Annotated in this window: 54 protein-coding genes and 1 pseudogene (2 of these 55 running past the window's edge); 44 read left to right on the forward strand and 11 right to left on the reverse strand. The window is 73.4% G+C overall.

The genetic code is table 11. From position 1 onward, the window contains the following. From murF to ABZ861_RS03410, 12 genes are all read left to right on the forward strand, one after another. Positions 1–693, forward strand: the final stretch of a protein-coding gene (gene murF, locus ABZ861_RS03355; protein ID WP_361622864.1) for a UDP-N-acetylmuramoyl-tripeptide--D-alanyl-D-alanine ligase. 723 nt of this gene lie to the left of the window's left edge; the window shows 693 of its 1416 coding nt (coding positions 724–1416); the start codon falls outside the window, past its left edge; it ends in the stop codon at positions 691–693. Beyond that, on the forward strand, positions 690–1763 hold the full coding sequence (gene mraY / locus ABZ861_RS03360) for a phospho-N-acetylmuramoyl-pentapeptide-transferase (RefSeq protein ID WP_361622867.1): 1074 nt from the start codon (positions 690–692) through the stop codon (positions 1761–1763). The genes murF and mraY overlap by 4 nt, the downstream gene beginning before the upstream one ends. Beyond that, positions 1745–3175, forward strand: a complete 1431-nt coding sequence (gene murD / locus ABZ861_RS03365; protein ID WP_361622870.1) for a UDP-N-acetylmuramoyl-L-alanine--D-glutamate ligase — start codon at positions 1745–1747, stop codon at positions 3173–3175. The genes mraY and murD overlap by 19 nt, the downstream gene beginning before the upstream one ends. Positions 3176–3271: 96 nt before the next feature. After that, positions 3272–4762, forward strand: coding sequence for a putative lipid II flippase FtsW (gene ftsW / locus ABZ861_RS03370; RefSeq protein ID WP_361622873.1), 1491 nt, complete (start codon positions 3272–3274; stop codon positions 4760–4762). A 6-nt stretch (positions 4763–4768) separates the two neighbouring features. After that, positions 4769–5857, forward strand: a complete 1089-nt coding sequence (gene murG / locus ABZ861_RS03375; protein WP_361622876.1) for an undecaprenyldiphospho-muramoylpentapeptide beta-N-acetylglucosaminyltransferase — start codon at positions 4769–4771, stop codon at positions 5855–5857. A gap of 27 nt (positions 5858–5884) precedes the next feature. Beyond that, the gene (locus ABZ861_RS03380; protein ID WP_361622879.1) at positions 5885–6679 is read left to right on the forward strand and encodes an FtsQ-type POTRA domain-containing protein; all 795 of its coding nucleotides are present in this window, start codon (positions 5885–5887) and stop codon (positions 6677–6679) included. Between the two features lie 278 nt (positions 6680–6957). Beyond that, a complete protein-coding gene (gene ftsZ, locus ABZ861_RS03385) occupies positions 6958–8154 on the forward strand; it encodes a cell division protein FtsZ (RefSeq protein WP_361622882.1) in 1197 nt (398 codons plus the stop codon). Continuing rightward, on the forward strand, positions 8151–8882 hold the full coding sequence (pgeF, locus tag ABZ861_RS03390) for a peptidoglycan editing factor PgeF (protein ID WP_361622885.1): 732 nt from the start codon (positions 8151–8153) through the stop codon (positions 8880–8882). Before ftsZ ends, pgeF begins: the two co-directional genes overlap by 4 nt. A 6-nt stretch (positions 8883–8888) precedes the next feature. After that, entirely contained in the window at positions 8889–9608 is a 720-nt protein-coding gene (locus ABZ861_RS03395) for a YggS family pyridoxal phosphate-dependent enzyme (protein ID WP_361622888.1), read from the forward strand. Positions 9609–9735: 127 nt separating this feature from the next. Then, positions 9736–10377 carry a cell division protein SepF gene (gene sepF / locus ABZ861_RS03400; protein ID WP_361622891.1) on the forward strand — a complete coding sequence of 214 codons (642 nt, stop codon included), beginning with the start codon at positions 9736–9738 and terminating at the stop codon, positions 10375–10377. Between the two features lie 51 nt (positions 10378–10428). Beyond that, positions 10429–10719, forward strand: a complete 291-nt coding sequence (locus tag ABZ861_RS03405; protein WP_030167740.1) for a YggT family protein — start codon at positions 10429–10431, stop codon at positions 10717–10719. 50 nt (positions 10720–10769) lie between these two features. Next, on the forward strand, positions 10770–11984 hold the full coding sequence (locus ABZ861_RS03410) for a DivIVA domain-containing protein (RefSeq protein ID WP_361622894.1): 1215 nt from the start codon (positions 10770–10772) through the stop codon (positions 11982–11984). A 240-nt stretch (positions 11985–12224) separates the two neighbouring features. Here the strand turns inward: ABZ861_RS03410 and ileS are convergent, their stop codons facing one another. Further along, positions 12225–15365, reverse strand: a complete 3141-nt coding sequence (ileS, locus tag ABZ861_RS03415) for an isoleucine--tRNA ligase (protein WP_361622897.1) — start codon at positions 15363–15365, stop codon at positions 12225–12227. A gap of 572 nt (positions 15366–15937) precedes the next feature. Between ileS and ABZ861_RS03420 the strand changes: the two genes are divergently transcribed. The 6 genes from ABZ861_RS03420 (at position 15938) to ABZ861_RS03445 (ending at position 21711) form a co-directional block, all read left to right on the forward strand. After that, on the forward strand, positions 15938–16909 hold the full coding sequence (locus ABZ861_RS03420) for a TraR/DksA C4-type zinc finger protein (RefSeq protein ID WP_361622900.1): 972 nt from the start codon (positions 15938–15940) through the stop codon (positions 16907–16909). A 60-nt stretch (positions 16910–16969) separates the two neighbouring features. Next, positions 16970–17614 carry a signal peptidase II gene (gene lspA, locus ABZ861_RS03425; protein WP_361622903.1) on the forward strand — a complete coding sequence of 215 codons (645 nt, stop codon included), beginning with the start codon at positions 16970–16972 and terminating at the stop codon, positions 17612–17614. A gap of 64 nt (positions 17615–17678) precedes the next feature. Then, positions 17679–18623: an RluA family pseudouridine synthase gene (locus ABZ861_RS03430; RefSeq protein WP_361622906.1), complete on the forward strand. Its 945-nt coding sequence runs from the start codon at positions 17679–17681 to the stop codon at positions 18621–18623. Continuing rightward, positions 18620–19096 carry a GNAT family N-acetyltransferase gene (locus ABZ861_RS03435; RefSeq protein ID WP_361622909.1) on the forward strand — a complete coding sequence of 159 codons (477 nt, stop codon included), beginning with the start codon at positions 18620–18622 and terminating at the stop codon, positions 19094–19096. Before ABZ861_RS03430 ends, ABZ861_RS03435 begins: the two co-directional genes overlap by 4 nt. Positions 19097–19223: 127 nt before the next feature. Next, the gene (locus tag ABZ861_RS03440) at positions 19224–20810 is read left to right on the forward strand and encodes a Na+/H+ antiporter (protein WP_361622912.1); all 1587 of its coding nucleotides are present in this window, start codon (positions 19224–19226) and stop codon (positions 20808–20810) included. A gap of 160 nt (positions 20811–20970) precedes the next feature. Next, complete coding sequence (locus ABZ861_RS03445) at positions 20971–21711, forward strand: SDR family oxidoreductase (protein ID WP_361622915.1); 741 nt, start codon at positions 20971–20973, stop codon at positions 21709–21711. Positions 21712–21718: 7 nt separating this feature from the next. On the opposite strand, the gene ABZ861_RS03450 is transcribed toward ABZ861_RS03445, so the two are convergent. Further along, entirely contained in the window at positions 21719–22843 is a 1125-nt protein-coding gene (locus ABZ861_RS03450) for a mechanosensitive ion channel domain-containing protein (RefSeq protein WP_361622918.1), read from the reverse strand. Positions 22844–22994: 151 nt separating this feature from the next. Between ABZ861_RS03450 and ABZ861_RS03455 the strand changes: the two genes are divergently transcribed. Next, on the forward strand, positions 22995–23564 hold the full coding sequence (locus ABZ861_RS03455; RefSeq protein ID WP_361622921.1) for a dienelactone hydrolase family protein: 570 nt from the start codon (positions 22995–22997) through the stop codon (positions 23562–23564). 205 nt (positions 23565–23769) lie between these two features. Here the strand turns inward: ABZ861_RS03455 and ABZ861_RS03460 are convergent, their stop codons facing one another. From ABZ861_RS03460 to ABZ861_RS03470, 3 genes are all read right to left on the reverse strand, one after another. After that, complete coding sequence (locus ABZ861_RS03460) at positions 23770–24612, reverse strand: thioredoxin domain-containing protein (protein WP_361622924.1); 843 nt, start codon at positions 24610–24612, stop codon at positions 23770–23772. An 88-nt stretch (positions 24613–24700) separates the two neighbouring features. Continuing rightward, on the reverse strand, positions 24701–25438 hold the full coding sequence (locus ABZ861_RS03465; protein ID WP_361622927.1) for a hypothetical protein: 738 nt from the start codon (positions 25436–25438) through the stop codon (positions 24701–24703). Positions 25439–25507: 69 nt separating this feature from the next. Next, entirely contained in the window at positions 25508–26854 is a 1347-nt protein-coding gene (locus ABZ861_RS03470; protein WP_361622930.1) for a DUF2252 domain-containing protein, read from the reverse strand. Positions 26855–27118: 264 nt separating this feature from the next. On the opposite strand from ABZ861_RS03470, the gene dnaE reads away from it, so the two are divergent. Beyond that, positions 27119–30658, forward strand: coding sequence for a DNA polymerase III subunit alpha (gene dnaE / locus ABZ861_RS03475; protein ID WP_361622933.1), 3540 nt, complete (start codon positions 27119–27121; stop codon positions 30656–30658). A 119-nt stretch (positions 30659–30777) separates the two neighbouring features. Here the strand turns inward: dnaE and ABZ861_RS03480 are convergent, their stop codons facing one another. Next, on the reverse strand, positions 30778–30945 hold the full coding sequence (locus ABZ861_RS03480; RefSeq protein WP_361622936.1) for a hypothetical protein: 168 nt from the start codon (positions 30943–30945) through the stop codon (positions 30778–30780). A gap of 384 nt (positions 30946–31329) precedes the next feature. Between ABZ861_RS03480 and ABZ861_RS03485 the strand changes: the two genes are divergently transcribed. From ABZ861_RS03485 to ABZ861_RS03500, 4 genes are all read left to right on the forward strand, one after another. Then, positions 31330–32544, forward strand: coding sequence for an NYN domain-containing protein (locus ABZ861_RS03485; protein WP_361622939.1), 1215 nt, complete (start codon positions 31330–31332; stop codon positions 32542–32544). Positions 32545–32692: 148 nt separating this feature from the next. Next, complete coding sequence (locus ABZ861_RS03490) at positions 32693–33667, forward strand: ABC transporter ATP-binding protein (protein WP_361623616.1); 975 nt, start codon at positions 32693–32695, stop codon at positions 33665–33667. Between the two features lie 179 nt (positions 33668–33846). After that, the gene (locus ABZ861_RS03495) at positions 33847–34641 is read left to right on the forward strand and encodes an ABC transporter permease (protein ID WP_361623619.1); all 795 of its coding nucleotides are present in this window, start codon (positions 33847–33849) and stop codon (positions 34639–34641) included. A 34-nt stretch (positions 34642–34675) separates the two neighbouring features. Further along, positions 34676–35611 (forward strand): AAA family ATPase, encoded by a 936-nt coding sequence (locus ABZ861_RS03500; RefSeq protein ID WP_361622942.1) that lies wholly within the window; start codon positions 34676–34678, stop codon positions 35609–35611. 437 nt (positions 35612–36048) lie between these two features. Here the strand turns inward: ABZ861_RS03500 and ybaK are convergent, their stop codons facing one another. The 4 genes from ybaK to ABZ861_RS03520 form a co-directional block, all read right to left on the reverse strand. Further along, on the reverse strand, positions 36049–36549 hold the full coding sequence (gene ybaK, locus ABZ861_RS03505) for a Cys-tRNA(Pro) deacylase (protein WP_361622945.1): 501 nt from the start codon (positions 36547–36549) through the stop codon (positions 36049–36051). Positions 36550–36765: 216 nt separating this feature from the next. Continuing rightward, positions 36766–37506: an LON peptidase substrate-binding domain-containing protein gene (locus ABZ861_RS03510; RefSeq protein ID WP_361622948.1), complete on the reverse strand. Its 741-nt coding sequence runs from the start codon at positions 37504–37506 to the stop codon at positions 36766–36768. 11 nt (positions 37507–37517) lie between these two features. Further along, positions 37518–38537, reverse strand: coding sequence for a hypothetical protein (locus tag ABZ861_RS03515; RefSeq protein WP_361622951.1), 1020 nt, complete (start codon positions 38535–38537; stop codon positions 37518–37520). A gap of 127 nt (positions 38538–38664) precedes the next feature. Then, positions 38665–40242 (reverse strand): oxidoreductase, encoded by a 1578-nt coding sequence (locus ABZ861_RS03520; RefSeq protein ID WP_361622954.1) that lies wholly within the window; start codon positions 40240–40242, stop codon positions 38665–38667. A 296-nt stretch (positions 40243–40538) separates the two neighbouring features. Here ABZ861_RS03520 and hisD point away from each other — a divergent pair, with 296 nt between their 5' ends. From hisD to ABZ861_RS03570, 10 genes are all read left to right on the forward strand, one after another. Beyond that, positions 40539–41864, forward strand: a complete 1326-nt coding sequence (gene hisD / locus ABZ861_RS03525; protein WP_361622957.1) for a histidinol dehydrogenase — start codon at positions 40539–40541, stop codon at positions 41862–41864. Further along, positions 41861–42976 (forward strand): histidinol-phosphate transaminase, encoded by a 1116-nt coding sequence (locus ABZ861_RS03530; protein WP_361622960.1) that lies wholly within the window; start codon positions 41861–41863, stop codon positions 42974–42976. Before hisD ends, ABZ861_RS03530 begins: the two co-directional genes overlap by 4 nt. Continuing rightward, positions 42973–43569 (forward strand): imidazoleglycerol-phosphate dehydratase HisB, encoded by a 597-nt coding sequence (hisB, locus tag ABZ861_RS03535; RefSeq protein WP_361622963.1) that lies wholly within the window; start codon positions 42973–42975, stop codon positions 43567–43569. The genes ABZ861_RS03530 and hisB overlap by 4 nt, the downstream gene beginning before the upstream one ends. Further along, positions 43566–43730: a hypothetical protein gene (locus tag ABZ861_RS03540; RefSeq protein ID WP_361622966.1), complete on the forward strand. Its 165-nt coding sequence runs from the start codon at positions 43566–43568 to the stop codon at positions 43728–43730. Before hisB ends, ABZ861_RS03540 begins: the two co-directional genes overlap by 4 nt. Then, the gene (hisH, locus tag ABZ861_RS03545; RefSeq protein ID WP_361622969.1) at positions 43721–44371 is read left to right on the forward strand and encodes an imidazole glycerol phosphate synthase subunit HisH; all 651 of its coding nucleotides are present in this window, start codon (positions 43721–43723) and stop codon (positions 44369–44371) included. Before ABZ861_RS03540 ends, hisH begins: the two co-directional genes overlap by 10 nt. Beyond that, positions 44371–45099, forward strand: a complete 729-nt coding sequence (gene priA / locus ABZ861_RS03550) for a bifunctional 1-(5-phosphoribosyl)-5-((5-phosphoribosylamino)methylideneamino)imidazole-4-carboxamide isomerase/phosphoribosylanthranilate isomerase PriA (protein ID WP_361622972.1) — start codon at positions 44371–44373, stop codon at positions 45097–45099. Before hisH ends, priA begins: the two co-directional genes overlap by 1 nt. Then, positions 45096–45500 carry a RidA family protein gene (locus tag ABZ861_RS03555; RefSeq protein ID WP_361622975.1) on the forward strand — a complete coding sequence of 135 codons (405 nt, stop codon included), beginning with the start codon at positions 45096–45098 and terminating at the stop codon, positions 45498–45500. The genes priA and ABZ861_RS03555 overlap by 4 nt, the downstream gene beginning before the upstream one ends. After that, positions 45497–46252 (forward strand): imidazole glycerol phosphate synthase subunit HisF, encoded by a 756-nt coding sequence (gene hisF / locus ABZ861_RS03560; protein ID WP_361622978.1) that lies wholly within the window; start codon positions 45497–45499, stop codon positions 46250–46252. The genes ABZ861_RS03555 and hisF overlap by 4 nt, the downstream gene beginning before the upstream one ends. Positions 46253–46404: 152 nt before the next feature. Then, positions 46405–46992 carry a helix-turn-helix domain-containing protein gene (locus tag ABZ861_RS03565; protein ID WP_361622981.1) on the forward strand — a complete coding sequence of 196 codons (588 nt, stop codon included), beginning with the start codon at positions 46405–46407 and terminating at the stop codon, positions 46990–46992. 14 nt (positions 46993–47006) lie between these two features. After that, a complete protein-coding gene (locus ABZ861_RS03570) occupies positions 47007–48305 on the forward strand; it encodes an MFS transporter (RefSeq protein WP_361622984.1) in 1299 nt (432 codons plus the stop codon). 31 nt (positions 48306–48336) lie between these two features. Here the strand turns inward: ABZ861_RS03570 and ABZ861_RS03575 are convergent, their stop codons facing one another. Further along, positions 48337–48972, reverse strand: a complete 636-nt coding sequence (locus ABZ861_RS03575) for a TIGR03085 family metal-binding protein (RefSeq protein ID WP_361622987.1) — start codon at positions 48970–48972, stop codon at positions 48337–48339. 83 nt (positions 48973–49055) lie between these two features. Between ABZ861_RS03575 and hisI the strand changes: the two are divergent. The 10 genes and pseudogenes from hisI to lgt all read left to right on the forward strand — a co-directional run. After that, positions 49056–49409 (forward strand): annotated as a pseudogene (gene hisI, locus ABZ861_RS03580) (phosphoribosyl-AMP cyclohydrolase); the annotation flags it as partial. A 212-nt stretch (positions 49410–49621) separates the two neighbouring features. Continuing rightward, positions 49622–51139, forward strand: a complete 1518-nt coding sequence (locus tag ABZ861_RS03585) for an anthranilate synthase component I (protein ID WP_361622990.1) — start codon at positions 49622–49624, stop codon at positions 51137–51139. Positions 51140–51164: 25 nt separating this feature from the next. Then, a complete protein-coding gene (locus tag ABZ861_RS03590) occupies positions 51165–51812 on the forward strand; it encodes a TIGR02234 family membrane protein (RefSeq protein ID WP_361622993.1) in 648 nt (215 codons plus the stop codon). Between the two features lie 208 nt (positions 51813–52020). Further along, positions 52021–52260 (forward strand): HGxxPAAW family protein, encoded by a 240-nt coding sequence (locus tag ABZ861_RS03595; RefSeq protein ID WP_361622996.1) that lies wholly within the window; start codon positions 52021–52023, stop codon positions 52258–52260. A 154-nt stretch (positions 52261–52414) separates the two neighbouring features. Beyond that, positions 52415–52918 (forward strand): DUF2752 domain-containing protein, encoded by a 504-nt coding sequence (locus tag ABZ861_RS03600; RefSeq protein WP_361622999.1) that lies wholly within the window; start codon positions 52415–52417, stop codon positions 52916–52918. Positions 52919–53094: 176 nt separating this feature from the next. Further along, positions 53095–53904 (forward strand): indole-3-glycerol phosphate synthase TrpC, encoded by an 810-nt coding sequence (gene trpC, locus ABZ861_RS03605; protein WP_361623002.1) that lies wholly within the window; start codon positions 53095–53097, stop codon positions 53902–53904. A 325-nt stretch (positions 53905–54229) separates the two neighbouring features. Continuing rightward, positions 54230–55513, forward strand: coding sequence for a tryptophan synthase subunit beta (gene trpB, locus ABZ861_RS03610; protein ID WP_361623005.1), 1284 nt, complete (start codon positions 54230–54232; stop codon positions 55511–55513). Then, entirely contained in the window at positions 55510–56328 is an 819-nt protein-coding gene (trpA, locus tag ABZ861_RS03615; protein WP_361623008.1) for a tryptophan synthase subunit alpha, read from the forward strand. Before trpB ends, trpA begins: the two co-directional genes overlap by 4 nt. 87 nt (positions 56329–56415) lie before the next feature. Beyond that, the gene (locus ABZ861_RS03620; RefSeq protein ID WP_361623011.1) at positions 56416–57189 is read left to right on the forward strand and encodes a thioredoxin domain-containing protein; all 774 of its coding nucleotides are present in this window, start codon (positions 56416–56418) and stop codon (positions 57187–57189) included. Between the two features lie 108 nt (positions 57190–57297). Then, positions 57298–57671, forward strand: partial view of a prolipoprotein diacylglyceryl transferase gene (gene lgt / locus ABZ861_RS03625; RefSeq protein WP_361623014.1) — the beginning only. The gene runs 916 nt beyond the window's last position; 374 of the gene's 1290 nt are visible here — the first part of the coding sequence; the start codon lies at positions 57298–57300; the stop codon falls past the right edge of the window.

The following is a 57671-nucleotide window of genomic DNA, read 5'->3' on the forward strand; positions in this document are numbered from 1 at the left end:
CTTTTCGGAGAGTCCGGCGAAGCGGACGTACGCGCCGAGAACGTGAGACTCACGGACACCGGGCAGCCCGCCTTCCTGCTTCGCACACCCTCCGGTGCAGCCGAAGTGACCATGCGCCTGTACGGTGAGCACCACGTGTCGAACGCGCTCGCCGCGGCCGCCGTCGCCCATGAGCTGGGCATGCCCGTAGCTGAGATCGCTGTCGCGCTCTCCGAGGCGGGCTCCCTCTCCCGCTGGCGGATGGAGGTCACCGAGCGCCCGGACGGCGTCACCGTCGTCAACGACGCCTACAACGCCAACCCCGAGTCCATGCGGGCCGCTTTGCGCGCGCTCGCGGCGATGGGCAGGGGGCGGCGGACCTGGGCGGTGCTCGGCAAGATGGCCGAGCTGGGGGACGAGGCGCTCGCCGAGCACGACGCGGTCGGGCGGCTCGCCGTCCGGCTCAACGTCAGCAAGCTCGTCGCGGTCGGGGGCAGGGAAGCGTCCTGGCTGCAACTGGGCGCTTACAACGAGGGTTCGTGGGGTGAGGAGTCGGTGCACGTGTCCGACGCACAGGCGGCGATCGACCTGTTGCGCAGCGAGTTGCGCCCAGGAGACGTCGTCCTCGTGAAGGCGTCCCGTTCGGTCGGTCTGGAGGGCGTCGCCCAGGCGCTCCTGGAGACCGGGACCGAGGGCGAGGTCGCCGCCCGATGATGAACCAGATCCTGTTCTCGGGAGTCATCGGCCTCTTCCTGACCTTGATCGGCACCCCGCTGCTGATCAAGCTGCTGGCCCGCAAGGGATACGGCCAGTACATCCGGGACGACGGCCCCCGAGAGCACGCCAGCAAGCGCGGCACGCCCACCATGGGCGGCATCGCCTTCATCCTGGCCACGGTCGTCGCCTACTTCCTGAGCAAGGTGATCACGGGCAAGCCCCCCACCTACTCCGGGCTGCTGGTCCTCGGCCTGATGTGCGGGATGGGCCTGGTCGGCTTCCTCGACGACTACATCAAGATCGTCAAGCGGCGCTCGCTGGGTCTGCGGGCGAAGGCGAAGATGGCCGGCCAGCTCATCGTCGGCATCAGCTTCGCGGTGCTGTCGCTGATGTTCTCCGACAGCCGCGGCAACACCCCGGCGTCCACCAAGCTGTCGTTCATCACCGACTTCGGCTGGTCGATCGGCCCGGTGCTGTTCGTCGTCTGGGCGCTGTTCATGATCTTGGCGATGTCCAACGGCGTGAACCTGACCGACGGCCTGGACGGCCTGGCCACCGGCGCCTCCGTCCTCGTCTTCGGCGCCTACACGTTCATCGGCGTCTGGCAGTGGCAGGAGTCCTGCGCCAACGCGGCGACCCTGACCCAGCCGTCCGCCTGCTACGAGGTGCGCGACCCGCTCGACCTCGCCGTCATCGCCTCCGCGCTGATGGGCGCCTGCCTGGGCTTCCTGTGGTGGAACACCTCGCCGGCGAAGATCTTCATGGGCGACACCGGCTCGCTCGCCCTCGGCGGCGTCCTGACCGGTCTGGCCATCCTCTCCCGCACGGAGCTGCTGGTGGCCATCATGGGCGGCCTGTTCGTCCTCATCACCATGTCGGTCGTCATCCAGGTCGGCTCCTTCCGGCTCACCGGCAGGCGGGTCTTCCGGATGGCGCCGCTCCAGCACCACTTCGAACTCAAGGGCTGGTCCGAGGTCCTGGTCGTGGTCCGCTTCTGGATCATCCAGGGCATCTGCGTGATCGTCGGACTGGGCCTCTTCTACGCGGGATGGGCAGCCAACAAGTGACCGACTGGCAGGGGAAGCACGTCACCGTCGCCGGACTCGGGGTCTCCGGGATCCCGGCGGCCAGGGTGCTGCACGGCCTGGGCGCACAGGTCACCGTCGTCAACGACGGCGACGACGAGCGCTCCCGGGCGCAGGCGGCCGAGCTGGCGGCCCTGGGCGTCACCGTGCGCCTCGGCGACGGAGACACCCTGCCCGAGGGCGCCGAGCTGATCGTCACCGCGCCCGGCTGGAAGCCGGACAAGCCGCTCTTCCAGGCCGCCGCCGAGGCCGGCGTCCCGGTCTGGGGCGACGTGGAACTCGCCTGGCGGCTGCGCGGTCTGGACGGCAGGAAGCCGGCCCCCTGGCTCGCCGTCACCGGCACCAACGGCAAGACCACCACCGTGCGGATGCTCGCCTCCATCCTGAAGGCGGCGGGCCTGCGCACGGCGGCGGTCGGCAACATCGGCGTCTCCCTGCTGGACGCCGTCCTCGGCGAGAGCGAGTACGACGTCCTGGCCGTCGAACTCTCCAGCTACCAGCTCCACTGGTCGCCCTCCCTGCGCGCGGACTCCGCCGCGGTGCTCAACCTCGCCCCGGACCACCTGGACTGGCACGGCTCCATGGCGGCCTACGCCGCCGACAAGGGCCGCGTCTACGAGGGCAACCGCGTCGCCTGCGTCTACAACGCCGCCGACCCGGCCACCGAGGACCTGGTGCGCCAGGCCGACGTCGAGGAGGGGTGCCGGGCGGTCGGCTTCACCCTCGGCGCCCCCGGCCCCTCCCAACTCGGCGTCGTCGAGGGCCTCCTGGTCGACCGGGCCTTCGTCGAGAACCGGCAGACGAACGCCCAGGAACTGGCCGAGGTCGCCGACGTCCGCCCGCCCGCCCCGCACAACATCGCCAACGCGCTCGCCGCGGCGGCCCTCGCCCGCTCCTTCGGCGTGCCCGCCGCCGCCGTCCGGGAGGGCCTGCGGGCCTTCACCCCGGACGCCCACCGCATCGCGCACGTCGCCGACGTGGACGGCGTGGCCTACGTGGACGACTCCAAGGCCACCAACACGCACGCCACGGAAGCCTCGTTGGCGTCGTATGACCCGATCGTATGGATCGCGGGCGGACTCGCGAAGGGCGCGACCTTCGACGACCTCGTCGCGGGCTCGGCGAAGCGGCTGCGCGGCGCCGTCCTCCTCGGCGCCGACCGCGCCCTGATCCGCGACGCCCTCGCGCGACACGCCCCGGAAGTCCCCGTCGTCGACCTCGACCGGACCGACACTGGGGCGATGCTCCAGGCCGTCCAGGAGGCGCGGCGGCTCGCCCGGCCCGGCGACACGGTACTGCTGGCCCCGGCCTGCGCATCGATGGACATGTTCGCTGACTACAACCAGCGCGGCGACGCGTTCGCGGAGGCCGTCCGCGAACTCGGCGACCGCTGACCCCGGCCGCCCCCGCCGCCGGGCGACCTCGGGAGGGACGCGTGGGACCCGCGAGCCGGATCAGAGGGATGCGGCCGACGTACAGCGGAGGCCGAGATGCCCGGTAGCTCTCCCAGCCGCACCGGCCGCCCGCCCGTTCAGCGGGCCGCCGGACGGCCCGCCCCCGGCGGCGTCCCGCGCCAGAACCCCGCACGGCAGCTCCTCGACCGCGCCCGCAAGGCGTGGGACCGCCCGCTCACCGCCTACTACCTGATCCTCGGCGGCGGCTCGCTGATCACCGTGCTGGGCCTGGTGATGGTCTACTCGGCCTCCCAGGTCACCGCGCTCCAGATGGCGCTGCCCGGTTCGTACTTCTTCCGCAAACAGCTCCTGGCGGCCGCGATCGGCGCTGTCCTGCTGCTCGCCGCCGCGCGCATGCCGGTCAGACTGCACCGGGCGCTGGCCTATCCGATCCTGGCGGGCGCGGTCTTCCTGATGGCGCTGGTGCAGGTGCCGGGGATAGGGATGTCGGTCAACGGCAACCAGAACTGGATCTCGCTGGGCGGCTCCTTCCAGATCCAGCCCAGCGAGATCGGCAAGCTGGCGCTGGTGCTGTGGGGCGCCGACCTGATCGCGCGCAAGCAGGAGCGGCGGCTGCTGACCCAGTGGAAGCACATGCTGGTGCCGCTGGTGCCGGTCGCCTTCATGCTGCTCGGACTGATCATGCTAGGCGGCGACATGGGCACCGCGATCATCCTCACCGCCATCCTCTTCGGCCTGCTGTGGCTGGCGGGCGCCCCCACCCGGCTCTTCGTCGGCGTGCTGTCGGTCGCCGCGCTGATCGGCCTGATCCTGATCAAGACCAGCCCCAACCGCCTGGGCCGGTTCGCCTGCGTCGGCTCCTCCGACGCCTCCAAGTGCTGGCAGGCGGTGCACGGCATCTACGCGCTGGCCTCCGGCGGCCTCTTCGGCTCCGGCCTCGGCGCGAGTGTGGAGAAATGGGGACAACTGCCCGAAGCCCACACGGACTTCATCTTCGCCGTCACCGGTGAGGAACTGGGCCTGGCGGGGACGCTGTCGGTGCTCGCCCTGTTCGCGGCTCTAGGCTATGCGGGCATCCGCGTGGCCGGACGCACGGAGGACCCCTTCGTGAGGTACGCCGCGGGAGGCGTGACCACCTGGATCATCGCGCAGGCGGTGATCAACATCGGTGCGGTGCTCGGCCTGCTGCCGATCGCCGGCGTCCCGCTCCCGCTGTTCTCCTACGGCGGGTCCGCCCTGCTGCCGACGATGTTCGCCATCGGGCTGCTGATCGCCTTCGCGCGAGACGAGCCCGGTGCGCGGGCGGCGCTTGCCATGCGGCAGCCTCGCTTTGGCAGAAAGCGGGCAGGAGGCTCCACGGCCGGCCGGGCTTCCGGCCGGAAACCCGTGCGGGGCGCCGACCGGAAGCCCGGCGGCGGCGCCGGACGGGAGCCCGGCGCACGCTCCGGCCGCGGATCCGTCCGGGGATCCGGGGCAGGATCGGGTCGGGGATCCGGTCAGGAGCCTCGGAGATGGAACACGATGCGACGGCGCGCCTCGGCGGCGCGTCCGTCCGGAGAGCGGTGAATTTCGGTGCATGTCGTACTCGCCGGCGGAGGTACCGCGGGCCACATCGAGCCCGCGCTCGCCCTCGCGGACGCCCTGCGCAGGCAGGACCCGACCGTGGGGATCACGGCCCTGGGCACGGAGCGCGGTCTGGAGACCCGGCTGGTGCCCGAGCGGGGCTACGAGCTGGCGCTGATCCCGGCGGTGCCGCTGCCGCGCAAGCCCACTCCCGAACTGATCACCGTGCCGGGCCGGCTGCGCGGCACCATCAAGGCGGCCGAGCAGATCCTGGAGCGCACCAAGGCGGACGCCGTGGCCGGCTTCGGCGGCTACGTCGCCCTGCCCGCCTACCTGGCCGCCAAGCGGCTCGGCGTGCCCATCGTGATCCACGAGGCCAACGCCCGCCCCGGCCTGGCCAACAAGATCGGCTCGCGCTACGCGGCCCAGGTGGCCGTCTCCACCCCCGACAGCAAGCTCCGCGGCGCCCGCTACATCGGCATCCCGCTGCGCCGGGCCATCGCCACCCTGGACCGCGCGGCCGTACGCCCCGCGGCGCGCGCGGCGTTCGGGCTCGACCCCCACCTGCCCACCCTGCTGGTCTCCGGCGGCTCCCAGGGCGCCCGGCGGCTCAACGAGGTGGTCCAGCAGGTCGCCCCGTGGCTCCAGCAGGCAGGCATCCAGATCCTGCACGCGGTCGGCCCGAAGAACGAACTGCCGCAAGTGCAGCAGATGCCGGGCATGCCCCCCTACATCCCGGTAAGTTATCTGGACCGGATGGACCTCGCGTACGCCGCGGCAGACATGATGCTCTGCCGCGCGGGCGCGATGACCGTCGCCGAACTCACCGCCGTCGGACTCCCGGCCGCCTACGTCCCGCTGCCCATCGGCAACGGCGAACAGCGGCTGAACGCCCAGCCGGTGGTGAAGGCCGGCGGCGGCCTCCTGGTCGACGACGCGGAACTCACCCCCGAGTGGCTCCAGCACAACCTCCTTCCCGTGCTGGCCGATCCGCACCGGCTGTACCAGATGTCCCGCGCCGCGGCCGAGTTCGGCCGCCGGGACGCCGACGACCTGCTCGTCGGCATGGTGCGCGAGGCCATCGCCTCGCACCGCTAGGACCATGTGAGCGAAGGGGCTTGAAGCGTGGCCGGACCGACGACCGCCGAACGCGGCGACCGCTGGCGGGAGTCGTCCGGCCCGCCCCCGATCCGCAGGCTCCGGCGGCCCCGCCCGCGCACCGTCGCGGTCGGGGCGCTGGCCGCCGCCCTCCTCGGCGGCGGCGCCCTGTGGCTCCTGTACGGCTCCGCGTGGACCCGCGTGGAGCGCGTGACCGTGTCCGGCACACGGGTGTTGACGCCCGCCCAGGTGCGCGCCGCCGCTGCGGTCCCGACGGGCGATCCGCTCGCCTCGGTGGACACCGGCGCCGTCGCCGCCCGGCTGCGCCGCCGCCTGTCCCGCGTCGACTCGGTCGACGTGGAGCGCTCCTGGCCGCACGGCATCGCGCTGAAGGTGGTCGAGCGCACCGCGGTCATGGTGGAGGACAGGGGCGGGAAGTTCGTCGAAGTGGACGCCGAGGGCGTCCGGTTCGCCACCGTCGCCCAGGCGCCGACGGGCGCTCCCGTCCTGCGGCTGTCCCTCTCCCGCACCGGCTCGGCGGCGGCCAGCGCGCGGCGCTTCGACGAGGCCGCGCTGGTGCGCGAGGCGGTGGCCGTCGCCGGGCGCCTCCCGAGGGCCGTCGCGGGCCAGACCCGCACCGTGAACGTCCGTACCTACGACGACATCTCGCTGGAGCTGACCGGCGGCCGCACGGTGAACTGGGGCAGCGGCGAGGACGGCGCCGGGAAGGCCCGCGCGCTCACGGCCCTGCTGAAAGCGGCCCCGCGCGCACGGCACTTCGACGTGAGCGCCCCCACCGCCCCCGCGTCATCCACGAGTTGACGCACATCTGACCAGGCCAGCACCCTGGCTGGGCACCGCTATGCCTGATCACATAGGGTGAAAAGAAAAACGGGAGGTTCGGCGTGTTCGTTGAACGGGCGCCACGTGTCGACTTAGTGTCCTGTTCAGAAGACTTCACGGAACAGGCACACTGGTAACCCTAAACTTCAACGTTAGGGTTCGGGTCGGCATTACGGACCGTCCCATTCGGCATCAGTCGGCGGATCGCGGGCAAACGCGAGACGGCGACACGTAACTCGAGGCGAGAGGCCTTCGACGTGGCAGCACCGCAGAACTACCTCGCAGTCATCAAAGTCATCGGTGTCGGCGGCGGTGGTGTCAATGCCATCAACCGGATGATCGAGGTCGGTCTCAAGGGCGTCGAGTTCATCGCCATCAACACCGACGCGCAGGCGCTGTTGATGAGCGACGCCGACGTCAAGCTCGACGTCGGCCGCGAACTCACCCGCGGACTCGGCGCCGGAGCCAACCCGGCCGTCGGCCGCAAGGCCGCCGAGGACCACCGCGAGGAGATCGAGGAGGTCCTCAAGGGGGCCGACATGGTCTTCGTGACGGCCGGCGAAGGCGGCGGCACCGGCACCGGCGGCGCGCCCGTCGTGGCCAACATCGCCCGCTCGCTCGGCGCCCTCACCATCGGCGTGGTCACCCGCCCGTTCACCTTCGAAGGGCGCCGCCGCGCCAACCAGGCCGAGGACGGCATCGCCGAGCTGCGCGAAGAGGTCGACACCCTCATCGTCATCCCCAACGACCGGCTGCTGTCCATCTCGGACCGCCAGGTCAGCGTGCTCGACGCGTTCAAGTCCGCGGACCAGGTGCTGCTCTCCGGCGTGCAGGGCATCACCGACCTGATCACCACCCCCGGCCTGATCAACCTCGACTTCGCCGACGTCAAGTCGGTCATGTCCGAGGCCGGTTCGGCCCTCATGGGCATCGGCTCGGCCCGCGGCGACGACCGCGCGGTGGCCGCCGCCGAGATGGCGATCTCCTCGCCGCTGCTCGAAGCCTCCATCGACGGCGCCCGCGGAGTGCTGCTGTCCATCTCCGGCGGCTCCGACCTCGGCCTGTTCGAGATCAACGAGGCCGCCCAACTGGTCAGCGAGGCCGCCCACCCCGAGGCGAACATCATCTTCGGCGCGGTCATCGACGACGCCCTCGGCGACGAGGTCCGGGTCACCGTCATCGCGGCCGGATTCGACGGCGGCCAGCCGCCGGCCCGCCGGGACAACGTCCTGGGCTCGGCCTCCGCCGCGCCCCGCCGCGAGGAGTCCGCGCCGGCCCGCCAGTCCGAGAGCCGCCCGACCTTCGGCTCGCTCGGCAGCGTGACGCCGAAGGAGGAGCCCGAGCCCCAGGCCCCCGAGCCGGTGAGCGAACCCGCCGCGCCGGTCCCGCCCGCCCCGCGGACCTACTCGGACAGCGCGGCCGAGGAACTGGACGTACCGGACTTCTTGAAGTGATAGGGCAGCGCGACACCGTGAGCGGCGCGCACTTCGCCTTCACCGACCGGTGGGGCGGGGTGAGCGCCGTTCCGTACGAGGAGCTGAACCTCGGCGGCGCGGTCGGCGACGACCCCGGCGCCGTGGCCGCCAACCGCGAACGGGCCGCCCGGTCCCTCGGACTCGATCCGGGCCAGGTGGTCTGGATGAACCAGGTGCACGGCGCGGACGCGGCGGTCGTCGACGGGCCGTGGGACGCCGCGTCCGGCGTCCCCGCCGTCGACGCGGTGGTCACCCGCCGGCGCGGGCTCGCGCTCGCCGTGCTCACCGCCGACTGCACCCCGGTGCTGCTCGCCGACCCCGTCGCGGGGATCGCGGCGGCGGCGCACGCCGGACGGCCCGGCATGATGGCCGGGGTGGTCCCGGCCGCCGTCCGCGCGATGACCGGACTCGGCGCCGACCCCGCCCGGATCGTCGCCCGCACCGGCCCCGCCGTGTGCGGCCGCTGCTACGAGGTGCCGGAGGCGATGCGCGCGGAAGCGGCCGCGGCCGAACCGGCGGCGTACGCCGAGACGAGCTGGGGCACGCCGGCCGTCGACGTGAGCGCCGCGGTGCACGCGCAGTTGGAGCGCCTCGGCGTGCGCGACCGGGAGCAGTCGCCGGTGTGCACGCGGGAGTCGAAGGACTGCTTCTCCTACCGCCGCGACCGCACCACCGGCCGGCTCGCCGGCTATGTCTGGCTGGACTGATCGGACATGACGGACCGCAGAGCGGAGATCGCCGCGAACCTGGCGACGGTGGAGGAGCGCATCGCCGCCGCGTGCGCGGCGGCGGGCCGTCCGCGCGAGGAGGTGACCCTGATCGTGGTCACCAAGACCCACCCGGCGGCGGACGTGCGGATCCTGTCGGAACTCGGGGTCCGCCAGGTCGCGGAGAACCGCGACCAGGAGGCGGCGGCCAAGGCCGCTAGGTGCGCGGATCTGCCGCTCGCCTGGCATTTCGTCGGGCAGCTCCAGACCAACAAGGCGCGATCCGTTCTTGAATACGCCGACGTCGTGCAGTCCGTCGACCGCGCCCGGCTGGTCGCCGCGCTCTCCCAGGAGGCGGTGCGCGCGGAGCGCGAGTTGGGCTGCCTCATCCAGGTCGCCTTGGACGCGGGGGAGAGCGGCCGGGGGGAGCGGGGCGGCGTGGCGCCGGGCGGAGTCGCGGAGTTGGCCGACCTGGTCGCCGCCGCCGACGGGCTCAGGCTGGACGGTCTGATGACCGTCGCCCCGCTCGCCGGGGAGTACGCCGGCCGTCAACGGGCGGCCTTCGAACGTCTCATGGATTTGTCGACGGACCTGCGCGGGACCCATCCGGCTGCCACCATGGTCTCGGCAGGCATGAGTGCGGACCTGGAGCAGGCCGTGGCCGCCGGGGCGACACATGTGCGCGTCGGCACCTCGGTACTCGGAGTCCGCCCCAGGCTCCGGTAACGTCGCCAAGAAGTCGGACCACAGCAGAAAATATGGTCAACACCGCCGAAGCAGGCGCAACGACCTCGTGGATCGCGGGGACTTGGCGGTCGTCAGCCGATCCACCACAGAGCGGAGGACTCAGAGCATGGCCGGCGCGATGCGCAAGATGGCGGTCTACCTCGGCCTCGTGGAGGACGATGGGTACGACGGCCGGGGCTTCGACCCCGACGACGAGTTCGAGCCCGAACTGGACCCGGAGCCGGAGCGTGACCGGCGACGGCACGAGCCGTCGCACCTGCCGCACGGGGCACATCAGGCGCAAAGGGAAGAACCGGTACGCATGGTGCAGCCTCCGGCACCACGGGAACCTGTGTCCCATTCCGCTTCGCTTCCGGCGGAATCGGGACGTCCGGCGCGGATCGCGCCCGTGGCGTCCATCACACAAGAACGCGCCAGCCTGGAGAAGAACGCACCGGTGATCATGCCCAAGGTCGTGTCCGAACGTGAGCCGTACCGGATCACCACGCTGCACCCCCGGACCTACAACGAGGCCCGTACCATCGGGGAACACTTCCGTGAGGGCACTCCGGTGATCATGAATCTGACGGAGATGGACGACACGGACGCGAAGCGACTTGTCGACTTCGCGGCCGGGCTGGTGTTCGGCCTGCACGGCAGCATCGAGCGGGTGACGCAGAAGGTGTTTCTGTTGTCGCCTGCTAACGTCGATGTCACGGCTGAGGACAAGGCCCGCATCGCAGAGGGCGGGTTCTTCAACCAGAGCTGAGACGCGTCATCGGAAGACCGCCAGGGAACAGGGGAGAGGGAAGCACCGATCATGGGCGTGGCCATGGAGGTTCTCTACATCGCGCTGATGGTGTTCCTCATCGTGCTGATCTTCCGGCTGGTCATGGACTACGTGTTCCAGTTCGCCCGCTCGTGGCAGCCCGGCAAGGCGATGGTGGTCGTTCTGGAGGCCACTTACACTGTCACCGATCCACCGCTGAAGCTTCTGCGGCGGTTCATCCCGCCGCTGCGTCTCGGGGGCGTGGCGCTCGACCTGTCCTTCTTCGTTCTGATGATCATCGTTTACGTGTTGATCGCCATTGTGGGAAACCTGGCGACGTGACAGTGGACGACACGGTCTTGCCGACTGCCGATGACTACTGAGGTGAAGAGATGCCGTTGACCCCCGAGGACGTGCGGAACAAGCAGTTCACGACCGTCCGCCTCCGAGAAGGCTATGACGAGGACGAGGTCGATGCCTTCCTCGACGAGGTCGAGGCCGAGCTGACACGTCTCCTGCGCGAGAACGAGGACCTGCGCGCCAAGCTGGCCGCGGCCACCCGTGCGGCCGCCCAGAACCAGCAGAACATGCGCAAGCCCCCGGAGCCGCAGGACCAGCAGCATCAGCAGGGCATGCCTCCGCAGGGCATGCGCGGTCCGGGCGCCCCGGTGCCCGCCGGGATATCGGGCCCGCCGCAGCAGCAGATGGGCGGCCCCATGGGCGGCCCGCCTCAGTTGCCGAGCGGCGCCCCGCAGCTTCCCGCAGGCCCCGGCGGTCAGGGCCCGCAGGGCCAGGGTCCGATGGGTCCGGGCCCGATGGGTCAGGGTCCGATGCAGGGTATGGGTCAGGGTCCGATGGGTCAGGGTCCCGGTCCGATGGGTCAGGGTCCGATGGGTCAGGGTCCGATGCAGGGTATGGGTCAGGGCCCGATGCAGGGTCAGATGGGCCCGGGTCCGATGGGCCCCGGTCACATGGGCGGTCCCGGCCCGATGGGTCAGGGCCCCGGCGGCGACAGCGCCGCCCGGGTGCTGTCGCTGGCCCAGCAGACCGCCGACCAGGCGATCGCCGAGGCCCGGTCCGAGGCCAACAAGATCGTCGGTGAGGCGCGTTCGCGTGCCGAGGGTCTGGAGCGCGACGCCCGCGCCAAGGCGGACGCCTTGGAGCGGGACGCCCAGGAGAAGCACCGCGTCGCGATGGGCTCCCTGGAGTCCGCCCGCGCCACGCTGGAGCGCAAGGTCGAGGACCTGCGCGGCTTCGAGCGCGAGTACCGCACGCGGCTGAAGTCCTACCTGGAGTCCCAGCTCCGTCAGCTCGAGACGCAGTCGGACGACTCGCTAGCCCCGCCGCGCGCCCCCGCGGCCGCGTCGCTGCCGCCGTCCCCGGCGCCCTCCATGGCCCCGGCCGGCGCCAGCGCCCCGTCCTACGGCGGCGGCAACCCGGCGATGGGCGGCGGCCCGTCCCCGGCCGGTCCGTCCTACGGCGGCCAGCAGCAGATGTCCCCGGCGATGACCCAGCCGATGGCGCCGGTCCGTCCGCAGGGCCCGTCCCCGATGGGACAGGCGCCGTCGCCGATGCGCGGTTTCCTGATCGACGAGGACGACAACTGACGGCCGCCTAGAGCGGTCCCCCGCAGAAGCAGTCGGCAGTCTGCGCGAACGGCCCCCGGAGGTTCTCCTCCGGGGGCCGTTCGTTTCGTCCGGGACCGGGAGGCGCGACACGGCGCGGGCACGCGGGGCGCGGCGCCGCGCGACGGAGCCGCGCGGGCGGTCTCGGTCACCCGAATGGCGGTGGCGCGGGACGGCGGCGGGGCGGGCGTCTCTTCGGACGCGCGCCCCGCCCCGCCGGGGTCAGACCTTGCGCAGGCGGAACGTCAGCGACAGGCCCTCGTCGGTGAACGTCTCGCCGTAGCCGCCGTCCGCCTCGCCCTGGGCGAAGTCCGTCGCCAGCACCTCCTCGGCGATCAGCCCCGCGTGCGCGGACAGCGCGGCGATGACCGCCGGGTCCGTGGAGGTCCAGCGCAGCGCGATGCGGTCCGCGACGTCCAGGCCGCTGTTCTTGCGGGCCTCCTGGATCAGCCGGATCGCGTCCCGGGCCAGGCCCGCGCGGCGCAGCTCCTCCGTGATCTCCAGGTCCAGCGCCACCGTCGCGCCCGCGTCGGAGGCCACCGACCAGCCCTCGCGCGGGGTCTCCGTGATGATCACCTCGTCCGGCGCCAGCGCGATCGTCTCGCCGTCGACCTCCACCGACGCCGTGCCCTCGCGCAGCGCCAGCGACAGCGCCGCCGCGTCGGCGCCGGCGACCGCCTTCGCCACCTCCTGCACGCGCTTGCCGAACCGCTTGCCCAGCGCGCGGAAGTTGGCCTTGGCGGTGGTGTCCACCAGCGAGCCGCCGACCTCGCTGAGCGAGGCCAGCGCCTCCACGTTCAGCTCCTCCGTGATCTGCGCGTGCAGCTCGCGGTCCAGGGAGTCGAAGCCCGCGGCCGCGATCAGCGCCCGCCGCAGCGGCTGGCGGGTCTTGACGCCCGACTCCGCGCGGGTGGCCCGGCCCAGCTCCACCAGCCGCCGCACCAGCGCCGTCTGCCGGGACAGCTCCGGGTCGACCGCGGACAGGTCGGCCTCCGGCCAGCTCGCCAGGTGCACCGACTCCGGGGCGCCCGGGGTGACCGGCACGACCAGGTCCTGCCAGACCCGTTCGGCGATGAACGGGGTGATCGGCGCCATCAGCTTCGTGACCGTCTCCAGGACCTCGTGCAGCGTGCGCAGCGCGGCCTTGTCGCCCTGCCAGAAGCGGCGGCGCGAGCGGCGGACGTACCAGTTGGACAGGTCGTCCACGAACGCGGACAGCAGCTTGCCGGCGCGCTGCGTGTCGTACGCCTCCAGCGCCTGCGTGACCTGGTCGGTCAGCGCGTGCAGCTCGCTGAGCAGCCAGCGGTCCAGGACGGGGCGGTCGGCCGGCGCCGGGTCGGCGTCGCCGGGGGCCCAGCCGGAGGTGCGGGCGTACAGGGCCTGGAAGGCCACCGTGTTCCAGTAGGTCAGCAGCGTCTTGCGCACCACCTCCTGGATGGTGCCGTGGCCGACCCGGCGGGCCGCCCACGGAGAGCCGCCGGCCGCCATGAACCAGCGCACCGCGTCCGCGCCGTGCTGGTCCATCAGCGGGATGGGCTGGAGGATGTTGCCCAGGTGCTTGGACATCTTGCGGCCGTCCTCGGCCAGGATGTGGCCCAGGCACACCACGTTCTCGTAGGCGGACTGGTCGAAGACCAGGGTGCCGACGGCCATCAGGGTGTAGAACCAGCCGCGGGTCTGGTCGATGGCCTCGGAGATGAACTGGGCCGGGTACCGGCTCTCGAACAGCTCCTTGTTCTTGTACGGGTAGCCCCACTGGGCGAACGGCATCGAACCGGAGTCGTACCAGGCGTCGATGACCTCCGGCACGCGGGCGGCGGTCTTCCCGCACTGCGGGCAGGGGAAGACGACGTCGTCGATGAACGGGCGGTGCGGGTCGAGGCCCGACTGGTCCGCGCCGGTCAGCTCGGTCAGCTCCGCGCGGGAGCCCACGCAGGTCAGGTGGTCGTCCTCGCAGCGCCAGATGGGCAGCGGGGTGCCCCAGTAGCGGTTGCGGGACAGCGCCCAGTCGACGTTGTTGTTCAGCCAGTCGCCGAACCGGCCGTGCTTGACGGTGTCCGGGAACCAGTCGGTCTTCTCGTTCTCCTCCAGCAGCCGGTCCTTGACCGCGGTGGTGCGGATGTACCAGGAGGGCTGGGCGTAGTAGAGCAGCGCGGTGTGGCAGCGCCAGCAGTGCGGGTAGCTGTGCTCGTACGGCAGGTGCCGGAAGAGCAGGCCGCGCTCGTCGAGGTCGGCGGTGAGCCGTTCGTCCGCCTTCTTGAAGAAGACGCCGCCGACCAGCGGGAGGCCGTCCTCGAAGGCGCCGTCCGGGCGCACCGGGTTGACCACCGGCAGGCCGTAGGCGCGGCAGACCTTGAGGTCGTCCTCGCCGAAGGCGGGGGACTGGTGGACCAGACCCGTGCCGTCCTCGGTGGTGACGTACTCGGCGTTCACCACGAAGTGCGCCGGCTCGGGGAACTCGACCAGCTCGAAGGGGCGCTGGTAGGTCCAGCGCTCCATCTCGGCGCCGGTGAAGGTCTCGCCGGTGGTCTCCCATCCCTCGCCGAGCGCCTTGCCGAGCAGCGGCTCGGCGACGACCAGCTTCTCCCGGCCGTCGGTGGCGACGACGTAGGCGACGTCCGGGTTCACGGCGACGGCGGTGTTCGAGACCAGGGTCCACGGGGTCGTCGTCCACACCAGCAGCGCGGCCTGTCCGGCCAGCGGGCCGGAGGTCAGCGGGAAGCGGACGTAGACGGACGGGTCGACGACCGTCTCGTAGCCCTGCGCCAGCTCGTGGTCGGACAGACCGGTGCCGCAGCGCGGGCACCAGGGGGCGACGCGGTGGTCCTGGACCAGCAGGCCCTTGCCGAAGATCTCCTTCAGCGACCACCAGACCGACTCGATGTACTCGGGGTCCATCGTCACGTAGGCGTCGTCGAGGTCGACCCAGTAGCCCATACGGGTGGTCAGCTCGGCGAAGGCGTCGGTGTGGCGCAGCACGGACGCGCGGCACCTGTCGTTGAACTCGGCGACGCCGTACGCCTCGATGTCCTTCTTGCCGCTGAAGCCCAGCTCCTTCTCCACCGCCAGCTCCACCGGGAGGCCGTGGCAGTCCCAGCCGGCCTTGCGGCCCACGTGGTAGCCGCGCATGGTGCGGAAGCGGGGGAAGACGTCCTTGAAGACGCGGGCCTCGATGTGGTGGGCGCCCGGCATGCCGTTGGCGGTGGGCGGCCCCTCGTAGAACACCCATTCGGGGCGGCCCGCGGACTGCTCCAGGCTCTTGGCGAAGATCTTCTGCTCGCGCCAGAAGTCGAGCACCGCGTGCTCGAGCGCGGGCAGGTCGACCTGGGCGGGCACCTGGCGGTACTGCGGCTGCGTATTCAAGGAGCTTCCTCCGGCGGACGTTCTGCCTTCCGTCGGAGGGACGAGAGCCTTCGTGCTGCCTACGCCGTGCGGCGCGCTCCCGCGGTACCACCCTCCTTGGCTCCCCGGCGCGTCCAGCGCTCCGGCGAGCCCCCTCATTGGGGTCGCGATGCCGGCTCTACTGGCCCCCGCTCGCACGGGTGCGTTCTTCCGGCGGCTCCGGGGTGATCTTCACGCCGCGCCGGCCCCCGGGCTCACACCGTCCCCGGGTCGCTCTGGGCTGCGTACGCCGCTACTCGTCCCCATCCACGCTTCTCGCTGCGCCCAGTGTACGGCGCGCGGGGGCGCGGGCCGACCCGGTTTCCCGCGGGCGGGACGCCCCGAATGGAGCGGCGCCCCGTTTCCGGCCCCGGCCGCGCGTGGCGGACCGGATTACACGGCGGTGAGCTGGGCACAACGGATGCATGCCGGCCGAGCGGCACGCGCGCGGGGGACGCATCGGGCGGCGTGCCCCGTTGCCGCGGGACTCAAGTCGATTTATCGTCCCAGCACGATTCGCGAGCATGGTCACACTATGTGAAGGGGCCGCGGGCATGGTGGCGAAGAAGACCGCCGAGCAGTCGGCGTCCGGCAGGTCCCGGACCTCGGGCGCCGGGACCTCGGCCGTCGTGTCGTCGGCGCAGGGGACCTCGGCTGCCGGGTCGGCACACCGAACCCCCGCTGCCGGGTCGTCGGCGCCGGACGGCGCCCGGCGGCCGAAGCGGGCGGCCGCGAAGACGGCGGGCAGGAAGGCCGGGGAGAAGCCGGTGGGCGCGAAGGCGGCCGATGCCGAGGCCGCTGGTGCGAAGGCCGCTGGTTCCAAGGGCAAGGCCACCAAGAGCACGGCCGCGAAGAGCGCGACCGCGAAGGCCGCGGACGCACACAGCACGACCGCGAAAGCCGCGGACGCACACAGCGCGACCGCGAAAGCCGCGGACGCACAAGGCACGACCGCGAAGAGCGCGGGCGCCAAGCGCGTCGGCGCCGAGAGCACGGGCAAGAAGGCGGGCGCGGCGCGGGCCGCGAAGCAGACGGGAGCCACGACGGTGGTCGCTAAGAAGACTTCTGGCAGGGCTGCCGCGGCCGAGACCGCGGTCCCCAAGGCACGTCCCGCCGCGGCGGCGGAGCCGGGCCCCCTCGCGGTGCGCCCGGGTGAGGACCCCTGGACGCCGCAGGAGGTCGACCAGGCCCGTGCGGAGCTGCAGTCCGAGGAGCAGCGGCTGCGCGCCGAGATCAGCTCGTCCGAGCAGTCCCTGGTGGGCCTGATGCGCGACTCCGGCGACGGAGCGGGCGACGACGAGGCCGACACCGGCACCAAGAACATCACGCGCGAGCACGAGCTGGCGCTCGCCGCCAACGCCCGGGAGATGCTCGTGCAGACCGGGCGCGCGCTGGACCGGCTGGACGCGGGCACCTACGGCCTGTGCGAGAACTGCGGCAATCCCATCGGAAAGGCCCGTATGCAGGCGTTTCCGCGCGCCACCCTGTGCGTGGAGTGCAAGCAGAAGCAGGAACGCCGGTACTGATCCGGGCGCCGGGCGTGCCGTACGCTCGTCCTCAGTCAGCACCTAGGTCGAGGGACTCACGTGGCAGAGGCGGAGCGCATCATCGGTACGCCGGACACCCCGGACGCGGCGGGGCCGGGACAGCAGCGGCCCGGCGGCCCGGACGGCGCCGGAGCGGACGGCACGGCCGCGCCGCAGGGCACGGCGGGCGCCGCCGGCGAGGCGGCCGAGCGGCCCCGGGGCCGGCGCCGGGTCGCCGTGCTGTTCTCGGTCGCGGCGTGCGCGTACGCCCTCGACCTGGTCAGCAAGCTGATCGTGGTCGCCAAGCTGGAGCACCACGCGCCGGTGCGCCTCCTCGGGGACTGGCTCCAGCTAGACGCGATCCGCAACGCGGGCGCCGCCTTCAGCTTCGGCGAGGCCTACACGGTGATCTTCACGGTGATCGCCGCCGCGGTGATCGTCGTGATCGCCCGGCTCGCCCGCAAGCTCTACAGCCTGCCCTGGGCCATCGCGCTCGGCCTGCTGCTGGGCGGCGCGCTGGGCAACCTCACCGACCGGATCTTCCGCACGCCCGGCGTGTTCGAGGGCGCGGTGGTCGACTTCATCGCCCCCAAGCACTTCGCGGTCTTCAACCTCGCGGACTCCGCGATCGTGTGCGGCGGCATCCTGATCGTGCTGCTGTCCTTCCGCGGCCTGGACCCGGACGGCGCCGTCCACAAGGACTGAGGCGGCCGGCGGGGGCGGGGCCCGCGGGTGCGGGACCGCTTCACCCGTCCGGCATACTCGACGGGTGAGCACGATTCCCGAGATCCGTACCCTGCCCGTGCCGGACGGCCTGGAGGGCGAGCGCGTGGACGCCGCCATCTCCCGCATGTTCGGCTTCTCCCGGACGAAGGCGGCCGAGCTGACCGCCGCGGGCAAGGTGCTGGTCGACGGCACGGTGGTCGGCAAGTCCGAGCGGGTGCGCGGCGGGGCCTGGCTGGAGGTCGAGATGCCGCAGGCGCCCGCGCCCGTGCGGATCGTCGCCGAGCCGGTCGAGGGCATGGAGATCGTGCACGACGACGACGACGTGGTCGTGATCGTCAAGCCGGTGGGCGTGGCGGCGCACCCCAGCCCCGGCTGGAGCGGCCCGACCGTCATCGGCGGCCTCGCCGCCGCCGGCTACCGCATCTCCACCTCCGGCGCCGCCGAGCGCCAGGGCATCGTGCACCGCCTCGACGTGGGCACCTCGGGCCTGATGGCAGTCGCCAAGTCCGAGCACGCGTACACCTCGCTCAAGCGCCAGTTCAAGGAGCGCACGGTCGACAAGCGCTACCACGCCCTGGTCCAGGGCCACCCCGACCCCACCAGCGGCACCATCGACGCGCCCATCGGACGCCACCCGAACCACGACTACAAGTGGGCGGTCACCGCCGAGGGCAAGCCGTCCGTCACGCACTACGACCTGATCGAGGCGTTCCGCGCGGCCTCCCTGCTGGACGTCAAGCTGGAGACCGGCCGCACCCACCAGATCCGCGTGCACATGGCCGCCCACCGCCACCCCTGCGTCGGCGACCTGACCTACGGCGCCGACCCCACCCTCGCCCAGCGGCTGAAGCTCGGCCGCCAGTGGCTGCACGCGGTCCGGCTGGGCTTCGAGCACCCCGGCGACGGCCGGTGGGCGGAGTTCGCCAGCGACTACCCCGAGGACCTTCAGAAGGCCCTCGACCAGGTCCGCGAGGAGACCTACGCGTGAGCCGCACCGCCCCGTCGTACCAGGTGCGCGTCGCGGAGGACCCCGCGGACCGCGAGGCGTGCTTCGCGGTGCGCAGGGAGGTCTTCGTCGTCGAGCAGGGCGTCGCCGAGGAGATCGAGTACGACGCCCTCGACGCCTGCGCCGTGCACGTGCTCGCCGTGCGCGAGGACGGCACGCCGCTCGGCGCCGGGCGGCTGCTGCACGGCGAGCCGGCCGCCGGGCGCACCGGCGGCGACGGGAGCGTCGGCGCCCTCGGGCGGCTCGCCGTCACCCGGCGGGCCCGCGGACTGGGCGTCGGCGTGGCCCTCGTGCGCGCCCTTGAGGACGCGGCCCGCGCCCGCGGCCTCGCGGCGATGGACCTGCACGCCCAGACGCACGCGCTCGGCTTCTACGCGCGGCTGGGCTACGAGGCGTACGGGCCCGAGTTCCCGGACGCCGGGATCCCGCACCGGGCGATGCGGCGCGCGCTCTAGCGCCGTGACCGGACGGCGCACCGGCTCGCGGCGCCCCTGGCGCCCGGCCTCAAGAGGCCGCTGAGCAGGGGGGCATGGCAGTCTTGAGTCCTGCCGTGTGTACGTCCGACCTCCCGGAGCGCCAAGCGTGGATCAGTTGGCCCTGCTGTTCATCGTGCTGCTCGGGGCGGTGATCAGCGTCCCGGTCGGAGACCGGCTCGGGCTGCCGTCGCCGGTGCTGATGACGCTGCTCGGGATCGTGCTCGCGCTGACCGACTTCGTGCCCGACGTCGACATCCCGCCCGATCTGATCCTGCCCGCGCTGCTGCCGCCGCTGCTCTACGCCGCCGTACGGCGCACCTCCTGGCGGCAGTTCACGGCGAACAAACGTCCGATCTTCCTGCTGGCCGTGGCGCTGGTGTTCGTCACCGGCTTCTGCGTCGCCGCCGTCGCCCACACCATCGTGCCGGGCCTGTCGGTGGCCGCCGCGCTGGCGCTCGGCGCGCTGGTCGCCCCGCCCGACCCGGTCGCCGCCACCGCGGTGGCCGGGCAGCTCGGGCTGCCCCGCCGCCTGGTGTCGATCCTGGAGGGCGAGGGGCTGTTCAACGACGTCACCGCCATCGTGCTCTACCACGTCGCCATCGCGGCCGCCGTCAGCGGGGAGTTCTCCGCCTGGCGGGCCGCGCTCGACCTGGTGCTCTCCGCGGTGGTCGCCGTCGTCGTGGGCGTGGCGCTCGGCTGGGGCACGAACAAGCTCCTCGACCTGCTCGGGGACGCCACCCTCCAGATCGGCCTCACCCTGCTCGTGCCGTACGCCGCCTACGTGCTGGCCGAGGAGCTGCACGGCTCCGGCGTCCTGGCCGTGCTCACCACCGCGCTGTTCCTGGCCGAGTACGCCTCCGACGCCGACGACGTGATGACCCGGCTGGCCGGGCACACCGTCTGGGACGTGGTGGACACCCTGGTCACCGGCGTCGCCTTCGGCCTGATCGGCCTGGAGCTGCACAACGCCGTGCGGACCGCCTCCGGGCGCTGGGGCGAACTGCTCGGCTGGGCCGGGGCGGTGGTCGGCGTGGTGGTGTTCGTCCGGCTGCTGTGGCTGCTGCCGGCGACCTGGCTGACCCGGCGCCTGCACGCGATGCGCGACACGGAGGAGGACATCCCGACCAGTTGGCGGGAGACGGTCGTCATGTGGTGGGCCGGGATGCGCGGCGTGGCCTCGGCGGCCCTCGCGCTGGCCGTCCCGCTGACCACGCGGAGTGGGGCGCACTTCCCCGACCGGGACGAGATCGTGTTCATCGCCTTCGGGGTGATCATGGTCACGCTCGTGGTCCAGGGCCTCACCCTGCCCTGGCTGGTCAAGCGCTTGGGCGTGCGGGCCGACACCGAAGTGGAGCAGGAGTTCGAGCGGGCCCTGGCGGTGCGCGCGGCCAAGGCGGCCAAGCGGCGGCTGCGGGAGATCGAGTCGGTCGAGGACCTGCCCGAGGACCTGTCCGAGCAGATGCTGCGCCGGGCCTTCGAGATCGGGCTGAGGATCAACCCGCAGATCGGGGACGAGGAGCGGCACGAGGCGCACGCGAAGCGGGTGCGCCGGCTCCGGCGCACCCGCAGGATCCAGAACGAGATGCTCAGCGCCGCCCGGCACGAGGTGCTGGCGGCGCGCAGCGAGCCCGGCGCGGACCCGGAGATCGTGGACCGGGTGCTGCGCCACCTCGACGTGCGCAGCCTGCGCTGACCCGGGCCGCGCCCCGCACGGTCGAGTCGCCCCGGCGGGAACGGCCGGAGGGGAAGTCCTCGCACGGGACGTGTGCGGGCCTTCGGCCGGTGCGGCGAGAGTGCGTGCCGGGCGTCGCCGGGCAGACGGGAACGCGACGGCAGGCCCTAGGCTTTCGACCATGACTCGCAACGTGGTGATCAGCGGCGCAGGCACGGGGATCGGGCGGGCCGCGGCGCACGCCTTCGCGGCCGACGGCGACCGGGTCCTGCTGCTCGGACGGCGGGAGGAGAAGCTGCGCGAGGCCAAGGTCCCCGGGGCGCTCGTCTACGCGGCCGACCTCAGTGACGCGGCGGCGGTGCGCGGGGCGGCCCGGTTCGTGGGCGACGAACTCGGCGCCGTGGACGTGCTGGTGCACAGCGCCGGAGGCGCCGGGCGCCACGAGGAGCGGGCGGAGCGGGACGACCCGCTGGACCGGATCGCGGACGACTGGACCTCTGACTTCCGGACGAACACCCTGACCGCCGTGCTGCTCACCGAGGCCCTGAAGGACCGGCTCGCCGACCCCGGCGGCCGGGTGCTCTTCCTCAGCTCCATCGCCGCCTACCGCGGCTCCGGCAGCGGCGCCTACGCCTCCGCCAAGGCCGCCCTGCACCCCTACGCCCACGATCTGGCCCGTCAGTTGGGGCCGCGCGGGGTGACGGTCAACGTGGTCGCGCCCGGTTACATCGAGGACACCGACTTCTTCGGCGGCGCCGTGAACGAGGAGTTCCGCGCGCAGCGCGTCGCGGAGACCTCCACCGGCCGCGCGGGCACTCCCGGCGACGTCGCCGCCACCCTGCACTGGCTGGCCTCGCCGGCCGCCGCCCACGTCACCTCGCAGGTGATCCAGGTCAACGGCGGCGCGGAGCGCGGCCACTGAAGCAGGTTCAGCGCCGGCCCGAGCCCGACTTGTCGAGGGAGGGCCGGCCCCCGGGGCCGCGCGACCGCTCCGGCGCATCGGCGTCGGCGCCGGACCCCTCCGGGACGTGGGCCGTGTGCACGCGGGGCAGCGCGTACGGGTGGTGCTCGCGCAGCCAGCGGATCATCTCCTCGCGCACCGCGACGCGCACCGTGAAGATGTCGTCGGCGTCCTTCGCCGTCACCAGCGCCCGGACCTCCACGGTGGTGGGGGCGGTGTCCGTGAGGTACAGGTTGTGGGCGCGGCCGTCCCAGGCGGGGCACTCGCGCAGGATGTCGCGCAGCTTCTCGCGCATCGCCTCCAGGGGCGCCGCGTGGTCGAGGTGCCAGAAGACGGTGCCCGTCATCTGCGGGGTGCCGCGCGACCAGTTCTCGAACGGGTTGGACGTGAAGTACGACACCGGCATGGTGATCCGGCGCTCGTCCCAGGTCCGCACGGTCAGGAAGGTCAGCGTGATCTCCTCGACGGTGCCCCACTCCTCGTCGACGACCACGGTGTCGCCGATGCGCACCAAGTCGCCGAAGGCGATCTGGAGCCCCGCGAACAAGTTGCTCAGCGTGGACTGCGCGGCGACGCCGGCGACGATGCCGAGGACGCCCGCCGAGGCCAGCAGCGAGGCGCCGGCCGCGCGCATCGCCGGGAAGGTCAGCAGCATCGCGGCCGCGGCGACCACGATGACGACCGCCGAGACCACGCGCATGATCAGCTCGACCTGGGTGCGCACGCGCCGCACCCGGGCGGGATCCCGGTGGGCGCGGCCGTGGGCGTAGCGCGAGTAGGAGGTCTCGACGATCGCCGCGGCGATCCGGATCGCCAGCCAGGCGGCGGACCCGATCAGCACCAGGGTCAGCGTCCGGCCGATGCCGGTGTGGTGCTTCTCCAGCAGCTCGGCCTGGTCGTAGGACCCTCTCAGCAGGGCGGAGCACAGGGCGAGTTGATAGGGCACGCGGGCGCGGCGCAGCAGCCCCCACAGCGGCGTCTCGTGACGCCGCTGGTCGGCCTTGCTCAGCAGCAGGTCGGTGGCCCAGCCGATGACCAGGGTGAGCACGACGGAGCCGCCGACCACGACCAGCGGGCGAAGTACGTTCTCCATGCATCCGAACCTAACCGGCCGCCGGGGAGCATGAACATGTGTGATCCAAAAGTTCGCGGGTAACGCCCGCGGCGGTGTGGCGCGGCTCTCGTCGGCCGACGGCGCCCGGCGGCGACCGGGCGCGGGCGTCCCCGGATGGCACGATGGCCTCATGAACATCATGCTCTTCCACTCGACCCAGGGCCTCACCCCGGCCGTGCGCGACGCCGCCGGCCGGCTGCGCGCGGCCGGGCACGAGGTGTGGACGCCGGACCTCTTCGAGGGCCGCGTCTTCGACTCGGCCGAGGCGGGCGGGGAGTTCACGGAGAGCGTCGGCAAGGACGAGCTGCTGCGGCGCGCGGTGCTGGCCGCCGCGCCCTACTCGGAGCGCGGCATGGCGTACGCAGGGTTCTCACTGGGCGCCTCGGTCGCCCAGACGCTGGCCCTCGGCGACGAGAGGGCCCGCGGACTGCTCCTGCTGCACGGCACGTCCGACCTCGCCCCGGAGGTCCACGTCGACGATCTGCCGGTCCAGCTCCACGTGGCCGAGCCCGACCCGTTCGAGACGGACGACTGGCTGAGCGCCTGGTACCTCCAGATGGGCCGGGCCGGCGCCGACGTGGAGGTCTACCGGTACCCCGGGGCCGGCCACCTCTACACCGACCCCGACTCGCCGGACTACGACCGGGAGGCCGCCGAGGCCACCTGGCGCGTGGCGCTCGGCTTCCTCGACGGCCTCTAGAGAGCCCCGGCGCCGCTGAAGCCCCGGAACTGTTGCAGTCCCGGGGCCCCGCGCGCTGGGCGGTGACGTCGAGGACGCCGTAGCCGTGCCGGTTGGCCGCAGATCACTGACCGTACGCAGAGAGCGGGCGAACCGGTGAAGTTCGCCCGCTCTTCAGCACCTGGTTTCGCCCGCTCTTCAGCGCCCGTCACGGATGCCGGGCGGTTCAGGCCTTCAGGGCCGCGCCCACCACCGAGTCGAACTGCTGCACCGTCATGGGCGGGTTCTGGCCGCCCGGCGCGGTGAGGACCTTGCCGTTCATGACGAAGCTGGGCGTGCCGGTCACGCCGTCCTTGTTGGTGTCCCAGGTCTTGGACATCGCCAGCGCCCAGGCGTCGTACGTGCCCTTCTTCACCGCCGTGTCGAAGGCGGCGTTGCCCTTCAGCGCGGGGACGGTGTCCGCGATCTGGAGGAGGTAGGCGTCGTCCTTGAACTTGTCGGTGGTCTCGTCCGGGTGCCACTTGGCCGAGTACATCGCCGTCTTGTACTGGAGGAACGCCTCGGGGCTCACGTTCAGCGCGGCGCCCAGGGCGCTCATCGCGTTCTTGGAGCCCTCGCCGCGCGAGCCGATCGTGCCCTTGCCGAGCGCGTCGCCGTCGATGAACGTGCCGCCGATGTACTGGATCTTGAACTTGCCGTCGTCGATGTCCTTCTGCACGGTCGTGCCGACCGTCTGCTCGAACTGGGCGCACACCGGGCAGCGCGGGTCCTCGTAGACCTTGAGGGTCTTGGCGGCCGTGCTCTTGCCGATGACGACGGTCGTGCCGTCCTGGCCGGAGGTGTGGGCCGGGGCGACGACCTTCGCGCCCTTCTCGGCCTCCCAGTGACCCGGCTTGTTGGCCTGCACGACGGCGTAGCCGATGCCGCCGGCCGCCGCCAGCACGACGACGACCGCGCCGGCGACGAGGAGCTGACGCTTCGTCCGGTCGCGCTTGGCCTGGCGCTCGCGCTCGACGCGCAGCCGCTCCCGGGCCGCCGTCTTGGCCGACTGGCTGTTCCGCTTGCTCATGGTGGTGTTCTCCTGTGGGACGCGCGGCCGTGCCGCGCGGAAGCAATGGGGGGTGGGAGTCGTCTGTGCGGGGGCGGGCCGCCGCCGCTCAACTGCGGGCGACGGCCGCCGGGCACGGCGGTCCGCGCCGCCCCAGGGAGTGCACGAGCAGGCGGGTGCGCGGGGAGCGGCGCGGCGCGGCCGGGCGCGGCGGCCGGGCGGCCGCGCGGGGGCGGGGGACGGCGCCCGCGCCGGAGGCCGCCGCCAGCAGCGGGCGGAACGCGGTCGCGGCCGCCGCGCGCAGCGACTGGGCCACCGCCCGCTCGCCGCGGCGCAGCCAGCCGGCCGCGAGCAGGCCGACGCCGACGTGCGCGGCGAGCAGCAGCCAGGCGGTCGCCGGACCGGCGTGCGCGAGCAGCCCCGCGAGGTGGCCGGCGCCGGTCGGCCACTGCCCGGCGTGCGGGCGCTGCGCGCCGCCGCCGCTCCACCGGGTCAGGGGGGCGCCGACGTCCGTGCCGCTGCCGCACAGCACGTCCCAGCCGACCGAGCGCAGCGGACCGGCGAGCGGGCCGCCGGCGGGCCCGTAGCAGACGTGCTGGCCGGTGGTGAAGACCGTGTCGGCGGCCAGCTCCAGCGGGACCAGCAGGGCGGCGATCCGCCCGAAGCCGCGCTCGCGCCCGGCCAGCGCGTAGGCGAACGGGAACGCGACGGCCGCGACGGCGGCCACTGTGTCCAGCGGCAGCGGGACCTGGGACAGCAGCACGTGCGACGCGGTGCTGAGCGTCACGACCACGGCCGTGAACAGCGCCGCGCGCGCGGCTCTGAGCGGGGTCCCGGATATGTCCATAGCGAGGGATGAGTGTGTCACGTGCGCCGGTAAGGGGTGTCTAAAGGGGGCCCGTGCGCGGCCCTTCCGTCACAGACCCGGAATCCGCCCGTTGCGGAACAGGTCCAGGAAGATCTGGTGGTCGGCCCGCGCGCGGGCGCCGTAGGCGTGCGCGAAGTCGGCCAGCAGCGGGCCGAAGCCTTCCTCGTCGGCGGCGATCACCGCGTCGATGGCCCGCTCGGTGGAGAACGGCACCAGCGACTCGCCCGACTGGTCGTCCGCCGCCGCGTGCATGGCGGCCGTGGCCCGGCCGAGGTCCGCGACGACCTCGGCGATCTCCTCCGGGTCGTCGATGTCGTCCCAGTCCAGGTCGACGGCGTACGGCGAGATCTCGGCGACGAGCTGCCCGGCGCCGTCCAGCTCGGTCCAGCCCAGCCAGGGGTCGGCGTGCGCCTGGAGGGCCCGCTGGGAGATCACCGTGCGGTGGCCCTCGTGCTGGAAGTACTCCTGGATCGCCCGGTCGGCGATGTGCCGGGAGACGGCCGGGGTCTGGGCCTGCTTGAGGTAGATCACCACGTCGTTCTCCAGGGCGTCGCTGTTGCCCTCCAGGAGGACGTTGTACGACGGCAGCCCGGCCGAGCCGATGCCGATGCCGCGGCGGCCCACCACGTCCTTCACGCGGTAGGAGTCCGGGCGGGCCAGCGAGGACTCCGGCAGCGTCTCCAGATAGCCGTCGAAGGCGGCCAGCACCTTGTAGCGGATGGCCGCGTCCAGCTCCACCGCGCCGCCGCCGGGCGCGAAGCGGCGCTCGAAGTCCCGGATCTCGGTCATCGACTCCAGCAGCCCGAAGCGGGTCAGCGAGCGGGCGTCGCGCAGCGCGTCCAGCAGCGGGCCCCCGGCGGTGTCCAGGGTGAAGGGCGGCACCTCGTCGCTCTTGGCGCCGGTGGCCAGGGCCTGGATCCGCTCCCGGTAGGACGCCGCGTACAGCCGCACCAGCTCGGTGATCTGCTCGTCGCTGAGCGCTTTGGCGTACCCGACCAGGGCGATCGAGGCCGCGAAGCGCTTCAGGTCCCAGGTGAAGGGGCCGACGTACGCCTCGTCGAAGTCGTTGACGTTGAAGACCAGCCGCCCGTTCGCGTCCATGTACGTGCCGAAGTTCTCCGCGTGCAGGTCGCCGTGGATCCACACGCGCGAGGTGCGCTCGTCCAGGTAGTCGACGCCGCGCTCGCCCGCCGTCCGGCCGCCGCCGTCCGCGGCGAGGTCGTGGTAGAAGAGGCACGCCGTGCCCCGGTAGAACGCGAAGGCGGAGGCCGCCATCTTGCGGAACTTCACGCGGAACGCGGCCGGGTCGGCGGCGAGCAGCTCGCCGAAGGCGGTGTCGAGGACGGCGAGGATCTGCTCGCCGCGCTGCTCGTCGCTGAGCTGGGGGACCGACATCGCTGGGTGCCTCCTGGTGCGGGTGGTGCCTGTCATGGACGGTGACTCACAGTGACGGATGAGGCGCGGGACGTCTCCCCGCGCTTCCCCCCGTCAACGTCGCACGCCTCGCGGGAGTGCCCGGCTCTCCGCCGGAAGGCACGCGGGGAGGGCGGCCGCGTGTCAGTGCCGGGGCATAGACTTCGACGCTGTTCCCCCACAGCGTCCGCTGCCGCCGCCGAGTCCCGTCGACTCCCGCCTTGCGTCCCTCCTGGAGGCCGAACCGTGTCGAAGCCGCCGTTCACGCACCTGCACGTGCACACCCAGTACTCGCTGCTGGACGGCGCCGCGCGGCTGAAGGACATGTTCGACGCGTGCAACGAGATGGGCATGACGCACATCGCCATGTCCGACCACGGCAACCTGCACGGGGCGTACGACTTCTTCCAGTCCGCGAAGAAGGCCGGGGTCACCCCGATCATCGGGATCGAGGCGTACGTCGCCCCGGAGTCGCGGCGCAACAAGCGCAAGATCCAGTGGGGCCAGCCGCACCAGAAGCGGGACGACGTCTCCGGCTCCGGCGGGTACACCCACAAGACGATGTGGGCGGTGAACCGGACCGGTCTGCACAACCTCTTCCGCCTCTCCTCCGACGCGTACGCCGAGGGCTGGCTGCAGAAGTGGCCGCGCATGGACAAGGAGACCATCTCCCAGTGGTCCGAGGGCGTCGTCGCCTCCACCGGCTGCCCCTCCGGCGAGGTGCAGACCCGGCTGCGCCTGGGCCACTTCGACGAGGCCCTGAAGGCCGCCGCCGACTACCAGGACATCTTCGGCAAGGACCGCTACTTCCTGGAGCTGATGGACCACGGCATCGACATCGAGCACCGGGTCCGCGACGGCCTGCTGGAGATCGGCAAGAAGCTCGGCATCCCCCCGCTGGTCACCAACGACTCGCACTACACCTACGCGCACGAGGCGACCGCCCACGACGCGCTGCTGTGCATCCAGACCGGCAAGAACCTCTCCGACCCCGACCGCTTCAAGTTCGACGGCACCGGCTACTACCTGAAGTCCACGGACGAGATGTACGCCATCGACTCCTCCGACGCCTGGCAGGAGGGCTGCGCCAACACCCTCCTGGTCGCCGAGATGGTCGACACCACCGGCATGTTCGAGGCGAAGAACCTCATGCCGAGGTTCGACATCCCCGACGGCTACACGGAGATCACCTGGTTCAAGGAGGAGGTGCGCCGCGGCATGGAGCGCCGCTTCCCCGGCGGCATCCCCGACGACCGCCAGAAGCAGGTCGAGTACGAGATGGACGTCATCATCCAGATGGGGTTCCCGGGCTACTTCCTGGTGGTCGCCGACTTCATCATGTGGGCCAAGAACAACGGCATCGCGGTCGGCCCCGGCCGAGGCTCCGCGGCCGGCTCGATCGTCGCCTACGCCATGGGCATCACCGACCTCGACCCGATCCCGCACGGCCTGATCTTCGAGCGGTTCCTCAACCCCGAGCGCGTCTCCATGCCCGACGTCGACATCGACTTCGACGAGCGCAGGCGCGTCGAGGTGATCCGGTACGTGACCGAGAAGTACGGCGCCGACAAGGTCGCCATGATCGGCACCTACGGCAAGATCAAGGCGAAGAACGCCATCAAGGACTCCGCGCGCGTGCTGGGCTACCCGTACGCGATGGGCGACCGCCTCACCAAGGCGATGCCCGCCGACGTCCTCGGCAAGGGCATCGACCTCAACGGCATCACCGACTCCGGGCACCCGCGCTACGGCGAGGCGGGCGAGATCCGCGGGATGTACGAGAACGAGCCGGACGTGAAGAAGGTGATCGACACCGCCAAGGGCGTCGAGGGCCTGGTCCGGCAGATGGGCGTGCACGCCGCCGGCGTGATCATGTCCAGCGAGACGATCACCGAGCACGTGCCCGTCTGGGTCCGGCACACCGACGGCGTGACCATCACGCAGTGGGACTACCCGAGCTGCGAGTCGCTCGGCCTGCTGAAGATGGACTTCCTCGGCCTGCGCAACCTGACGATCATGGACGACGCCGTCAAGATGGTGAAGTCCAACAAGGGGATCGACATCGATCTCCTCGGCCTGCCGCTGGACGACCCGACGACCTTCGAACTCCTCCAGCGCGGCGACACCCTCGGCGTCTTCCAGTTCGACGGCGGCCCCATGCGCTCCCTGCTGCGCCTGATGAAGCCGGACAACTTCGAGGACATCTCCGCCGTCTCGGCGCTCTACCGTCCCGGCCCGATGGGCATGGACTCGCACACCAACTACGCCCTGCGCAAGAACGGCCTCCAGGAGATCACGCCGATCCACAAGGAGCTGGCGGAGCCCCTCGAAGAGGTCCTCGCGGTCACCCACGGCCTGATCGTCTACCAGGAGCAGGTGCAGAAGGCCGCCCAGATCATCGCCGGCTACTCGCTCGGCGAGGCCGACATCCTGCGCCGTGTGATGGGCAAGAAGAAGCCCGAGGAACTGGCGAAGAACTTCGTCCTCTTCCAGAAGGGCGCGCGCGAGAAGGGCTACTCCGACGAGGCCATCCAGGCTCTGTGGGACGTGCTGGTCCCGTTCGCCGGCTACGCGTTCAACAAGGCCCACTCCGCCGCCTACGGCCTGGTGTCGTACTGGACCGCGTATCTGAAGGCCAACTACCCGGCCGAGTACATGGCCGCGCTGCTGACCTCCGTGAAGGACGACAAGGACAAGTCGGCGGTCTACCTCAACGAGTGCCGCCGCATGCGCATCAAGGTGCTCCCGCCGAACGTCAACGAGTCCATGTCCAACTTCGCCGCCCAGGGCGACGACGTGATCCTCTTCGGCCTGTCCGCCGTGCGCAACGTCGGCACGAACGTGGTCGAGGCGATCGTCCGGGGCCGCAAGGCCAAGGGGAAGTACGCCTCCTTCCCGGACTACCTGGACAAGGTCGAGGCGGTCGCCTGCAACAAGCGGACCACCGAGTCGCTGATCAAGGCCGGCGCCTTCGACGAGATGGGCCACACCCGCAAGGGCCTCACCGCGCAGTACGAGCCGATGATCGACAACGTGGTCGCGGTCAAGCGCAAGGAGGCCGAGGGGCAGTTCGACCTCTTCGGCGGCATGGGCGAGGAGGCCGCGGGCGAACCCGGCTTCGGCCTGGACGTGCAGTTCTCCCCGGACGAGTGGGAGAAGACGTATCTGCTCGCCCAGGAGCGGGAGATGCTCGGCCTGTACGTCTCCGACCACCCGCTCTTCGGTCTGGAGCACGTGCTCTCCGACAAGGCCGACGCGGGCATCTCCCAGCTCACCGGCGGCGAGCACGCCGACGGCGCGGTCGTCACCATCGGCGGCATCATCTCCGGCCTCCAGCGCAAGATGACCAAGCAGGGCAACGCCTGGGCCATCGCCACCGTGGAGGACCTCGCGGGCTCCATCGAGTGCATGTTCTTCCCGGCGACCTACCAGTTGGTGTCCACCCAACTCGTCGAGGACGCCGTGGTGTTCGTCAAGGGCCGCCTCGACAAGCGCGAGGACGTGCCGCGGCTGGTCGCCATGGAACTCCAGGTCCCCGACCTGTCCCACGCGGGCGCCAACGCGCCGGTGGTGCTCACCATCCCCGCGCTGAAGGTCACGCCGCCGATGGTCAGCCGCCTCGGCGAGATCCTCAGCCACCACAAGGGCGACAGCGAGGTGCGGATCAAGCTCCAGGGCCCGCGCTCGACCACGGTGCTGCGCCTGGACCGGCACCGGGTCAAGCCCGACCCCGCCCTGTTCGGCGACCTGAAGGTGCTGCTCGGACCGGCCTGCCTGGCGGGCTGACCGCGCCGGGCCTGCCGCGCCTGTCAGGCGCCCCGGCCACGCGCGAAGGGGCGTCCCCGTCCACGGCGGGCACGCCCCTCGTCGGCGTCAGGGCTCGGTCAACCGCCCGTGCGCCGGAATCAGTTGTGGCCGAAACGCTTCTGGTTGTCCTTACGGGGCGTGCCGGTGGGGGAGAGCTGCGGCGCGTGGTCCGAGTGCGCCTCCGTCGTGGAGCGCTCGCCGTTCTGGGGGCCGCCCGCGGCCACGGACGTCTTCCGGTTGCGGTCCTGCTTGCGGTTCTTGGCCATGGTGATCAACCTCCTACGGGGGATCTAGGGCGTGTTTCGGAAGTAGCGTCGTCCGCCCGCCGGGCAGACGGGACTTTCGAAACATGCCCTAGGGGCCAGGTCCGCGATCAGACTCACATACGCCGACAATGAACGCATGTCGGATAATTACCCTGTGTGACAAGGGTGATCGGGCCGCCGAGCCCCCAAACGCCACGCCGAAGATCGAGTTCAGGCCGTTAACCCCGGCGCGGTCGGGCAGACTCGAAGGAAGCCCGAAGCGCACTCCGTTCGGCATGCCGTCGCACACTCCGCACCGAACCCGCACCGAACCCGTATCGAACTCCGCAACCGCACCACGGGGCGACAAGCCCGAGGCAACCCCCCGGAAAGAGGGTGGATCGCGTGGACCGCTGCATCGTCCTGGTGGACGCCGGGTATCTGCTGGGGGCCGCCGCGAGCCTCCTCGCGGGAGAGCCGTCGCGCTCCCGGATCGCCGTCGACCACACCGCGCTCGTCCAGGGCCTGCGCGAGCAGGCCGAGTCCGACACCGAGCGCCCCCTGCTGCGCATCTACTGGTTCGACGGCGCCCCCGACCGGGTCCCGCAACCCGAGCACCGCAGGCTGCGGGTGATGCCCCGGGTCACCGTCCGGCTCGGCGCGCTGACCCGCAGCGACGGGCGCTGGGCGCAGAAGGGCGTGGACGCCGCCATGCACGCCGAGCTGACCGAACTCGCCCGCAACCGCGCCTGCTCCGACGTCGTCCTCGTCACCGGCGACGGCGACCTGCTGCCCGGCATGATGGCCGCCAAGGAACACGGCGTCGCCGTCCACCTGTGGGCCGTGCAGGCCGCCGACGGCGACTACAACCAGTCCGAGGACCTGGTCGCCGAGGCCGACGAGCGCCGCGTCCTGGACCGCACCTGGATCACCAAGGCCGTACGGGCCAAGGAACTCGGCGGCGTCTGCGCGCCGCCGCCCGCCCCCCGTCCCGAGATCGCGGCGATCCTCTCCGCCCCGCTGCCCGAGTCCGCCCCGCCCACGGGCGTCGAGCGCCCCGCCCCGCACCGGGGCCACCCGGAGGACGGCGAGGCCGGGGACGGCGCCGGGGAGCGGATGCCCGCCGCCAAGGGCGTGCCCACCCCCAAGGACCTCGCCGGGCTGCGCGCCCCGGGCGCCCACCCGGCCCAGCACCCGAGCACGGCGACCCTGCGCTGGTCCTCCGACCGCGGCTGGGTGGAGCGCGGCGCGGTCGCCGAGCCCGCCGAGGCCGCCTCCCTGCCCACCCTCGCCCAGCTCACCACGGCCGAGCAGCGGTGGGCGGACCGGGAGGAGGACATCACCACCGTCGGCGGCGACCCCTACGAGGTCGGACAGGTGTTCGCGCGGCGCTGGGTGGAGCGGCTCGGCGACCGCGGCCACCTCGGCAAGCTGTCGTCGATGTACCCCCGGGTCCCGCACCGCGTCGACGGCGAACTGCTGCGCTACGCCGCCCGCTTCGGGCTGCTCGCGCACAAGGACGACCAGATCGACGAGCACGACCGGTATGCCATCCGGGCCGGTTTCTGGCGGGAGATCGACGTGCGCACCGGCGTCGAGCACGCCCCCGCCGCCGACTGAGCGGCCCGCCGCCCGCCGGGATCCCTCCGGAGCGTCCCGGAGGAACCGGACGAGGCCGGCCCAAGGGCGAGTAAAGCGCTCGGACCCCGTACCCTCGTCCTTTGTGAGTACGCGCGCGGGACAGGCACTTCGGCACGGGAGCGACGTCGTGTGCGCGGTGCGCGGGCTGACCAAGACCTACCCGGCGGCCCGCGGCCGGCGCGGCGCCCCCGGCACGCCCGAGGTGCGCGCCACCGACGACGTCACGCTCCAGGTGCGGCGCGGCGAGGTGTTCGGGCTGCTCGGGCCGAACGGCGCCGGCAAGTCCACCCTGGTCCGCCAGCTCACCGGACTGATGCGCCCCGACCGCGGCGCCGTCGAGATCCTCGGCCACGACATCGTGGCGCACCCCGAGCGCGCCGCACGGATCCTCGCCTATCTCGGCCAGGAGTCCAGCGCTCTGGACGAGCTGACCGTGGCGCTCGCCGCCGAGACCACCGGGCGGCTGCGCGGACTGGACGTCCGGCGGGCCAGGTCGGAGCGGGACGCCGTGCTCGACGAACTGGGCCTCGCGCCGATCGCCGGGCGCCCGCTGAAGAAGCTCTCCGGCGGCCAGCGGCGCCTGGCCTGCGTGGCCGCCGCGCTGGTCGGCGAGCGCCCGCTGCTGGTCCTGGACGAGCCCACCACCGGCATGGACCCGGTGGCCCGGCGCGCGGTGTGGTCCGCCGTCGACCGCCGGCGCGCCGAGCGCGGCGCCACCGTCCTGCTGGTCACCCACAACGTCATCGAGGCCGAGACCGTGCTCGACCGGGTCGCCGTCCTCGACGCCGGCCGGGTCATCGCCTGCGACACCCCGGCCGGACTGAAGGAGCGGGTCGCCGACGAGGTCCGGGTGGAGCTGGTGTGGCGGGACCAGGCGCCCCTGGAGGTGCCCGAGATCGCCGCCCTGAGCGAGCGGGCCGCGGCGGCGGGGCGGCGCTGGACGCTGCGGCTCGCCCCCGAGGAGGCCCGCGCCGTCGTGGCCACGGTCACCGGCGGCGCCGCGTTCGCCGCCCTGGACGACTTCACCCTCGCCACGCCCAGCCTGGAGGACGTGTACCTGGCGCTGGGCGGCGCCTCTCGGCAGGGACTGGTGAAGGCGTGAGCGGCGAGCACGGCCGCGGGGCCGCGCCGTCCGGAGACGGTGAGAGGGTGAGCGCGCGGGCCGCCGTGTCCGTATGGTCCCCTGGGCGACCCGCCGCCGCGCGGGGCGCGGGACAGGACGCCGCAGCGAAGAGGGAGCAGTTCCACGTGAGTGTCGTAACCGCCGACGCGTCCGCCGGTGTGACGGCCGGGCAGGACCGCGGCGCCGGGCGGGCCGGAGCGGCCGGACTCGCACCGTCGGCGCGGCTGTGGCCGTCCCTCGCCGCCGTGTACCGGGCGCAGCTCTCCCGGGCGCGGGTGGCACGGATCCCGCTGCTGTTCGTGGCGACCTTCCAGTCCGTCGGCATCATGATCATGATGCGCGGCGTGGTCAGCGGCGGCGGCGAGGCCCGCTCCGTGGTGGCGGGCGCGGCGATCGTGGTCGTGGCCTACGTCGCCCTGAACCTGCTGTCCCAGTACTTCGGCCACTTGCGGGCCAGCGGCGGCCTCGACCACTACGCGACGCTGCCGGTGCCGCCCGCGGCCGTGGTGCTCGGCGCGGCGGCGGCCTACGCGTCCTTCACCGTGCCCGGAACGCTGGTGACCGCGGTCTTCGGGTGCGTGCTGTTCGGTCTGCCGCTGGGCAACCTGTGGGTGCTCGTCGCGGTGATCCCGCTCGCGGGCGCCGCGCTCTCCGGACTCGGCGCCGTCTGCGGGCTGCTCGCCCCGCGACCGGAACTGGCCACCTTGCTGGGTCAGTTGGGCATGTCCGCCGCCCTGCTCCTGGGCGTCCTGCCGCCCGACCGGATGCCGGAGGCGATCCGGCTCGCCCGCGACCTGCTGCCGTCCACCTACGGCGTGGAGGCCTACGCGCGCACCTTCGCGGCCCGTCCCGACTGGGCGCTGGTGGGCCTCGACATGGCCGTCTGCGCCGGTGTGGGAGTGCTCTCGCTGGCGGCGGCGACCTGGGCGTATCGCCGGGCGGCCGTCCGGTGACGCGGCCGAGCGGACCGACTGGCACGATGACAAGGTGACGCCACCGTTGAACCCCTCCCAGCCGCCGCACGGGCGGCCCTCACAGCCCTCCCGGTCCGGCGAGGACGACCCGCAGGCCGGGCCGCACCCCCAGCCGCCCCGGCAGACCTGGCAGACGCCGGGCGCCGGGACCGCGGCGGCGGGGGCCGCGTACGGCAAGGACGAGCAGGCCGGGCGGCTCGGACAGGCCGGTCAGGTCGGGCAGGCCGGGCAGGTGGGCCAGGCCGGTCAGGACGCGCCGGACGGACCCGGGATGAAGACCGAAGTCCGCGAGGCCGTGGTGATCACGGTCGCCCTCGTGCTCGCCGGTGTGCTGCTGGGGCTGCTGTGGAACTGGCTGGCCCCGCGGGTGCCGCTGGTCGGGGACGCCACCGGAAGCAGTTGGGTCGTCTACCTCAAGGACACCGAGGGCGAGCAGGCGATCGGCGTGGACGGAACGTTCACGCTGCTGGCCCTGGCCTTCGGCGCGCTCAGCGCGGCGGCCGTCTTCCTGCTGCGTCGGCGCGGGGGCGTGCCGTCGGCGGTCGCCCTGGGCGTCGGCGGCCTGCTCGGAGCGCTGCTGGCGTGGCGGGTGGGGCTGTGGCTCGGTCCCGAGAGCGACGTGATCGCGCACGCCAAGGCCGTCGGCAAGGGCGTGACCTTCCCGGCGCCGCTGAGGCTGGGCGCGAAGGGCGCCCTCCTGGCGTGGCCCCTGGCGGCCCTCCTGGTCCACCTGGGCCTCACCGCCCTCTTCGGCCCCCGCGACCCGGACCCGTACGCCCAGAGCCCGTACGCCACCCCCTACGGGCCTACGCCGGACGGCCACGCGCCGCAGGGCCACGCGGCGGGAGGTCACGACGCGAGCGGCTACGCGGCTGGCGGGCACGCCCCGGACGGCCGGTCGCCGTACGACCACCCGTCCGACGGCCGCTCGCCGCACGGCGAGCAGTAGCCGCCCGACCCGCCTCCCGAACGCCGAGCCGCCGCAGCGCCGGGAGCGGGCGACGATCACGCGTCATACGGGGCCATGCGTCCGACGGCCAGGCGTCACACGGCCGTGCGGCCGGTCACGCGTCCCACGGCGGCCCGCTGCGGAACGCCGAGGGCGTGTTGCGAGAGTCCCGTCTGCCCGGCGGCGTCTGGCACGCACGCGCGCCGCGTTGTCGGGGGCACCCCGATACGCCCAGTATCGGGGCGACCCTCCGCCTTGCGATCGCACGCACCAGACACCGCCGGGCCCGCCCTGCGGGCGGACGACGCTACTTTCGCCACACGCCCTCGCGCCGTGACAGCGAGGCGCCGCGGGGCCGCACGGTCGGCCGCCCCGCGACGCGGGGCCGCACGGCCGACCGCCCCGCGCCGCAGGGCCTGGCAGTGGGCCGCCGGCCGTCAGTCCCGGCCGATCGTGGCCACCGCCGCGTCGGTCAGCCGGGCCAGGTCCAAGGGGGCGAGTTCCACCTCCAGGCCGCGGCGGCCCGCCGAGACGCAGATCGTGGGGTGGGCCGTCGCGGAGGCGTCCAGGACGGTGGGCAGCTTCTTGCGCTGGCCCAGCGGGCTGATGCCGCCGCGCACGTAGCCCGTGGTGCGCTCGGCGAGCGCCGGGTCCGCCATCGCCGCGCGCTTGCCGCCCACCGCCGACGCCAGCGCCTTCAGGTCCAGCGAGCCCGCGACCGGGACCACGGCCACCGTCAGCGCGCCGTCGACGTCCGCGACCAGGGTCTTGAACACCCGCTCCGGTGCGACGCCGAGGGCCTGCGCCGCCTCCTCGCCGTAGGAGGGATGCGCGGGATCGTGGTCGTAGGCGTGCACGGTGTGCTCCACGCCCGCCGCGGTCAGCGCCACCGTCGCGGGAGTGCCCCCGGCCTGCTGCTTCTTCGCCTTCTTCGCCATCCGTCGCCGACTTCCCTCGTTCCGACCGGCTCCTCACCGGCTCCTCACCGGCTTGTCAACGGCGTCTCTCCGGTGTCTTTCCCGGGTCCCGCCGGGTTCTCCCCGGTTCGCTCCGTGTCCTCGACGGGTCCTCGCCGGGCTTCCGCCGCGCGTGCCGCTTCCCGCGCACCTGCCCCCCCGTCCCGGATCACCCGGGGCGCCCCGGGCGCCCGCGCGTCAGTTGAAGCTCGTGGGAGCGCGGGTCAGCTCCGGCGCGGGCAGCGACGGCAGGGTCCGCAGGATCGCCGTCTCCGAGCGCAGCAGCCGCAGCTCGTCGCGCAGCCGCGAGGAGGTGTCGGGAGCCTGGAGCAGGCGCTGCTTGGTCGGGGTGTCCAGCACCATCGCCGCCGCCACCAGGTACGACACCACGCTCGGCTCGTCGGGCAGGTCGGCGCCGGTGGCCAGGGACCGCTCGCGCGCTCCGGCCAGCCGCTTCTGGTACTGCCGGAAGGACCGCAGCACCCCGTCGGCCAGCGGGGCCGCCTCGTCGCCGGGCTCCTCGCCCAGCTCCTGCAACTCGGCCGTGAGGTAGGGGCCGGAGGCGTCCACGGACAGCAGCCGCACCCGGGTCGTGCCGGTCGCCAGCACCTCGAAGCCGCCGTTCCCCCGCTCCCGCACGGTTGCCGCGTCGGCCACGCAGCCCACGCCGTAGAAGGCGCGGGCCGGATCGGCGCCGAACCCGGCGGCGGGGCCGCGTTCGGGCCGCGCCGTGGGGTCGGGCAGCCCCGGGGCGCTCGGCGCCACCTCGTGGCCGTCGCGGATCGCGACGACGGCGAAGCGGCGCGGCGCGTCCTCGGGCGTCTTCAGCAGGGTGCGCATCATCGCGCGATAGCGCTCCTCGAAGACGTTCAACGGGAGCACCAGCCCCGGGAACAGCACCGAGTTGAGCGGAAAGAGCGGGAGCCGGACGGTGGTCACGGCGCAAAAGCCTAGTGGCCGCCCGAGCGGGCCCGTTCGCCGCGCTCGCTTTCGGGGCGCACGAGCCCCGTCAGCGTCGCGGATCGGACGTCGGCGCGCACGGTCAGGAACAGGCCCAGGGGGTCGTCGCAGACCCGGTCCCAGGGGAAGGAGGTGGCGTAGGGGCCGGTCAGGCGGAGCTGGACGGCGGCGTCCTGGGGGCGGTCGAGCCGGATCAGGACGCAGCCCAGCAGGTTGCGCACCTCCGCGGGGCCGGGCGCGGCCGCCGGGAGCCGGGCGGACAGGGCGATGGCGCGGTCGGCGGCCGCGTCCAGCCGCGGGCGGGGCACGTCGGGCCCGCAGCCGTCGGCGAGGTAGGCGAAGGCGGCGCGCAGCGGCAGGGCCTGCACGAGCGAGTCGGCGGGGGCGTCCTGGGCGGCCCGGTCGGCGAAGTCGAAGCACTCGCGGTGCGAGCCGTGCCAGGAGGACGCCAGGTAGCGCAGGGCCGCCACATGGCAGCCGTAGTGGTGCGGGTCGCGCCGGACCGCCGCCTCCCACAGCTCCTCGAAGTACCGGTGGCCGGCCCGGCTGCCGCGCGCGTGGTCCAGCGCCACCCGCCAGGGCACCGGGTCCCGGGCGTCGCCGCGCGCGGCGGCCGTGATCAGCGGGCTGACCTCGCGCAGCAGCTCGGCGCGGGCGGGGGAGGGCCAGGCGCGGTCCACCGCGAGCTGCGCGGAGACCAGCAGCACGTCGGGGTCGTACGGCTCGGCCGCGCGCCAGGCGTCCAGCCAGTCGGGGCGCGAGCGGGCGAACGCGGCCAGCCGCAGCGCGTAGCGGTCGCGCTCCTCCCAGCGGCCCTGCGCCCGGGTGGCGGCGAGCAGCTCGGCGGCGGGGCGGTAGGCGCCCCGGGCGACGGCGACCAGGGCCGGGCCCAGCGCCTCGTCGGGCGCGTCGAGCAGTGCCTCGGCGTCCGCGGGCAGCGCGGCGGCGTCGGCGCGGAGGGCGGTGCGCGCCCTCCGGGCGGGGCGGATGAACGAGGGCAGCGAAGCCATGGTTCGACCATTGAAAGTCCGCAGGCCGCACTGGCGCCAGAGGGTTCCGGCAAGCTCGGGAAAGTTGTACGCCGACGGGTCAAGGTCGGGCAAAAGGTGAGACTTCAACAACTTACGCTCCCCGAGGTCACCCGCGCCTCAGCAGCCGTGTCGCGCCCGCCGCCACCGTGGTGGCCAGGACCCAGCCGACCAGGACCATCGCGGCGGACAGCCACTGCCACGCGCCGCTCAGCCGCCACTGACCCGCCTGGCCCAGATCGACGAACGGCAGCAGCAGATCCAGGGCCAGCAGGGCCGGATTCCACTGCGGGCGCGCGCCGGGATCGGCCGGGGGATGGGCGGCGTGCGCGAAGGCGAGCGTGCCGGCCGCCCACAGCACCGCCATCCACACCGCGGCCCGCGCCGGCCGGTACCCGTAGGCCACCGCGCCGTCCTGCACGAAGCCCCACAGCCTGCCGGCCGGCGGCAGCGTCTCGCGGCGGCGGCGCTGCTTGGCGAGCAGCACCTCGCGCGCGTCCTCGTCCTCGCCGGCCTCCCGCAGCACCGCGGCCAGCCGCTCGTACGGCTCCGGGTTGTACTCGGCGGTCGCCGCCGCCACCCAGTGCAGCCGCTCGGCCAGCGAGAACGGACCGCGCGGCACCAGGTTCTCGTAGACGAAGCCGCCCATGTGCAGGCCGCCCGGTCCGGGCCAGCTCGCCGCCCGGTCCACGAGGGTGACGACGCGGGCCCCCGACAGCAGCACCTGGCCGCGCGCCGGGCGCTCCCCGAGGAAGCGCAGCTCGGGCGCCTGCACTCGGCGCAGCGACAGCGCCTGGTCGTCGGTGAAGCCGAACCGGGCCCGCTCCAGGTCCACCGCGTCGCCGAACCGCCCGTCGTCCAGCCGCACCCCGCCCTGGCACGCGAAGTCCTCGATCCGCGTCCCGCGGGCCGGCGTCACCGCGCTCAGCGCCGGGCCGCCGACCCCGGCCGGGGTCAGGTACAGCGTGCGCCCCACGGTGAGCTGCGGGGCGTTCAGCGCCCACCGGCCGCCCGCGCCGGACAGCCGCGCCCCGCGCAGGCTCAGCGACACGCCGACCGTGGCGCCGCGCAGGCTGATCTCGCCGCAGGACTGGAGCAGCTCCGCCGTCAGGTCCTGGCCCACGGTCAGCCCGTCGGCGGCGACCGACCGGCCGGTGCGGTCCCCGCCCAGGACCGCCTGGCTGAGCAGCAGATCCGTGCCGATCCGCGCGTCGGTGAGCCGTATCCCGCGCGGGAAGCGGCAGCGGGGCAGGTGCAGGTCGCCCTCGGTGTGCACCCGGGCCGCCTCCAGCCGGGGCGCCGCGCAGTCCACCAGCCGCACCGTCGAGAAGCGCGCCTCCGGCAGCCGGACCTCCCGCTCGAACCGGCAGCCCAGCAGCTCCACGTACGGCGCCACCGTGCCGCCCGACAGGTCCACCGTGCCCACGATGCGCAGCCCGGTCAGCTTCAACGACGCCACCCTGCCGGTGAGCGCGGGCGGCCCGTCCAGCAGCAGCCGGCACACCGTGTGCGCCCGCACCGTGCGCTCCGGCCCCCAAGGGCGCCCTCCGTGCGGGTCGTCCACCGCCGCGTCCCCGCTGCGCAGGTCGTACGCGCTGCCGTCGCGGAAGGCCAGCCACATCCCGGCCTCGACCTCGGTCAGGTCGTCCGGCAGATCCCCGGCGCGGGCGCAGGCCACCTCGGTCACGCCGCTCTCCCTTCTCCCCCCTCGTCTCGCCCGCTCTCCGCCGCGCCCCGCTCTCCGGCGTTCCCCCGCGTCGTCCCGCACCTCCCGCTCCCCGCGCGTTCCGCGCGGCGTCCCAGCGGTGATGCCCGCTGTGTGACGGTCTGAACGCGGAACGTGAAGAGGATCTTCCAGGCATTCCGGGACGGCCGGAACACGCGGGTCCCGCCGGTGCGTATCGGCCACTGGACAGCGGGATTCTGTATCAGCCATTGATACGGGCGAACTACCCGAGAGCGCGGTCTGCGAGAATTGACCGCGTGATCTCCCGAATCGATCTGCGCGGCGACGCCCTTCCCGAGGGCCTCGCCCTGCGCGACCTGCTGCCCCGGGCCGACTTCGACGTCTCGGCCGCCCTGGAGAAGGTGCGTCCGATCTGCGAGGCCGTGCGCCATCGCGGCGACGCGGCGCTGATCGACTTCGCCGAGCGGTTCGACGGCGTGCGGCTGGAATCGGTCCGCGTCCCCGCCCAGGCGCTCAAGGAGGCGCTGGAAGGGCTCGACCCCGCCGTGCGCGCCGCCCTGGAGGAGTCCGTCCGGCGGGCCCGGCTGGTGCACCGCGCCCAGCGCCGCGCCGCGCACACCACGCAGGTCGTCCCCGGCGGCTCGGTGACCGAGAAGTGGGTGCCGGTCGAGCGGGTCGGCCTGTACGCGCCCGGCGGCCGCTCGGTCTACCCGTCCTCCGTGGTCATGAACGTCGTCCCGGCCCAGGAGGCCGGCGTGGAGTCGATCGCGCTGGCCTCCCCGGCGCAGGCCGCGTCCGGCGGCCTGCCGCACCCGACGATCCTCGCCGCCTGCGCCCTGCTCGGCGTCGACGAGGTCTACGCGGCCGGCGGCGCCAGCGCGGTGGCGATGTTCGCCCACGGCACCGAGTCCTGCCCGCCCGTCACCATGGTCACCGGCCCCGGCAACATCTGGGTCGCCGCGGCCAAGCGCTACTTCACCGGCAAGATCGGCATCGACGCCGAGGCGGGTCCGACCGAGATCGCGATCCTCGCCGACGCCACCGCCGACCCCGTGCACGTCGCCGCCGACCTGATCAGCCAGGCCGAGCACGACCCGCTGGCCGCCGCCGTCCTGGTCACCGACTCCGCCGAGCTGGCGGACGCGGTGGAGGCGGAGCTGCGGCCCCAGGTCGAGGCGACCAAGCACGTCGAGGACCGGATCCGCCCGGCCCTGTCCGGCAAGCAGTCCGCCGTCGTCCTCGTCGACGGCATCGACGAGGGCCTGCGGGTGGTCGACGCCTACGGCGCGGAGCACCTGGAGATCCAGACGGCCGACGCGGCGGCCGTCGCCGACCGCGTCCGCAACGCCGGCGCGATCTTCATCGGCCCGTGGGCGCCCGTCTCGCTCGGCGACTACGCGGCCGGGTCCAACCACGTGCTGCCCACCGGCGGCTGCGCCTGCCACTCCTCGGGCCTGTCCGTGCAGTCCTTCCTGCGCGGCATCCACATCGTGGACTACTCGCGCGAGGCCCTCGCCGAGGTCGCCCACCACGTGGTGACGCTGGCCCAGGCGGAGGACCTGCCGGCGCACGGCGCCGCGGTCACGGCACGGTTCGGGTGGAAGGCGCCGACGACCAAGTGAGCCTCTCCATCGACGATCTGCCCGTCCGGGACGAACTGCGCGGCAAGTCGCCCTACGGCGCCCCCCAGTTGGACGTCCCGGTCCGGCTGAACACGAACGAGAACCCCTACCCGCTGCCCGAACCGCTCGTCGAGCGGATCGCCGAGCGGGTCCGCGAGGCCGCCCGCGGCCTCAACCGCTACCCCGACCGGGACGCGGCGGAGCTGCGGACCGCGCTCGCCGAGTACCTGACCAAGACCGGCGGCCACCCGGTCGCCCGGGAGAACGTCTGGGCGGCCAACGGCTCCAACGAGGTCATCCAGCAACTTCTTCAGACCTTCGCCGGGCCCGGCCGCACCGCGATCGGCTTCGAGCCGTCGTACTCCATGCACGCGCTCATCGCCCGCGGCACCGGCACCGGCTGGATCTCCGGGCCGCGGCGCGAGGACTTCACCGTCGACCCCGCCGCCGCCGAGCGGGCGATCGCCGCGCACCGGCCGGACGTCGTCTTCCTCACCACCCCCAACAACCCCACCGGCAACGCGATCCCGGCGCGGACCGTGCTCGCGCTGTACGAGGCCGCCCAGGCGGCGAAGCCGTCCATGGTCGTCGTCGACGAGGCGTACGTCGAGTTCAGCCACGGCGCCTCGCTGCTGCCGCTGCTTCAGGGCCGGCCGCACCTGGTGATCTCGCGCACCATGTCCAAGGCGTTCGGCGCGGCCGGGCTGCGCCTCGGCTACCTGGCCGCGCACCCGGCGGTCGTGGACGCCGTCCAACTGGTCCGGCTGCCGTACCACCTCTCGGCGGTCACCCAGGTCACCGCGCTGGCCGCCCTGGAGCACACCGACACGCTGCTCCAGTACGTCGAGCGGCTCAAGGCCGAACGGGACCGGCTGGTCGCCGAACTGCGCGCGATCGGCTACGAGGTCACCGAGTCGGACGCCAACTTCGTCCAGTTCGGGCGGTTCGCGGACGCGCACGCCGCGTGGCGGCGGATCCTCGACCGGGGCGTCCTGGTCCGCGACAACGGCGTACCGGGCCGGCTGCGGGTGACCGCCGGCACCCCGGAGGAGAACGACGCGTTCCTCGCCGCGGTGCGCGATCTGAAGAAGGAACAGGAGCAGAGCGCATGAGCAGCCGCGTCGGGCGCGTGGAGCGCACCACCAAGGAGACCTCGGTCCTGGTCGAGATCGACCTCGACGGGACCGGGCGGACCGACATCGCCACCGGGGTCGGCTTCTACGACCACATGCTCGACCAGCTCGGCCGGCACGGGCTGTTCGACCTGACCGTGAAGACCGACGGCGACCTGCACATCGACTCCCACCACACCATCGAGGACACCGCCCTCGCGCTCGGCGCCGCCTTCCGGCAGGCGCTCGGCGACAAGGTGGGGATCCACCGCTTCGGCGACTGCACGGTCCCGCTGGACGAGTCCCTGGCCCAGGTCACCGTCGACCTCTCCGGCCGCCCCTACCTCGTGCACACCGAGCCCGAGAAGATGGCGCCGATGATCGGCGAGTACGACACCACGATGACCCGGCACATCCTGGAGTCCTTCGTCGCCCAGGCGCAGATCGCGCTGCACGTGCACGTGCCCTACGGGCGCAACGCGCACCACATCGTGGAGTGCCAGTTCAAGGCGCTGGCCCGTGCGCTGCGCTACGCCAGCGAGCGCGACCCGCGCGCGGCCGGCATCCTCCCCTCCACGAAAGGCGCGCTGTGAACGGCCTGTCGACCCTGCTGATCGTCGTCGGGCTGTTCCTCGTCGGCGGCATCGTCTCCTTCGTCAAGCAGAAGATGCCGCGCAGCCTGATCGCCGTGCTGTCCATCGGCGCGGCCATGTGCCTGGCCGCCGGCGTGCTGCGGCTGGGGGTGTGGAATTGAGCGCCCCGGCCAAGAGCGTGGTCGTCTTCGACTACGGCTTCGGCAACGTCCGGTCCGCCGAGCGGGCCCTGGCCCGCGCCGGCGCGGAGGTCGAGATCACCCGCGACTTCGACCGGGCGATGAACGCCGACGGCCTGCTGGTGCCCGGCGTCGGCGCCTTCGCCGCCTGCATGCGCGGGCTGACGGAGGCCCGCGGCGACTGGATCATCGACCGGCGGCTGTCCGGCGGCCGCCCGGTGATGGGCATCTGCGTCGGCATGCAGATCCTCTTCGCCCGCGGCATCGAGCACGGCCTGGAGACCGACGGTCTGGACGAGTGGCCCGGCACGGTCGCCCCGCTGGAGGCCGACGTGGTGCCCCACATGGGCTGGAACACCGTGGAGGCGCCGGCCGGCTCGGAGCTGTTCGCCGGCCTCGACGCCGACGCGCGCTTCTACTTCGTGCACTCCTACGCCGTCCAGGAGTGGGGCATGGAGACCGGCAACCCGCTGTTGCACGCCCCCAAGGTCGCTTGGTCCCTCTACGGCAAGCCCTTCGTGGCGGCCGTGGAGAACGGCGCCCTGACGGCGACCCAGTTCCACCCCGAGAAGTCCGGCGACGCCGGCGCGCAGCTCCTGAACAACTGGATCGGATCCCTGTGATGGCTTCGCAGCTCGAACTCCTCCCCGCCGTCGACGTCCGCGACGGCCAGGCCGTCCGCCTGGTGCACGGCGAGTCGGGGACCGAGACCTCCTACGGCGCCCCGCTCCAGGCCGCCCTCGCCTGGCAGGACGCCGGGGCGCAGTGGCTGCACCTGGTCGACCTGGACGCGGCGTTCGGCACCGGGGACAACCGCGCGGTGATCGCCGAGGTCGCCCAGGCCATGGACGTCAAGGTCGAGCTGTCCGGCGGCATCCGCGACGACGACACCCTGGCCGCCGCCCTGGCCACCGGCTGCGCCCGGGTCAACCTGGGCACCGCCGCCCTGGAGAGCCCCGCGTGGGTCGCCGAGGTCATCGCCCGGCACGGCGACCGGATCGCGGTCGGCCTGGACGTCCGCGGCACCACCCTGAGCGGGCGCGGCTGGACCCGGGACGGCGGCGACCTGTACGAGACGCTGGAGCGCCTGGACAAGGAGGGCTGCGCCCGCTACGTCGTCACCGACATCGCCAAGGACGGCACCCTCCAGGGCCCTAACCTGGAGCTGCTGAAGAACGTCTGCGCCGCCACCGACCGCCCGGTGGTGGCCTCCGGCGGCGTCTCCAGCCTCGACGACCTGCGGGCCCTCGCCGCTCTCGTGCCGCTCGGCGTCGAGGGCGCGATCGTCGGCAAGGCCCTGTACGCGAAGGCGTTCACCCTGGAAGAGGCCCTGGAGGCGGTGTCGTCATGACGTCCGGCGCCGTACGGCGGGTGCAGAGCGGCAGCCCCTGGGAGGAGAGCTTCGGCTTCTCCCGCGCCGTCGCGGCCGGGGACCGCGTCCTGGTGGCGGGCACGACGTCCTTCCGGGGCACGGTGCTGTACGGGGAGGGCGACCCCTACGAGCAGGCCAGGGTGGCCTTCGCCGGCGCGCTGGAGGCCATCGCCGAGTTCGGGCTCGGTCCCGAGTCGGTGCTGCGCACCCGGATGTACCTGACCCACACGCGGGACGTCGACGAGGTCGGCCGGGCCCACCAGGAGGTGTTCGGCGCGGTGCGGCCCGTGGCGACCCTGCTGGTGGTGGAGGGCTTCGTCGACCCGCGCATCCTGGTCGAAGTGGAACTAGAGGCGTACCGAGGAGCCGAGAGCCCATGACGCTGGCGGTCCGAGTCATCCCCTGCCTGGACGTGGACGGCGGCCGGGTCGTCAAGGGCGTCAACTTCGAGAACCTGCGCGACGCGGGCGACCCCGTCGAGATGGCCACGGTGTACGACGCCGAGGGCGCCGACGAGCTGACGTTCCTGGACATCACCGCGTCCTCCGGCGACCGCGAGACCACGTATGACGTGGTGCGCCGCACCGCGGAGCAGGTGTTCATCCCGCTGACGGTGGGCGGCGGCGTCCGTACCGCTGAGGACGTGGACCGGCTGCTGCGGGCGGGCGCGGACAAGGTGGGCGTCAACACCGCCGCCATCGCCCGGCCGGAGCTGATCCGCGAGATCGCCGAGCGGTTCGGCCGCCAGGTGCTGGTCCTCTCGGTGGACGCGCGCCGCACGCCGTCGGGCTCGTTCGAGGTGACCACCCACGGCGGGCGCCGCGGCGCCGGACTCGACGCGGTGGAGTGGGCGCACCGGGCCGCGGAGCTGGGCGCCGGGGAGATCCTGCTCAACTCCATGGACGCGGACGGCACGGAGGGCGGCTACGACCTGGAGATGATCAGCGCCGTGCGCAAGCACGTGACGGTCCCGGTCATCGCCTCCGGCGGCGCGGGCCGCCTCGCCGACTTCCCGCCGGCCGTCGCGGCGGGCGCGGACGCGGTGCTGGCCGCCTCGGTGTTCCACTTCGGCAGCCTGCGGATCGGCGAGGTGAAGCAGACGCTGCGGGACGCGGGCCACCCGGTGCGCTGACGCGCCCGCGGCGCCGGCGTCCGCGCAGCGACGCGGGGGAGCCCCGGCCGGGAAGCGGTGCCCGGCGGCCGGGGCTTTTCGCTGGGTAGATGCGCAAGAAAAGTTGCGCAGTTTTCCTTGCGCAATTTTTCTTTCGCATCTAGGGTAGCGACGTGACCGACTGGAAGTACCGCCGGATCTCGGACGTGGGCACCCTCAAGGCGCTCGCGCATCCGCTGCGGCTGAAGCTGTACCGCGCGCTGTACCTGGAGCGGGCGGCGACCGCCTCGCGCCTCGCCCACGTCGTCGACGAGGCGGTGTCCCTGGTCAGCTACCACCTGCGCAAGCTCGCCGAGCACGGACTGATCGAAGAGGCCGAGGGGCGCAGCGAGGACGCGCGCGAGCGCTGGTGGCGACCGGCCTCCGACGGCCTGAGCATCTACGACGAGGACTTCCGGGACGCGCCCGAGAAGACGGCCGCCCACGTGGCCGCCTCCCGGCTCCTGTTCGAGCAGCGCGCCGAGCTGTACCGCCGCCACCTCGACGAGCGGGCCCAGTGGAGCCCCGAGTGGAACGCCGCGTCCTGCGACTCCGAGTACCTGACCGATCTGACCGCCCCCGAACTGGCCGAGCTGACCGCGGAACTGCACGCCGTGCTCATGAAGTACCAGACCCAGGGGCGGGCCGCCCAAGCCGCCGGCGACACCGAAGGGCGCGAGCACGTCGCGCTGCACGTGTACGGATTCCCCTTCCGCGTCTGAGAGAGGCAGCCCCCGTGACCAGCCCGCCCGCGATACCGGCCGCCGTCGCCCTCCCCGCCGAACGCCCGGCGCACCGCGACGGCAACGTGTTGCGCTGGCTCGGCGCCTACACCGCGTCGACGGTCGGCGACAACGTCTACTACCTCGCCCTGTCCTGGGCGGCGGTCAGCACCGGCACCCCCGCGCAGGCCGGCGTCGTCACGGCGGTCAGCGCGCTGCCCCGGGCGCTGCTGATGCTGGGCGGGGGAGTGGTCGCGGACCGGTTCGGGCCGCGCCGGGTCGTCATCGGCGGCGACGCCGTCCGGTGCGCCGCCGTGCTCACGGCGGCCGCGGTGCTGTGGCTGTCCGACCCCGGGCTGTGGCCGCTGACCCTGCTGGCCCTGGTCTTCGGCACGGTGGACGCGATGTTCCTGCCCGCGGTGGGCGCGCTGCCCGTCCGGGTGACGGGTCCCGGCCAGCTCGCCCGGGTGCAGGGGATGCGGGGCATGGCGATACGTTTCGCCAACGTCGTCGGCGCCCCGCTGGGCGGCCTCGGGGTCGCGCTCGGCGGCGCCGCGGCGGCTTTCGGGATCGCGGGCCTGCTGATCGCGGTGTCCGTGCCGTTGCTGGTCTCCGTGCGGATGCGCGCGCTGCCCTCCGACGAGGCCGCGGGCGCCGCCGCCGATGCTTCGGGCGCCGCTGACGGCGAGAGCGCCGCCCGCGCCACCGCCTGGCACGACGTGGCGGCGGGGTTGCGCCACATCCGCCGCAGCCGCGTCCTCGGCCCGCTGATGCTGGCCATCGCCCTGGGCGACCTCGGCTTCGTCGGGCCGCTCAACGTCGGTCTCACCCTGCTGGCCGACGAACGCGGCTGGGGCGCCTCCGGGGCCGGCTGGGTGCTGGCCGGGTTCGGCGCGGGAGCCGGCGCGGCCTCCCTGCTGCTGACCGTGCGCGGACGGCTGCCGCACGCGGGCTGGATCACCGGCGGCGCGTGCATCGCGGGCGCCGCGGCCATCGGCGCCCTTCCGCACGCCCCGAGCGTCCTCGCCGCCGCCGGGACGGCCCTGCTGGTCGGCCTCCTGGCGGGGACCAGCGGCGCGTTGTGCGGGGCGCTGCTCCAGACCTCGGCGGCGCCCGCCTACCTCGGCCGGGTCACCGCCGTCGCCAGCCTGGTCAGTCTCGGCTTCGCCCCGCTGTCCATGCCGCTGTCCGCCGCCGCGATCGGCGCCTGGGGCACCGGTCCCGTCTTCGCCGTCAGCGCGGTGGTCTGCGCCCTGGGCGGCGTCGTCGCGCTGGCCGCCCCCGGCCTGCGCCGCGCCGAGCTGCCCGGCTGAGGGGCGCGCTCGCCGCGACCGGCCGGACGGCTCAGAAGCCCAGCCGCTTCGACTCCGAGACCGTGTCGATCGCGTCCTGCTCGCCCTCCAGCGCCACCCGGGCCGCGTCCTGCCGCCCGAAGGCGAACAGCAGCAGCTCGGAGGGCTCCCCGGTGGCCGTCACCACCGGCGTGCCCCGATGGGCGACGACCGTCTGGCCGTTGGGACGGCGCAGCACCAGTCCCGTCGGCACGCCCCGGCCGAGCAGCCGGGCGGTGCGCTCCAGGCGCGACCACAGCGCCTCCTGGAAGACCGGGTCCAGCTCGCGCGGCGTCCAGTCGGGCCGGGCGCGGCGGACGTCCTCGGCGTGGACGTAGAACTCCACCGTGTTCGCCGCCTCGTCCACCTGCTTGAGCTGGAAGGGCGAGAAGCGCGGCGGGCCGGTGCGGATGAGCTGCAACAGCTCGTCGTAGGGCTTCGCGGCGTACTCCTGGTGCACCTTCTCCAGGCGCGCGGCGAGCGGCTTGATCATCGCGCCCCCCGCGGCGTCCGGGCGCCGCTCGCGCACCACCACGTGCGCGGCGAGGTCGCGGGTGCGCCAGCCCTCGCAGAGCGTGGGCGCGTCCGGCCCCGCGGTCTCCAAGAGGTCGGCGAGCAGAAGCCGTTCACGCTGGGCAAAGGTCGACATGGGGTCAGCCTACGGCCACGGAGCGCGTCCGCGCACCCGGCCGCGGGCCCGGATCCGCCGCCCGGCGCGGCACAATGGCACCCATGACCAGCACGCCCGGCGCCCCCCGGCCCAGCAGCCTCGACCCCGCCGTCGCCGCCCGCCTCAAGCGCGGCGCCGACGGCCTCGTCCCCGCCATCGCCCAGCAGTACGACACCGGCGAGGTGCTGATGCTCGGCTGGATGGACGACGAGGCGCTGCACCGCACGCTGACCACCGGCCGCTGCACCTACTGGTCGCGCAGCCGCGGGGAGTACTGGGTCAAGGGCGACACCTCCGGGCACGTGCAGCGGGTCAAGTCCGTCGCGCTGGACTGCGACGCCGACACCCTGCTGGTCAAGGTCGACCAGACCGGCGCCGCCTGCCACACCGGCGACCGCACGTGCTTCGAGGCCGACGTGCTCCTCGCGACCGGCGAGACGGCGGAGGTCGCGGTGGCCGCCGTGGCCGCTGGGACCGCTGAGGTTCCTGAGACCGCCGGGACCGCCGGGACTGCTGAGACCAGCGGGACCACTGACACCGCCGGGACTGCTGAAGCCACAGGGACCGCCGTGACCGCCGGGACTGCCGTGACCGGCGCCCCGGTCTCGGATCGGTAGGGTCGGCCGCCATGGACCTCGAGACGTTCCGCAAGCTCGCCGCCGACCGCCGCGTCATCCCGGTCACCCGCAAGCTCCTCGCCGACGGCGACACCCCCGTCGCGCTCTACCGCAAGCTCGCCGCCGAGCGCCCCGGCACCTTCCTGCTGGAGTCCGCCGAGAACGGCAGCTCCGCGTTCACCTGGTCCCGTTACTCCTTCGTCGGCGTGCGCAGCTCCGCCGCCCTCACCGAGAAGGACGGCCGCGCCCACTGGCTGGGCGCCCCGCCGGTCGGCGTCCCCGTCGAGGGAGACCCGCTGGCCGCCCTCCGCGGCGCCGTGGAGGCCCTGCACACGCCCCGCGACCTCGCCCAGGACCTGGACCTGCCGCCCTTCACCGGCGGCATGGTCGGCTACCTCGGCTACGACGTCGTGCGCCGTCTGGAGAAGGTCGGCCCCGGCGGGCGGGACGACCTGAAGCTGCCCGAGCTGACCATGCTGCTCACCTCCGACCTCGCCGTCCTCGACCACTGGGACGGCACGGTCCTGCTCATCGCCAACGCGATCAACCACAACGACCTCGACACCGGCGTCGACGACGCTTATGCGGACGCCGTGGCGCGCCTGGACGCGATGGAGGCCGACCTCTCCCGCCCGGTCGCCCAGCCGCCCGCCGCCCTGCCGCCGTCCGAACTGCCCCCGTACACCGCGCGCTGGGGCGGCGCGGACTTCCAGGCCGCCGTCGAGGACGTCAAGGAGCGCATCCGCGCGGGCGAGGCGTTCCAGGTCGTCCCCTCCCAGCGCTTCGAGACGCCGTGCACGGCGAGCGCACTGGACGTCTACCGGGTGCTGCGGGCCACCAACCCCTCGCCGTACATGTACCTGTTCCGCTTCGACGGCTTCGACGTGGTCGGCTCCTCGCCCGAGGCGCTGGTCAAGGTCGAGGACGGCCGGGCCATGGTCCACCCCATCGCCGGCACCCGGCCGCGCGGCGCCACCCCGCGGGAGGACCAGGACCTCGCCGACGAGCTGCTGGCCGACCCCAAGGAGCGCGCCGAGCACCTGATGCTCGTCGATCTCGGGCGCAACGACCTCGGACGGGTCTGCGAGCCGGGCTCCGTCGAGGTCGTCGACTTCATGTCCGTCGAGCGCTACTCGCACGTGATGCACATCGTCTCGACCGTCACCGGGCGCGTCGCCGACGGCCGCAGCGCCTTCGACGTGCTCACGGCCTGCTTCCCGGCCGGCACCCTGTCCGGGGCGCCCAAGCCGCGCGCCCTCCAGATCATCGACGAGCTGGAACCGTCCCGGCGCGGGCTGTACGGCGGCTGCGTGGGCTACCTGGACTTCGCCGGGGACTCCGACACCGCCATCGCCATCCGCACCGCCCTGCTGCGCGACGGAACCGCCCACGTCCAGGCGGGCGCGGGGATCGTCGCCGACTCCGACCCGGTGGCCGAGGACGCCGAGTGCCGCAACAAGGCCGCCGCCGTGCTGCGGGCCGTGCACACCGCCAACCGGCTGGGGTCCGCCCCGCGCGACCCCGGGTGACCGTCCGCCCCGCGCGCAGGCGATAGTGGAGTACGTGACTGCCCTACCCCGCACCCGCACCGAAGCCGCCGCCCCCGCCCGGCCCGGCCGCCGCAGCCTCGCTCTGGCTCTGCTGTGCGGCGCGCTCGGCGCGGCCGTGGCGCTGCTGGCCTCCCGGCAGCGCTGGGCGGAGGGCACCGCGACGGTGGCCGGCGGCGCCTTCCCGCTGTCCGTCGACGGAAGCGACGTCACCGGCGTGCCCGCGGCGCTCGCCGTCGTGGGGCTGGCCGCGCTCGTGGCCGTCTTCGCCGTCCGCCGCACCGGCCGCTTCCTGGTGGCGGGCCTGCTCGCGCTGTCCGGCGCCGGCACCGTCGCCGCCGCCCTGGCGGGCGCGTCCGACGGCGCCGCCCTCGACGAGAAGGCCGCCCAGGCGTCCGGCGACACCGCCGCGACCGCCGCCTCGCTCAGCCACACCGCCTGGCCCTACGTCGCGGTCGCCGGCGGGGCGCTGATCCTGCTGGCCGGCCTCCTCGCCCTGGCCTACGGACGGCTGTGGCCGGCCATGTCCGGCCGCTACGAACGCTCCGGAGCGCCCCGCGCCCGTGCGCCGCGCCCGGTCGACCCGGACCGCCCCGAGGACCTGTGGAAGGCCCTCGACCGCGGCGAGGACCCGACGACCGACGACCCGGCCTGACCCCGGCCCGCGGCCGACCGGTTCGCCGCGCCGCGCTCCCGCCGCGGTGAGCGCCCGGCGGGGACCACCCCCGGTCACGCCGCGTGCGCGCGTACGGGACAATGAGCCGAGCGTCCGGCTCGGACACGCACGAGCGAGCACGAGCAACCCCCGAGCAAGCACGAGCAACCCCAGCAACCCCAGCAACCCCAGCAACGAGGAGCAAGTCATGGCGGGCAGCAGCCACGGTCACACCCCGGCCGCCTGGACCGGTGTCATCATCGCCTTCATCGGTTTCTGCGTCGCGGGCGCCTTCATGGTGGCGGCCATGCCGGTGGGCTTCTGGGCCGGCATCGGCGTCGTGCTGCTCGGCGGTGTCGTCGGCGCCGTCATGCGCATGATGGGCATGGGCCAGAAGAACGAGCACCCGGTGCACCAGATGGCCGAGCCGGCCCGCGTCGAGAGCTGACACCGGGGGCGACACCCGGTCGGACGCGCGCGACGGACCCGTACGACACGGGACGAGGGGCGGCCCCGGGCCGCCCCTCGCCCGTTCTCCCGCCGCCGCACGGACGTCCGGCGTCCCGCCCGCGCGGCTGCGGGCACGCGCGGCGCCGGGCAGAATGCGTCACGTGACAGCCGACAGCAGGAGGGCCGCGCCCGGCCGGATGCCCATACCCGCCCCGCGCGCCGCGTACGACGCCCCCGCGGCGCCCGCCATGCACCCGCGGGCCGTCCTCGGACGGCTCGCCGTGCCCGCCGGGATCCTGGCCGCCGTCGCCGGCGCCGCCGCCTACGTGGGGACGGTCGACCCCAACCAGCCCGGCCACTACCCGGCCTGCCCGCTGCTGCGCCTGACCGGCCTGTACTGCCCCGGCTGCGGCGGCCTGCGCAGCGCGCACGCCCTCGTCCACGGGGACCTGCTCACCGCCCTGCACGACAACGCCCTGGCCGTCGTGGGCGCCGTCGTCTTCGCCGCGGTGTGGACCGCCTGGGCGGCCGCCGCGGTACGCGGCCGGCCCCTGCGGCTCGCGCTCGGCACGGCCCAGACGTGGTGCCTGGTCGCGCTGGTCGTCGTCTTCACCGTGGTCCGCAACCTGCCCCAGGGCGCCCTGCTGCACCCCTGAGCGGCCGGTGCGCGTCCAGGTCGTGGGACCGCCGTCCACCGGATGCGGGGCCTTCGCCCTCCTGCGGATACCATCGCAGTGACCGCCGGTTCCGGCCCGCTTGATCCCCGTCAGCCGGTCGCCGGAGGCCGCTCGACCCGCTGGAACATCCCACCGTCTGGAAGGGGGCCGCTCGCGTGAGTGTGCTCGACGAGATCATCGACGGAGTCCGTGCCGACCTTGCGGAACGGCAGGCGCGCGTCAGCCTCGACGAGCTCAAGGAGCGCGCGGCGAAGGCGCCCGCGGCCAAGGACGGCGTGGCCGCGCTGCGCGGCGACGGCGTCAAGGTGATCTGCGAGGTCAAGCGCTCCAGCCCGTCCAAGGGCGCGCTCGCCGCCATCGCCGACCCGGCCGGACTCGCCGCGGACTACGAGGCCGGCGGCGCCTCCGTCATCTCGGTGCTGACCGAGCAGCGGCGCTTCGGCGGCTCGCTGGCCGACCTGGAGGCGGTCCGCGCCCGCGTGGACGTCCCCGTCCTGCGCAAGGACTTCGTCGTCACCTCCTACCAGCTCTGGGAGGCCCGAGCCCACGGCGCCGACCTCGTGCTGCTGATCGTGGCCGCCCTGGACCAGCCCGCCCTGGAGTCGCTGATCGAGCGCGCCGAGTCCATCGGGCTCACCCCGCTTGTCGAGGTGCACGACGAGGACGAGGCAGAGCGCGCGGTGGCCGCGGGCGCCAAGGTCGTCGGCGTCAACGCGCGCGACCTGAAGACGCTGAAGGTCGACCGCGACACCTTCGAGCGGGTCGCTCCGGAGATCCCGGACGGCGTCGTCAAGGTCGCCGAGTCCGGCGTGCGCGGCCCGCACGACCTGATCGCCTACGCCAACGCCGGCGCCGACGCGGTCCTGGTCGGCGAGTCCCTCGTCACCGGCCGCGACCCGAAGACCGCGGTCGCCGACCTGGTGGCGGCCGGCGCCCACCCGGCGCTGCGGCACGGCCGGAGCTGAACCTTCGCTAGGCTGGGCCCCGATGAAGCTCCCGCTCACCCCCGTCGCCCGGGACCCGTACGCCCGCCTCGCGCGCGGCTGCCGGCCCCGCGGCTGCCGTGCGCCCGCGCGCCGGGTGCACGGACGCCGGGTGCGCTACGTGATCGGGGACGAGCCGGGCCAGGTGAACGGACGCCGATGGCAGCGCCCTCGCGGGGCGAGGGACTCGGTCTGAGCGCGCGGCGCCGCGCGGCCGCCGTCGGCCGCGGCGGGCCCGCGGGCCGCTGACCGTCCCCGTCCCCACGGAGAGCAGCGTCCTTTCCCGCACCCACCGTGAGGCTTCCGCATGCCCAGCGACTTCTTCATCCCCGATCCCGAGGGCCGTGTGCCCAGCGCCGAAGGCTACTTCGGCGCCTACGGCGGCAAGTTCATCCCGGAGGCGCTGGTCGCCGCCGTGGACGAGGTCGCCGTCGAGTACGACAAGGCCAAGGCCGACCCCGAGTTCGCCCGCGAGCTGGACGACCTGCTGGTGAACTACACCGGCCGCCCCAGCGCGCTCACCGAGGTACCGAGGTTCGCCGAGCAGGCCGGGGGCGCCCGGGTGTTCCTCAAGCGCGAGGACCTCAACCACACCGGCTCCCACAAGATCAACAATGTGCTCGGGCAGGCCCTGCTCACCCGGCGCATGGGCAAGACCCGGGTGATCGCCGAGACCGGCGCCGGCCAGCACGGCGTCGCCACCGCCACGGCCTGCGCGCTCTTCGGCCTCGACTGCACCGTCTACATGGGCGAGATCGACACCGAGCGGCAGGCGCTCAACGTGGCCCGGATGCGCATGCTCGGCGCCGAGGTCGTCGCCGTGAAGTCCGGCAGCCGCACGCTGAAGGACGCCATCAACGAGGCGTTCCGCGACTGGGTCGCCAACGTCGACCGCACCCACTACCTGTTCGGCACCGTCGCCGGGCCGCACCCGTTCCCGGCGATGGTCCGCGACTTCCACCGGGTGATCGGCGTCGAGGCCCGCCGCCAGCTCCTGGAGCGCACCGGGCGGCTGCCGGACGCCGCCGTCGCCTGCGTCGGCGGCGGCTCCAACGCCATCGGCCTCTTCCACGCCTTCCTCCCCGACGAGGGCGTCCGCCTCATCGGCTGCGAACCGGCGGGCCACGGCGTGCACACCGGCGAGCACGCGGCGACCCTGACCGCCGGCGAGCCCGGCGTCCTGCACGGCTCCCGCTCCTACGTCCTCCAGGACGACGAGGGCCAGATCACCGAGCCCTACTCCATCTCGGCCGGCCTGGACTACCCGGGCATCGGCCCCGAGCACGCCTACCTCAAGGACTCCGGCCGCGGCGAGTACCGCGCGGTCACCGACGACGCGGCGATGCGGGCCCTGCGCCTGCTGTCGCGCACCGAGGGGATCATCCCGGCGATCGAGAGCGCGCACGCGCTGGCCGGCGCCCTGGAGGTCGGCCGGGAGCTGGGCGAGGACGGACTGATCGTGGTCAACCTCTCCGGCCGCGGCGACAAGGACATGGACACCGCCGCCCGCTACTTCGGGCTGTACGAGGCCGACGCCGAGGTGGCCGCCGACCAGGCCGCCACCGCCGAGATCGAGGGAGACGCCCAGTGAGCGGAAACGTCCGGCTTCTGTCCGACACCCTCGCCGCCGCACGGGCGGAGGGCCGCTCCGCCCTCATCGCCTACCTCCCGGCCGGCTTCCCGACCGTGGACGGCGGCATCGAGGCGGTCAAGGCCGTCTTCGACGGCGGCGCCGACGTCGTCGAGGTCGGGCTCCCGCACAGCGACCCGGTCCTGGACGGACCGGTCATCCAGACCGCCGACGACATCGCCCTGCGCGGCGGCGTCCGCATCGCCGACGTGCTGCGCACGGTCCGCGAGGCGCACGCGGCCACCGGCAAGCCGGTCCTCGTCATGACCTACTGGAACCCCGTCGACCGCTACGGCGTCGAGCGGTTCACCGCCGAGCTGGCCGAGGCGGGCGGCGCCGGCTGCATCCTGCCCGACCTGCCGGTCCAGGAGTCCGCGCTGTGGCGCGAGCACGCTGACAAGCAGGGCCTGGCGACCGTCTTCGTGGTGGCGCCCAGCAGCAGGGACGAGCGGCTCGCCGAGATCACCGCGGTCGGCTCCGGCTTCGTCTACGCCGCCTCCCTGATGGGCGTCACCGGCACCCGCGAGTCCGTCGGCGCGCAGGCCCAGGACCTGGTGGAGCGCACCCGCGCCACCGCCGCCCACCTGCCCGTCTGCGTCGGCCTCGGGGTCTCGAACGCGGCCCAGGCCGCCGAGGTCGCCGGGTTCGCCGACGGTGTGATCGTCGGCTCGGCGTTCGTCAAGCGGATGCTGGACGCCCCCGACCACGCGGCCGGCCTCGACGCCGTCCGCGCCCTCGCCGGCGAGCTGGCGGACGGGGTGCGCGGACGGGCGTAAGACCCCGCCGCGAGCGGTGCGGTCATCCGAACGGGTGGACCTGGGACCGGGGAGGCGCAGAGCGCCTCCCCGGTTCGTTCTGGTGGTGTGAGCGGAAAGAACGATGAAGGAAAGCGCGCCGCGCGCCAGCGGCTGGCGGCCGAGCGCGAGAAGCAGAAGACCTCCGAGCGGCGGCGGCGCACGCTGATCGTCGCCGCCGCCGTGGTCTGCGTCCTAGCCCTGGCGACGGTGGTCGGCGTGCTCGCCGCCAACTCCGGCAAGAGCAAGAGCAGCAACTCCGGCCCGGTGGCGGCGCCCTCGGGAGCGCAGGGCAAGGACGGCCTGGCGATCCCCGTCGGTCGGGACGGCGCGAAGACGACGCTCACGGTGTGGGAGGACTTCCGCTGCCCGGCCTGCCAGGGCTTCGAGGCGGAGTACCGCCCGACGATCCACGAGCTGACCGGCGCCGGCGAGCTGCGGGTGGAGTACCACCTGGTCAGGCTGATCGACGGCAACCTGAAAGGCACCGGCTCGCTGCGCGCGGCCAACGCGGCGGCCTGCGCCCAGGACGCGGGCAAGTTCTCCGCCTACCACGACGTGCTGTACGAGAACCAGCCCAAGGAGACCGACGACGCCTACGCGGACAACGGCCGGCTGATCCAGCTCGCCGGGAAGGTGAGCGGCCTGAACACCCCGGCCTTCCAGAAGTGTGTGAAGAACGGCACACACGACGGGTGGGTCGACAAGTCGCACCAGGCGTTCCAGTCCGGCGGCTTCTCCGGCACCCCGACCGTCCTGCTGAACGGCAAGAACATCGTCCAGGACCCCTCGATGACCCCGGCGAAGCTGAAGCAGACGGTGGAGGCGGCGGCCAAGGGATGAGCGTCCGCACGCCGGCCGGCGCCGCCGCGGACCGCCGCGCCCGTTACGGACCCGTTGCCGGGCCGTCCGCCGTGCCCCGGCCCCGGCTGCGGTAGCGTCGACCCTGCCATGGAACTTGCCTACATTCCCAGCCCGTCGCACGGGGTGCTGTACCTCGGACCGATTCCGCTGCGCGGCTATGCGTTCTGCATCATCATCGGCGTCTTCGTCGCCGTCTGGCTCGGCAACAGACGCTGGGTCGCCCGCGGCGGACGGGTCGGCACGGTGGCCGACATCGCCATCTGGGCGGTGCCCTTCGGCCTGGTCGGCGGCCGCCTCTACCACGTGATCACCGACTACGAGCTGTACTTCAGCGACGGCCGGAACTGGGTGGACGCGTTCAAGGTGTGGGAGGGCGGCCTCGGCATCTGGGGCGCGATCGCCCTCGGCGCGCTCGGCGCGTGGATCGGGGCCCGGCGCCGGGGCGTGCCGCTGCCCGCCTA

This window comes from Streptomyces sp. NPDC046985 (assembly GCF_040644415.1).
Lineage (GTDB): Bacteria > Actinomycetota > Actinomycetes > Streptomycetales > Streptomycetaceae > Streptomyces.

Bases quoted from the DNA above. Each gene is read 5' to 3' on its own strand.
- ABZ861_RS03460 (WP_361622924.1), bottom strand. From the start codon at position 24,612: ATGAGCAAGCGGAACAGCCAGTCGGCCAAGACGGCGGCCCGGGAGCGG.
- ABZ861_RS03585 (WP_361622990.1), top strand. From the start codon at position 49,622: ATGGACCTCGAGACGTTCCGCAAGCTCGCCGCCGACCGCCGCGTCATC.
- hisB (WP_361622963.1), top strand. From the start codon at position 42,973: ATGAGCAGCCGCGTCGGGCGCGTGGAGCGCACCACCAAGGAGACCTCG.
- ABZ861_RS03575 (WP_361622987.1), bottom strand. From the start codon at position 48,972: ATGTCGACCTTTGCCCAGCGTGAACGGCTTCTGCTCGCCGACCTCTTG.
- ABZ861_RS03595 (WP_361622996.1), top strand. From the start codon at position 52,021: ATGGCGGGCAGCAGCCACGGTCACACCCCGGCCGCCTGGACCGGTGTC.
- ABZ861_RS03395 (WP_361622888.1), top strand. From the start codon at position 8,889: ATGACGGACCGCAGAGCGGAGATCGCCGCGAACCTGGCGACGGTGGAG.
- ABZ861_RS03465 (WP_361622927.1), bottom strand. From the start codon at position 25,438: ATGGACATATCCGGGACCCCGCTCAGAGCCGCGCGCGCGGCGCTGTTC.
- ABZ861_RS03555 (WP_361622975.1), top strand. From the start codon at position 45,096: ATGACGTCCGGCGCCGTACGGCGGGTGCAGAGCGGCAGCCCCTGGGAG.
- ABZ861_RS03420 (WP_361622900.1), top strand. From the start codon at position 15,938: ATGGTGGCGAAGAAGACCGCCGAGCAGTCGGCGTCCGGCAGGTCCCGG.
- ABZ861_RS03445 (WP_361622915.1), top strand. From the start codon at position 20,971: ATGACTCGCAACGTGGTGATCAGCGGCGCAGGCACGGGGATCGGGCGG.
- priA (WP_361622972.1), top strand. From the start codon at position 44,371: ATGGCTTCGCAGCTCGAACTCCTCCCCGCCGTCGACGTCCGCGACGGC.
- ybaK (WP_361622945.1), bottom strand. From the start codon at position 36,549: ATGGCGAAGAAGGCGAAGAAGCAGCAGGCCGGGGGCACTCCCGCGACG.
- ABZ861_RS03600 (WP_361622999.1), top strand. From the start codon at position 52,415: ATGCGTCACGTGACAGCCGACAGCAGGAGGGCCGCGCCCGGCCGGATG.
- trpB (WP_361623005.1), top strand. From the start codon at position 54,230: ATGCCCAGCGACTTCTTCATCCCCGATCCCGAGGGCCGTGTGCCCAGC.
- mraY (WP_361622867.1), top strand. From the start codon at position 690: ATGATGAACCAGATCCTGTTCTCGGGAGTCATCGGCCTCTTCCTGACC.
- ABZ861_RS03405 (WP_030167740.1), top strand. From the start codon at position 10,429: ATGGGCGTGGCCATGGAGGTTCTCTACATCGCGCTGATGGTGTTCCTC.
- ftsW (WP_361622873.1), top strand. From the start codon at position 3,272: ATGCCCGGTAGCTCTCCCAGCCGCACCGGCCGCCCGCCCGTTCAGCGG.
- ABZ861_RS03515 (WP_361622951.1), bottom strand. From the start codon at position 38,537: ATGGCTTCGCTGCCCTCGTTCATCCGCCCCGCCCGGAGGGCGCGCACC.
- hisF (WP_361622978.1), top strand. From the start codon at position 45,497: ATGACGCTGGCGGTCCGAGTCATCCCCTGCCTGGACGTGGACGGCGGC.
- sepF (WP_361622891.1), top strand. From the start codon at position 9,736: ATGGCCGGCGCGATGCGCAAGATGGCGGTCTACCTCGGCCTCGTGGAG.
- ABZ861_RS03470 (WP_361622930.1), bottom strand. From the start codon at position 26,854: ATGTCGGTCCCCCAGCTCAGCGACGAGCAGCGCGGCGAGCAGATCCTC.
- murD (WP_361622870.1), top strand. From the start codon at position 1,745: ATGGGCAGCCAACAAGTGACCGACTGGCAGGGGAAGCACGTCACCGTC.
- ABZ861_RS03455 (WP_361622921.1), top strand. From the start codon at position 22,995: ATGAACATCATGCTCTTCCACTCGACCCAGGGCCTCACCCCGGCCGTG.
- ABZ861_RS03450 (WP_361622918.1), bottom strand. From the start codon at position 22,843: ATGGAGAACGTACTTCGCCCGCTGGTCGTGGTCGGCGGCTCCGTCGTG.
- ABZ861_RS03480 (WP_361622936.1), bottom strand. From the start codon at position 30,945: ATGGCCAAGAACCGCAAGCAGGACCGCAACCGGAAGACGTCCGTGGCC.
- ABZ861_RS03410 (WP_361622894.1), top strand. From the start codon at position 10,770: ATGCCGTTGACCCCCGAGGACGTGCGGAACAAGCAGTTCACGACCGTC.